Raw genomic sequence first — 57,158 nt, 5'->3', positions numbered from 1 at the left:
CGAGCCGCGCCGTACTCGGCGGCGACCTCCTTGAGGCGCACGGAGTTCGACGAGTTCGGCGAGCCGACCACGATCACCAGATCCGTCTGCGGCGCGATCTCCTTGATCGCGCCCTGGCGGTTGGAGGTCGCGTAGCAGATGTCGTCGGAGGGCGGATCCTGCAGGTTCGGGAAGCGCTCGCGCAGGGCGGTGACGATCTCGAGGGTCTCGTCCACGGACAGCGTGGTCTGCGACAGCCACACGAGGTTGTCGGGGTCCTCGACCTCGAGCGTCGCCACATCCTCCGGGCCGTTGACGATGATCGTGCGGTCCGGGGCCTCGCCGTAGGTGCCCTCGACCTCCTCATGGCCCACGTGGCCGATGAGCAGGATCTGACGGCCCTGCTTGGCGAAGCGCACGGCCTCGCGGTGCACCTTGGTCACCAGTGGGCAGGTGGCGTCGATGGTCTGCAGGCCGCGATCGGCGGCCGAGCTCACGACCGCCGGGGAGACGCCGTGGGCGGAGAACACGAGCAGCGAGCCCTCCGGGACCTCGTCGACGTCCTCCACGAACACCGCGCCGTCCGCCTCGAGGGTCTGGACCACGTGCTTGTTGTGCACGATCTCCTTGCGCACGTACACCGGCGCGCCGTAGTGCTCCAGCGCCTTCTCAACCGCGATCACGGCCCGGTCCACGCCGGCGCAGTAGCCGCGCGGGGAGGCGAGCAGGACCTTCTTGTCCCCTTCGACGGGCGCTGCCGCCGCGACCTCCTCAGGAGAGCGGCGCACGCGGGGGACGACGGGCATGGAGAGAGCGACGGGTGCGGACATGCCCCGCATTCTACGGGCTCCACAGGTGCCGGAGACATGTCATGCATGTCACCGGATCACTGCCGGCGGCCACGCGGCATCAGGCCTCGATGACCCGCCGACCGCTTCGGCTCAGCCCGGTCGTCGAGTCACCGCCGGAGGCGTCGTCGCCGCCCAGGCGCCAGGTCAGGCGCAGCCCGCCCAGGACCACCCCTGCTGCGGTCAGCGCCGCCCCGGTCCACAGCCAGGGGCTCAGCCGCTGGTCCAGGCCGGCGCCGAGCACCGCGAACAGCCGATCGACCACAGTGCGACCCACCCCCTCCAGGTCCGGGGAGGCCATGACCGAGTCGGCGAAGCCCTGCAGGACCATCCCGGCTGCGATCACGCCGCCGATGAGACCGGTGCCTGCCCCCAGCAGCGCCCACTCGCGATGCCGGGCGATGAGCAGCGCCAGGACAGCGGCGACCGCAGCAGCGATCCACCAGTACGGCGCCTGATCCGAGACCTCGGAGAGCTGATCCAGCGCGGGGCCGGTGGCCGAGTCGGGGATCTCGGCCACGCCGTCCTGGATGCCCACCAGATCCATCGAGGACAGATCGACCTCCAGGCCGAAGGGCAGCCGGTCGCTGATCGCCTCGGAGAGCCCGTCCATGACCGGCGCGACCTCGACCTGCAGGTCCTCCGGGGCGCCGTCGGGGCTCTCGGCAGCGGCGACGTTGGCGTCGTACGTGCCTTCGAGGACCTCGCGCATGTCCTGCTGGTAGGCGTCGCCGTCGAAGTAGTCGCTCATGGTCGACTGCACCCTGCGGTCCACCCAGCCGGTGATCGTCCCGCCCAGCGGGATGTCCCCGGTGTCGGCGTTCTGGGCGGCCTGGGAGGCGGAGTCCAGCGCCATGTCCTCGATCTCGCCGCGCAGCTGCTGATCGGCCAGCAGGTCCTCCGACAGCGCCGAGAAGCCCTCGCGATCCATCACGGTGTCATCGATCCAGGTGGTCGTCACGGCCATCACCGCCGCCAGCCCGGCGCACAGCGCCAGGACCGAGGCCACGACGGTGCGCAGAACGCCCAGCGCACCGGGACCGCGACGTCGCGCCGCGGGCGCAGGCCGGTCGCAGGGAAGGCCTCCGGCGGGGGTCTCGGAGCGCTGAGCAGTCATGCGCACCACGCTACCGGGACCGGCTGTCCACCCACCGGCGTCGGACCCGTGACCTGTGCGACTCGGGTGGTATGCATGGATCATGACGGAACAGCCCCCCGCCGGCGATCAGCGACCGGCCCCCGCCCCGCGCGCGGGGCTGACCACGCCGGAGAACCCGTGGCCGCTGCGGCTGCTGGCCGAGAACCTCCACGCGTACATCGCCCGCTGCGATCCCACCTGGGTCGAGGGCCAGATCATCGAGATCAACGAGCGCCCGCGCGTCACCTTCCTGACCCTGCGCGACGTCGACCAGGAGATCTCGGTCCCCGTGACCCTGTTCCCGCGCGAGATGCAGGCGCTGGAGACCCCGCTTGAGAAGGGCATGCGGGTCGTCGCGCAGGTCCGCCCGGACTACTGGACCAAGACCGGGCGACTGTCGATGATCGGCCACGGCGTGCGCCCGGTGGGGCTGGGCGACCTGCTGGTGCGCATCGAGCAGCTGCGCCGCGCGCTGGCCGAGGAGGGCCTGTTCGACGCCGAGCGCAAGCGCCCGATCCCCCAGCTGCCCCAGCGCGTCGGGCTGATCACCGGGCGCAACTCGGATGCCGAGAAGGACGTCGTGCGCAACGCGTCCCTGCGGTGGCCGTCGGTGCAGTTCGAGATCCGCAACGTCGCCGTGCAGGGCACGGCCTCCGCCGGCCAGGTCATGGGCGCGCTCGCCGAGCTCGACGCCCACCCGGACGTCGACGTCATCATCATCGCCCGCGGCGGCGGCGCCTTCGAGGACCTGCTGCCGTTCAGCGACGAGCGCCTGCTGCGCGCCGTCGCCGATGCCACCACCCCCGTGATCTCGGCGATCGGGCACGAGAACGACCAGCCGCTGATGGATCACGTGGCCGACGTCCGCGCCTCCACGCCCACCGACGCCGGCAAGCGCGTGGTCCCGGACCTCGTGGAGGAGAAGGCGAACGTCGCCCGCGCCCGAGCGGTGCTGGATCGCGCGGTGACCCAGTTCCTCGACCGGGAGCAGCGAGCCCTGGAGTCGATCCGCTCCCGCCCCGTCCTGGACCAGCCGGAAGGCATGATCCTGGTGCGCGAGGAGGACATCGACCGCCTGCGCGAGCGCTCCCAGCGCACCACCGCCCACCGGATCGAACGGGACCGCACCGCGATCGAGCAGATGAAGCTCCGGGTGCGCGCGCTGTCGCCGCAGGAGACCCTCAACCGCGGCTACGCCGTAGTCCAGGATGACAGCGGCGCCGTGGTGCGCGGCACCGATCAGGTGGCCGTGGACGACGAGCTCACGGTGCGCCTGGCCGCAGGCGAGCTGTCGGTGCGGACCCTCGAGCTCTCCGAGCGCCGCCCCGGACAGCTCCGCGACGACTGACCCACGATCACCGCTTTCCCCGAAAGGACCGCACTCATGACCGAGACCACCCCGTCCTCCCCCGGTGCCGCCCCGGACCTCTCCGACATCGAGTCCATGGGCTACGAGCAGGCCCGCGAGGAGCTCGTGGCCACCGTGTCCAAGCTCGAGGCCGGCGGCACCGCGCTGGAGGAGTCGCTGGCGCTGTGGGAGCGCGGCGAGGCCCTGGCCAATCGCTGCGAGCAGTGGCTCGACGGCGCCCGGGACCGCCTGGACGCCGCCCGCGCGCGCCGCGAGAGCGTCGACGACCAGGATTGAGACGGCAGCTCAGCCGCTCGGGCGCAGCCGCTCGAGCGCCTCGAGCAGCTGCTCCATGACCGCCTCTCGGTCCTGCGCCCGATCCGCCAGGATCCCGAGCGCGGCGTTCTGGTACAACCCGTCGCCCATGTGCAGCACGGCCTGGGCGGCCACGGGATCACCCAGCTCGGCCTCGAGCATCCGGTACCAGCGGGCCTCGAGGCTCAGCATGGCCTCCCGCGCACCCTGATCGCCGCTCTGCACCAGTCGCGAGGTCGTGAGGATCGAGCGGTCCAGCGGCGTATCGGCCCACAGGGAGGAGCGCAGGTATGCACGCGCCGGCCCCTCGGCGGAGGCCTCCATGGCCTGCGTCCCATCCTCCGAGAGGCGCTGCATCCGCTCGACGGAGGCGTCTGCCAGGTCCTGGCGCGTGGAGAAGTGGTAGAGCAGCCCGCCCTTGGAGACCCCGGCGCGCGCCGCGACGGCCTCGAGGGTCGCCGAGCGCTCCCCCTCATCCACGACGATCCGGTCGAAGGCGTCGAGGAGCCGCTCCCGGGCCTGGGGCTTGCGTGCCACGCCGCCTCCTTCCCTCGTCGACCCGACGGGTCGATCCGATCGTCCTGCGCCGCTGCGGTGAGCCTCACGACACTCGCGTGAAACCATACCGTCCAGACGGTACAGTTACGCGGGCGCCGCTGTCACGGCGCACCGAGAAGCCACCGCTCGCCCGAGCCGCCGGTGAGGCACAGCCCCGGCCGCGCTCGAGATCGCGAGCCGAGAGCATGTGAGGAGGTCAGCGTGTCCACTGCCCAGACCGGCGCCCAGGAGCAGGGCACCCAGCGCAGCGCGTGGATCGGGCTAGCCGCCCTGATGCTCCCGGTGCTCACCGTCGCCGTCACCACCACCACCCTGAGCTTCGCCCTGCCGGACATCGGCGCGGATCTGCGCCCCACCGGGACCCAGCTGCTGTGGATCGTGGACATCTACCCGCTGATCCTGGCCGGGCTGCTGATCCCGATGGGCACCGTGGGCGATCACATCGGCCGTCGACGCCTCCTGATGATCGGCGCCGTCGGCTTCGCCCTGTCGTCGGTGGCCGGCGGGCTCTCGACGAGCCCCGAGATGCTCATCGCCTCCCGTGTGGCCGTGGCCATCTTCGGCTCCATGCTGCTGCCGGCCACGCTGTCCCTGATCCGCGTGCTCTTCCCGTCCGACGCCTCCCGCCGCATCGCGATCGCTGTGTGGACCGCGGGCTTCAGCGCCGGAGCGGCGCTGGGGCCGATCATCGGCGGAGGGCTGCTCACCTGGTTCAGCTGGCACGCCGCGATCCTGGCGCCCGTTCCCTTCTGCCTGCTCTTCGCCGTCCTGGCCCCGCTGGTCCTGCCCGAGTCGCGGGATCCCAACCCCGGCAAGCTGGATTTGATCTCCGCCGCTCTGGCGATCCTGACCATGACCCCGATCGTCTACGGCATCAAGACCGCGGCCACCGCCGGGTCTCTCCTCACCGCCGTGGTGACCATGCTCATGGGCCTGGCCTTCGGAACCCTGTTCGTGCTGCGCCAGCGCCGGCTGAGCCACCCCATGCTCGAGCTCGGGCTGTTCCGCTCGGGCCGCTTCTCCGGCGGCGTGCTGGTGAACATCGCCTCCAACATGGCGCAGTTCGGCTTCCTGTTCTTCCTGACCCAGCACATGCAGCTCGTCGTGGGCATGGACTCCTTCACCGCAGGGCTCATGATCATCCCGGGCATGACCCTGGCCATCGTCTCCGGCCTGGTGGGCGCCCGCTGGGCAGGCACCGCAGGCCCCCGCACGGTCGTGGTCACCGGCGTGCTGCTCATCGCGGCCGGCTACGGCGTGATCGCGGTGTTCGCGAACGAGTCCTGGTGGCCGCTGACCCTCGGCTACGCCGTGCTGTCGCTGGGGCTGGGCTTCTCGACCACGCTGTCCACCGAGCTCGTGGTCGGCTCGGTCCCTCCGGAGAAGTCGGGCTCGGCCTCAGCGATCTCCGAGACCGGCTACGAGCTCGGCTCCGTGCTGGGCACCTCGCTGGTGGGCGGGATCGTCACCGGGCTCTACCAGCGCTTCCTGCTGGTGCCGGACGGCTTCGACGCCGAGAGCACCCAGGCGGCCCGCGAGACGCTGGGCGGCGCCTACGCGATCGGCGCCCAGTCCGAGGGAGGCCAGCGCCTGATCGACGCCGCGGGGCAGGCCTACACGCAGGCGATCCAGATGACGGGCATCGTCTCGACGGTCGTCCTGGTGGCCTTCGCGCTGCTGATCCTGCGCATGCTGCGCAGCCCGTCGTTCACCGCGACCGTCGATGCGCGCACGGGGCAGATGTCGATCGTGCCCCCGGCCTCGACGGATCCCGAGGACTGATCCGCCGCAGTCCCGGCTGGTGGCAGATCAGCAGGCCCTCAGAGCTGATGGCCTGCTGAGCTGTCACGAGCTCCCAGCGCACCACGGTGCCGCGATCCTCCTCGCCCGGAACGACGCCGGCTCCCCGACTCGAGGAGTCGGGGAGCCGGCGTCGTCAGGGGTTCCGATCAGCGGACCTGGTGGTAGCTGCCCAGGAACTCCTCGATGCGATCCAGCGCCGTGGCGAGCATCTCCACCGAGGGCAGGAACACGAGCCGGAAGTGATCGGGCGTGGGGAGGTTGAAGGCCGAGCCGTGGCTGACCAGGATCTTCTGCTCCTTGAGCAGGTCCAGGGCGAAGCGCTCGTCGTCCTCGATCCCGAACTTCTCGACGTCCAGCTTGGGGAACAGGTACAGCGCGCCGCGAGCCGGCTCGCAGGTCACCCCGTCGATCGCGTTGAGCCGCTCGTAGGCCAGATCGCGCTGAGCCTTGAGGCGACCGCCCGGGAGGACGAGGTCGTTGATCGACTGGTACCCGCCCAGGGCCGTCTGGATGGCGTGCTGGGCCGGGACGTTGGCGCACATGCGCATGTTGGACAGCAGCTTGAGCCCCTCGAGGTAGGACTCGGCCTTCCAGTTGGGGCCCGTGATCGCCAGCCAGCCGGAGCGGTAGCCCGCCACGCGGTACGCCTTCGACAGCCCCGAGAAGGTCAGGCACAGGACGTCCTCGCCGCACAGCGAGGCCAGGTTGATCATCTCGGCGCCGTCGTAGGTGATCTTCTCGTAGATCTCGTCGGCGAACAGGATGAGGTCGTGCTCTTTGGCCAGGTCGACGATTCCCTGCAGGGTCTCGCGCGAATAGACCGCGCCGGTGGGGTTGTTCGGGTTGATCACCACGATGCCCCGGGTGGAAGGCGTGATCTTGGCCCGGATGTCCTCGAGGTCCGGGTTCCAGCCGTCGGCCTCGTCGCAGGCGTAGTGCACCGGCGTGCCGCCGGACAGGGCCGTGGCCCCGGTCCACAGCGGGTAGTCCGGGGAGGGGACCAGGATCTCGTCGCCGTCGTCGCACAGCGCCTGCAGCGACATGGTGATCAGCTCGGAGACGCCGTTGCCCAGGAAGACCTCGGAGACGTCGAGGTTCATGATCCCGCGGGTCTGGTAGTACTGCACGACCGCGGTGCGCGCCGAGAAGATGCCGCGGGAGTCCGAGTAGCCCTGCGCGTTCGGCAGGTTCTTGATCATGTCGACCAGCACGGCGTCCGGGGCCTCGAAGCCGAACGGCGCGGGATTGCCGATGTTCAGGCGCAGGATGCGGTGTCCCGCGTCCTCCATGCGCTCCGCCTGCTCGAGGACCGGACCGCGGACGTCGTAGCGGACATCGGCGAGCTTCTTGGACTGGGTGATCTTGCGCATGCGCCCACGATACGCGGACCTAGTTCTGAGTGCCCCACCAGTAATCGGCCGCCTCGTACGGCGTGTACAGGTCCCGGGAGGTCGTCATCCGCGTTAGCAGGGTCATGGCATCGGCATCCAGGCGGTCGCCGACGTCATCGATCACATCCCGGACGTTCTGCGGCAGCTCCTCATCGGCCACGGGCACCACGCGCTCGGGGATCATGGCGCCGGAGCCGTCCTCGAGGACCACGAGCGCGTTGTCCTGGATCTCCGGACGCGTCGTGACCACCACTGCGGCCTGCACGTCGTCGCGCAGCAGGGCCTCCACCGTCTCCTCCGGCGATCCGTAGCCCACGACCTTCTGCGGCTCGCAGCCGTAGAGCTCCTCCAGCGCCGGCACGGTGACCGGCTGCTCGGTCTCCTCGTTGGGGACGCCGATGGTCATCTCCGAGCAGTCCCCGCTCAGCGAATCCAGCGTGCTGCCGGACAGCTGCGCACCCGTGGCCGCGGTGACGGCCATGGCCCGGGTGCGATCCGCCGAGCCCGTGGCCAGCAGGGTCAGGCCGTCGGGCAGCTGCTCCTGCACGGCTGCCTCAACATCGGCATCCGAGAACCCTGCGGTTCCTGGGTCCTGTCCCACCAGGGAGGTCAGCGAATCGATCAGTCCCCCGCTGTCGGCTGCCGCCTCCCCCCCGGGGCTTGGGGTCGGCTCTGCTGGGGACTGCTCGGCCGAGGCGGCGTCGAGCTCCAGGTAGAGGTCGCCGGTGAAGTCCGGGTAGACGTCGAGCGTGCCGTCCTCGACCGCCTGGAGGTAGCCGGCACGGCCTCCCTCGACCTCGCGGACCTCGGCTGCGATGCCGCTGTCCTCCAGCGCCAGCACCCACGCATCCGCGACGGCCTGCGTCTGGACGGTGGGACCGGCGCCGACCAGCACGGGCCCCTCCTCCGAGACCGCCGGCTGGGGGTCGTCACCGCGGTCGCCGCAGCCGGTGAGCACGAGCAGCCCGGTCGCCGAGACCGCAAGCAGGCCGCGCCGGAGGCTCCTGCCGGTGGATCGCGCCGTGGTCTCCTGCTGCCCGCTGATTCCCATGCGCGCCAGTCTAGGGAAGCCCGGCCTCCGGCGCCGACGCCCCTAGGATCGACACCATGCCCCTTCAGCACTGCGCCGTCTATCGTGACGGGCGCCTCCTGGCGTCCCCGAGCTCGATCCGCGAAGGAGCCCGGCTGCTCGATGACTCCCCCGAGCACGACGGCAGCTTCATCTGGATCGCCCTGGAATCGCCCACCCGGGAGGAGTTCGACCAGCTGCAGGGGCGCTTCGAGCTGCACGATCTGGCCGTCGAGGACTCGTTGCAGGCCCATCAGCGGCCCAAGGTCGAGCGCTACGGGCCGGACATGTTCACGGTCCTTCGCCCGGCCGTCTACGACGATGCCCAGGAGCAGATCCGGATCGGGGAGATCCACGTCTTCCTGGGCACCGACTACGCGGTGACCGTGCGCTACGAGCCGTCGGAGGTGCTGCGCCGAGCCGCTCGGCGCCTGGAGGACGATCCCAAGCTGCTGGCCCGGGGGCCGGCTGCCGTGCACTACGCCGTCGTCGATCAGATGGTGGACGACTACTTCCCGGTCCTGCAGGGGGTCTCAGCCGATCTGGATCAGATCGAGGACGATCTGCTGGCCGGCGAGGACCGGGTCTCGCCGCGCATCTACAGCCTCGCCCGGCAGGTCACCGGCTTCCACCGCGCCTGCGAGCCCCTCGAGGGCATGCTCGGGCAGGTTGCCCGGGCCGAGCGGGTCCGGGACGACGAGACCCTGCGCCACCTGCTGCGCGATGTGTCCGATCACGCCGTGTCGGTGACCCGCCGCGTGGAGTCGCTGCGCGCGGCGCTCAACGACGCCATGCAGCTCGACGCCACGCTGACCGCCGCCCGGCAGAACGACGCCGCCATGCAGCTCAACGACCAGACCAAGAGGATCTCGTCCTGGGCCGCCATCCTGGTGGTGCCGACCCTGATCGCGGGCATCTACGGCATGAACTTCGACGACATGCCCGAGCTGCACTGGGCGCTGGGCTACCCGTACTCGCTGGGGCTGATGGCGCTGTGCTCGCTCGTGCTCTACCTCGTGTTCAAGCGCAAGGACTGGCTGTGAGCGCTCGTGCCTGAGTACGACGACGGCCGGTCGCCTCCCCGGAGGAGGCGACCGGCCGTCGTCGTGCGGTGTGCGGGACTCAGGCGCGCTTGGCGCGACGAGCCGCCTTCTTCTCCTCGCGCTGATGCCGCATCTGCTCGTCCTTGCGGGCGCGGCGCTCGAGGATCTCCTCGACCGACTCCTCCCGGGAGCCGTCGGTGCGGCCCTTGCGGATCTTGAGGATGCGCTTCACGACCCACCAGAGCAGGAAGACGATGACCACGACGTAGACGATGTTGGAGAACACCCCGGCCCACTGCTCCATGAGGTGCCAGTTCGCCCCCAGGATCCAGCCGGCCACCACGAAGATCGTGTTCCAGATCAGCGAGCCGATCGTGGTCAGGCCCGTGAAGAACCAGAACGGCATGCGCTCCACGCCCGCCGGGATCGAGATCAGCGACCGGAACAGCGGCACCATGCGCCCGAAGAAGATGGTGTACGGGCCGTACTTGTCGAACCAGTCCTCCGTGCGCTCGACGTCGTGGACGTCCACCAGCGGCAGGCGGTCCACGATCAGGTAGAGGCGACGACGGCCCAGCCAGGCGCCCAGTCCGTAGAGCGCCATGGCTCCCACGACGGAGCCCAGCGTGGTCCAGAAGATGGCCTCCCACAGGGTGAAGCCGCCCTGGGTGGCCGTGAATCCGGCCAGCGGGAGGATGATCTCCGACGGCAGCGGCGGGAAGAGGTTCTCCGCGGCCACCAGGAGGCCGGCGCCCGGGGCGCCGATCGCATCCATCAGGTCCACGGACCATCCGGCGATGCCGGTCAGCCCGGCCTCCTCGGAAGCGGACTGCGCAGCGATCTGCGGTGCGGACTGGGCTGCGATGGTCAGCGCAGAAGAGCTGATCAGGGGCATGGGTCTCCTCGGGGAAGTCGGTCGCGCGGACAGCGCGCATGCGGGGCGCACGTCGGCGGGCGGCTGTGTCGCAGCATTGTTCCAGACCGGACCGGGTATCCGCTGGGAGCCATCAGCTGTCGTCAAGCCGCGGACACTATTCTGCCCGGCATGCAGCTGCTGGCCTCCTCAGAGACTTCCCCCGCGGACCTGGCGACCTGGTCCTTCTGGCTCGGAGCCCCCTCCCGGATCCTGCTGATCATCCTGATCGCCCTGGTCGCCTCCGCCCTGGTCCGGCTGATCATCCGCCGTGTCACGCGCGGCATCGCCAAGGGCACCCACGCGCGCGTGATCGCGAAGGTCGAGGAGTCCGGGGCACGCAGCTGGGTCGAGGACTCCGGCATCGCCACCAAGCGCCAGGCCCAGCGCGCCCGCACCGTCGGGGCGGTGCTCTCCTCCGTGGTGGTGCTCGTCATCTGGGCCGTCGCCCTGCTGATGGTGATCGCCGAGATGGGGTTCAACATCGCCCCGGTGCTGGCCTCAGCGGGCATCGCGGGTGTGGCCCTGTCCTTCGGCGCCCAGTCGCTGGTCAAGGACTACCTGTCCGGCATCTTCATCGTCGCGGAGGATCAGCTCGGCATCGGCGACATCGTGGATCTGGGCGAGGCTTCGGGCACCGTCGAGGATGTGGGCCTGCGCATCACGCGCGTGCGCGATGTGGAGGGGACCCTGTGGCACGTGCGCAACGGGGAGATCCTGCGCGTGGGCAACCAGTCCCAGGGCTGGGCGCAGTGCGTGCTCGACGTCCCCCTCCCCTACGACGCCGACCTGGACGACATGATCCGCCGTCTCGAGGCCGAGCTCGCCTCGCTGCCCCGGGATCCCGACGTCGGCCAGCACGTGATGGGCGTGCCGGAGGTCTGGGGCGTGGAGGCACTGTCCGGAGAGTCCCTGACCGTCCGGCTGGCCGTGAAGACCGCCCCCGCCCAGCAGTGGGCGGTGGCTCGGGTGCTGCGCGTGCGGATCAAGAAGATGCTCGACCGACAGGGCCTGCGCGTCCCCCTGCTCAACCAGGCCGTGATCCGCGGCGGGGAGCTGGCGATCGACTCCCCGCACGACTCGACCCCGCCCACCGGGGCGCAGCCGATCGTGGGCGGCGGGCAGCCGAAGCAGGGCTGAGGCCGGGGCACCCTGCTCGGCAGCGCCTGCTCAGTGCCCCCGGCCGGGCCTTCCGCCGCGGCCCTTGGGCTTGCCGCCGGGTCGACCTCCGCCGGAGCGGCGCGGGCGGCCTCCGGCCAGCCGCTTTCCGGCCAGCTGATCGCCGCGGCTCGTGCCCTTGCCGGTGCGGGAGCCACCCGAGGCGGAGCCGGACTTCGCCTTGCTGCGCTTGCGCGCCGCACTGGCCGCCCGCTGCACCTCGGGATCGCGGCTGTTGGACAGGTCCTCGTCTCCCCGGGAAGCGATCGAATCGGACTCGCTGCCGCGGGAGCTGCCCTCACGGCGCCCGCGGACGATGCCCTGGAAGTCCTGGACCATCGCCTCGGTCTGCTCCGGGAGGTCCTTCGGCCACACCAGCACGACCGGCACGAGCGGCAGGTCCTGAATCGGGCGGTAGGTCAGATCCTTGCGGTGGTGCCACCGAGCCACGGACATGGGCGCGATATACAGGCCCACCCCGGCCGCGACAAGCTCTACGGCGGCCCCGGAGTCGGCGATCTCGGGCAGCTGGCGCGGCGCACCGGCGTCGTCGGTGCCGCGCCCCTCGGCGGAGGGACGGTGCTCGGGCAGCTGGTCGAGCTCCTGGAGCAGCCACTCATCGGCCAGCTCTCCCACGGGGACGTCGTCGAGCAGCGTCAGCTCGTCGTCCACCGGAAGGATCACGACCTGCTGCTCGTCATAGAGCTCCACGACGTGGAACGACTCCCGCAGCTGCGTCAGGTCCGCGAGCGCCGCCCCGGCCTCGATGTGCGGGTGCGGCGCCAGACGGATCAGGGCGACGTCGACCGTCTCCCCCAGCGCCTGCGGCCACTGCCCGGGTGCCAGCTGCTGCTCCTCGAGCCCGTCACCGCGCTCGCGCCAGCGCCGCAGCCACTTGCCCGGCATCATCCCGGTCTCGTAGCCCACCCGCAGGACGGGGCCCTGTGCGGTGTCGGAAGCGCCCGACGACGGCCCCGGCACGTCCTGCTGGTCAGTGGGGGCCGGCTGATCGGGCTCCGGGTGCGCGTGGGATGCCATGCCGCACAGACTAGAGGCTGCGCCCGGAGTTGGACGCCCAGCCCCCTGGGGCGTACGCTGATCTGGTTCGTTCCGGGGCTATAGCTCAGTTGGTAGAGCGCTTCGTTCGCAATGAAGAGGTCAGGAGTTCGATTCTCCTTAGCTCCACCCCGTGAAAGGCCCTCCGACCAGGCATGACGTCAGGTAGGAGGGCCTTCTTCATGCCCTGTTGCAGCAATCGCCCCGCGCCCAGCCCCCGAGCAGGTCGAGTGGCCTCTCAGTGTGAGTCAGCGCCTCCCCCGTCATCCAGTGGCCTCGTGGTGTGCGTCCGAGGCTGCAGACCCACACTACGACGCCACTCGAATCGAGCGAGGACTCTGCGGGGCCACTCGATGCGGTGCGCCTCCCCGCAAGGCTGCCTGGCGCGCCACGTCCTAAGCTGGTGGCATGTCTTCTCTCGCACTGATCACCGGGGCCTCCGCGGGCATCGGCCTCCAGCTCGCCCACGGCCTTGCCGAGCGCGGCTTCGACATCGTGGGCGTCGGGTCCGGAGACCGGATCCTCGACCTGCCCGAGCAGCTGCCGGGCGTCGAGGTGCACCCGGTCCAGGCCGACCTGTCGACTCGTGAGGGCGCGGAGGCGGTCTGGCAGGCTGTCCAGCAGCTGGATCCACCGCTCGAGGTCGCTGCGCTGAACGCCGGACGCAGCCTCGGCGGGTCCTTCCTGGACACGGACCTGGACGACGAGCTGGCCATGCTCGGGCTCAACGTGACCTCCCAGGTGGTTCTGGCCAAGCACGTGGCCCGGCACATGGCCCAGCGCCGAGCGGGGCGGATCCTGATCACGTCGTCGTTGTCCGCCACTACCCCGACCCCCTACGAGTCGATCTACGGGCCCACCCGCGCCTTCATGAGCAGCTTCGCCCAGGGACTGCGCCAGGAGCTGCGCGAGTTCGGCGTGAGCGTCACGGTCCTGATGCCCGGGGCCACGGCCACCGACTTCCACCACACGGCCGGCATGGACGACACGAAGTTCGGCTCGAACGACTGGAAGAACGATCCGTCCGTCGTCGCGCGGCAGGGCCTCGACGCGCTGTTCGCGGGCAAGGATCATGTGGTGGGCGGAGACGCCGCCACCAAGCGCGCCGCGGCTGTGAACCGCGTCCTTCCCGAGCGCATCAAGGCGGAGCGCTTCGCCCGCGATTCCAAGCCGAGCAGCTGAATCAGCTTCTCGGCGGCAGCGTCTCCCCCAGGGCGTCGGCCAGCTTCGGGTGGCGGAACGCATGCCCGCGGGCCTCGAGCGCGGCCGGGCGCACGAGCTGGTCGGCCATCACGAACTCCTCGTTCGCCTGCCTCCCCAGCAGGAGCCTGGGCCCCAGCGCCGGGGTCGGAACGATCCGGGGCCGGTGCAGTGCGCGGCCGAGCTCGCGGGCGAACTCCCGCTGGCGCACCGGCTCCGGGGCCACGGCGTTCACCGGCCCCTCCAGCCCGCCGTCGACGACTGCCCGGGCGTAGATCCGGGTGAGGTCATCCAGCGAGATCCAGGACAGGTGATTGCGCCCGCCGCCCAGCGGGCCGCCGAGCCCGGCCAGGTACAGCGGCAGCTGTAGCCGCAGCATCCCGCCCAGGCTCGTCATGACCACGCCCGTGCGGATGCTGACCCGGCGCATGCCCAGGGCCTCCACACGGGCGGCCTCCGCCTCCCAGTCGCGGCAGACCTCGGCCAGGAAACCGCCTCCCGAGGCCGAGCCCTCGACCAGCTGCTCGCTGCCGCGCTGGCCGCCGTAGTACCCGATCGCTGAGGCGCACACGAAGGCCTCCGGGCGCACGGAGGCGGGCAGCCGCTCGCACACGTCGGCGATCAGCCCGGTGGAGGACAGCCGCGACTCGCGGATGGCGCGCTTGCCGGATTCGGTGAGGCGTCGGGCGATGCTCGCTCCTCCCAGGTGCACGACGACGTCCGCCCAGGCAACGTCCGAGGGATTCAGGTGCCCTGTGCCCGGGTCCCACGAGACCTCGTCCTCGCGCTGGGCCGCCCGCCGGACCAGTCTGCGCACGCTGTGCCCACCGGTCGAGAGCATGGCCGCGACCTGGGAGCCCACGAGCCCCGAGGCACCGCCGATCAGCACGTTGAGCCTGCGCCCTCCGCTGATCCCGTCGAGCTGGCCCTGGAAGTCCAGGTCCGCGCGCAGCTTGGTGGAGCGCGCGCGGAACGTGGCCTCCAGCGTGGGGCGCATGGCGGAGGCGACGAACCTCGCCCTCTCACCCAGGCGGCCCGGCAGCGGCTCGTAGGCGATCCGATCGGCGATCAGCGTCGCGCCGTCCTCATGCGCGGCGAAAGTGTGCGTGTGCTCCCAGCTGCTCAGCGGGCCGCGCACCATCCGATCGACGAACGAGTGCTCCGTGGGGCCGGGCTCGTGCTCGCTGACGAACGGCACGCGCACCGACCCGGCGGTGCCCGGAGCGCTGGTGCGCAGGTGGGCCCGGGAACCCGTCGACAGCGGCGGCCAGGACTCCTGCAGCACCGTCTGGGCCCACTCGGGACTCAGCCGGGTCAGGGCTCCGCTGCGGCAGTGCCAGTCCCAGACGGTCTCCAGCGGATGCTCGAGGACCTCCTGATGGTGGAAGACCGCCATGATGCTCTCCTTCGGCCTCGGGTCATCGGCCTCGTGGCCGATCCCCTCACTGTCCTCGATACGGGCCGACGATGCCAGCCGCCCTGCCGCGGACGATGCCGGAGGGGCTCACCGAGCCTGCGCGGCCCGGGCCCCGAGCAGGCTCAGCGCCATGCCCGCAGCCAGCGCGATCGCGGCCACGATGAAGCTGCCCATGATCGTGCCACTGAGCACCGCCGCCACCAGAGCCGGTCCGGTGATCTGCCCCAGGCTGTACCAGGTCGTGAGCTCGGCCGCCGCGACCGGGGACCCCAGCTGCGTCCCGACTCCGATGGTCATCATGGTCACGCCCATGAACGTCGCGCCGAACAGGGCCGCCGCCGCCAGCAGGAGGACGGGCGCGGAGGCGAAGATCGCCAGCACCGCGCCGAGGACCTGCAGCCCGTAGCAGACGGCCAATGCCCTGCGGAGGCCGATCCGGGCGGCGACGAGCGACCACAGCAGCGGCGAGGGTGCTGTGGCCGCTCCGGCCACGAGCCAGGTCGCCGCGGCGGCCGTCGCTCCGAACACGGGCTCGGCCAGCACCACGAGATAGGTGCCGATGATGATGGAGCCCGCGCCCTGGCAGAAGTAGCCCACGGACAGCTGGAGCATGCCGTCGGGCCGGGAGCCCGGGGTCTCGTCATCCGGGACCGGGGCGCCCGAGGCCTCGCCAGCCGACGGCGCCGCCCACCGCCAGCACCAGCGCCCCGAGGCCAGGATGCCCGTGCCCACTCCCGCGTACACCAGCCCGGCATCATGCGGGCGTCGCGCCGCCTGCGGGATGCGCTGGGTGATGCACACGAAGACCAGCCCGGAGGCGACTCCGGCCGCCAGGCGCACCGACGCCTGCCACAGCGGCTCGCCGCTCAGCGCCACCAGTGCGAGCAGGACGGCGGTGGACAGGAGCCCGACGCGCAGCAGCGCGGAGCTTGGCCGCAGCCAGCCCCGGGCCACGGCCAGGCAGCCCAGGAAGTAGCCCGCGTAGTTCGCGGTCGCGATCCAGGCGCTCGGCCCGGTGCCCCAGTTCAGGGCCGCGACCATCAGCGGGAGCACCGGGGTGTAGAAGAAGCGGCCCAGCCCCATGGCCACCGCCAGCCCCAGGGTCCCGCGCAGGACGACGGCGGGGGATCCTGCCGGGGCCTCCCTCGGGCCGGTGCTCGGCCCCGCGTGCGACGTGCTCATGTCGAGCAGGCTATCCCCGTGGCAGCCGTCGGAAGGCGCCGTCGAAGCGGAGCCGCCGATGCGACAGCCCCCGTCCCGACGCGTGGCGGCGGGACGGAGGCCTGTGTCCGGTCAGGAGCCTCAGCGGCGCTGATCCGGATCCGGGGCATCGGGCGACGGCATGGCCACCCGCGAGGAATCCGGCTGCGGGCCGGGCAGATCTCCGGGCACCGGCGTGAGGTCGTCTGCGGGATCCGTCTCCTGCGGAGGGGTCAGCACGGAGGCCGTCGAGTGCAGCGTCGAGTAGTCCAGGAACCCGAGGTGGGACTCGAAGCGGTCCAGGACGTCGTCGATGATCTGCTGGCGGGTCACACCCATCAGGTCATAGCCCTCGGAGCCCGTCTGGGTGAAGACCTCCAGGCGGAAGTAGCGCTCCGGATTCTGGCCCATGCGCGCGCCGACCATGGGGACGTTGGTCTCCACGGCGGCGACCTCGTAGCGGAACGGACGATGATCGCCCATGTCCACCTCGATGCTCGAGGACGGGATCCCGTGCTCGGCCAGCTCATTGACGGCCATCGTGGATGCATAGCCCTGCTTCTCGAACTCACGGGAGACATCGCTCAGCGCGGGCTGCACGGTGCTGGTCACGAACTCAGCGACCTGGCGCTTGGACGGGTACGAGCGCAGGTTGGCCAGGCGCTGGCGCCAGCTGCGCTCGGGGGCGTGGCCGCCACTGGCGGCGGTGTTGGACCGACGCAGCTCACGGCCCTCGCGGTCGGCCTTCTCCATGCGCAGCGCCTTCGTGAACGAGGCCATGACCAGGTAGGCCACGATCGTCACCGGCAGGGCGAAGATCAGCGTGGCGTACTCCATGGTGGTCACGCCGCCTGCCACGAGCATCGCGATCGTGAGGATCGCGGTGAGCACGGCCCAGAAGATGCGCAGCCACTTGGGCCCGTCATCGGCGGGATCGGGGATGGTCGAGGAGTAGTTCGACATGACCATGGCCCCGGAGTTCGCGGAGGTCAGGTAGAAGAGCAGGCCGGACAGCGTGGCCAGGCCGATGAGGAAGGTCGCTCCCGGGAACATCTGCAGCAGCGCGTACCAGCCCTGCTCCGGGCTGTCCATGGCCAGCCGGGCGAACTCCTCGTTGCCGTTGACCATGACCTCGTGCAGCGCGGAGTTGCCGAAGATCGTCACGATGAAGAAGTCGCACAGCACCGGCGCCGTGATCGCGGCGAGCACGAACTCGCGCAGCGTGCGACCGCGCGAGATGCGCGCCAGGAACAGGCCCACGAACGGGCCCCAGGCCAGCCAGAAGGCCCAGAAGAACAGGGTCCAGGAGCCCATCCACTCCGCGCCGTCCGGGTTGTAGCCCATGGTCTGCAGCGTGCGCTCGGGCAGGGTGAAGATGAACCGGCCGATGTTCTGCACGATGCCGTTCATCAGGAACGCGGTCTGCCCGAAGATCAGGATGTAGACGAGCATGGCCGCAGCGGACCAGATGTTCAGCTCCGAGATGATGCGGATGCCCTTGTCCACGCCCGACGTGCAGGCCGCGATCGTGAGCACCACGGCCACGATGATCAGAGCGATCTGCAGTCCCAGCCCGTCGGGGATGCCGAACAGCGTCGAGAACCCGACGGAGAGCAGCACCACGCCGATGCCCATGGAGGTGGCCACGCCGAACACGGTGCCGACCAGGGCGAAGATGTCGATCACATCGCCGGTGGCCCCGCGCACGCGCTTGCCGAGCAGCGGGTACAGCGCCGCGCGGATCGACAGCGGCATGCCCCAGCGGTAGGCGAAGTAGCCCAGGGCCATGCCGATCAAGGAGTACATGGACCACCCGGCCACGCCGTAGTGGAACATGGTCCACACGACCGACTCCTCCGCGGCCTCGAGGCTGCGCGGGTCCCCGTCGATCGGGTGGATGAACTGCGTGATGGGCCCGGTCACCGAGTAGAACAGCATGTCGATGCCCACGCCGGCGGCGAAGAGCATGGCCAGCCAGGTGAAGAACTTGTACTCGGGGCGCGAATGATCCGGACCGAGGCGGACGGAGCCCTCCTTGGAGCACGCCACCCACAGCACGAAGCCGATCACGAGGGTCACGGTCAGGACGTAGTACCAGCCCAGGTTCTCGGCGATCCACAGCACGATGCCGTGCATGGTCTCGCGGGTCCCGTCCGGGGCGGCCATGGCGAAGACCGAGAACGCCAGGATCGCAGCCGCCGCAATGAGGAACACCACCCAGTTGACCCGCGGTCCGCGGTCCTGTGTCAGAGCGGTGTATCCGGCCGAGAGCTCCGCGGAGGAGACGGGGGCCCGCTTCTGCTCGCGCTTGGTCTCGCGCTGCTGATCCCTGTCCGTGCCGCCGAGGCGCTGGCGGTCCAGCGGTGTCCGCTGCCCTCCTTCTCCTGCTGTCTTCTCGTGCTCGGATTCGCTCACGCAGTGCTCCCTTCGCTGGCTTCGAGTGCTCGGGTCGAACCGCAGGAGCGCACGTGCGAGCACCTCGCCCAGAGGGCATGACGACTGCTATGGGGAGATTCCCAGGCGACTCCTACGATTCGAGCAACCCTGGGATGATAGGAGGATTCTCTCGAAACAGCGAGGTATCCGATCGAAGTGGGAGCGGTCTGACGTCCCGCCGATCAGTGCGCGGACCGATGCCCATCAGCGCCCTCGGCGCCGTCGTCGTCCGCCTCTGAGCCCTCCGCTGAGGCGGCCCAAGCGGTGCGCAGCGCCTCCAGCAGCACCTCCGGCGGCTGCGCTCCCGAGACCGCATAGCGCGAGTCGAGCACGAAGAACGGCACGCCCTGCACCCCCAGGCTGCGGGCCACCGTCAGGTCGTCCTGGACCGCCCGCTGCCAGGTGCGCTCCTGCAGAGCGGTACGGGCCTGCTCGGGATCCAGCCCGACCTCGTCGGCCAGGCGGACGAGGACGTCGACGTCATCGAGATTCAGGCCCTCGGACCAGTGGGCGCGGAACAGGCGCCGCATCATCTCCGGACCGCGGCCGCGCGCCTGAGCGAAATGGCCCAGCTCGTGGGCCCTGCGCGTGGACGACGAGATCACGTCATCCATCGCATAGTCGATCCCGACCTCGCGGCCTCGAGCGATCAGCGGACGATGCATCTCATGGATCTGCTCCAGGCTCATGCCCTTGTGCTCAGCCAGCATCTGGATCATGGGCATGGTCTCGCCCTCGGGGAGCTCCGGGGCGAGCAGGAACGAGTGGTAGAGCACGCGCACGGCGTCGCGGTGCTCGAACTGCTCCAGCGCCAGCTCCAGGTGGCGATCGCCCAGGCAGCAGAACGGGCACATGACATCCGACCAGATGTCGATGCTCAGGGTGCCGGGCTCGGGCGCGCTCAGGGGAGATTCCATGTCCGGGACACTACCCCGGACCGCGACGGCGGCCGCTCAGCCCCGCTGCTCGGGCTCGGCCTCCGCGGGAGCCTCCTTCACCAGGGAGAGCTCGAACTCGAGGGTGATCTTGTCCGAGACGAGCACGCCGCCGGAGTCCAGCGGGGTGTTCCAGGAGACGCCCCAGTCCTTGCGGTCGATGCGTCGCGAGCCCTCCAGGCCGGCTCGCAGCTGCCCGAAGGGATCGGTGTCCACACCCAGCAGCTCCAGCGGCACGGAGATCGTGCGGGTCACGCCCCGGATTGTGAGCTCGCCGGTGACGATGAACTGATTCTCGTCCACCTCATCTACCGCCGTGGAGTCGAACTCGATGGTGGGGTGCTGCTGCGCATCGAAGAAGTCGGCGCTGCGCAGGTGGGCATCGCGCTGAGGACTGCGGGTGTCCACGCTAGCCACCTGCAGGACGACTCGCACCTGCGAGCGCGACATGTCCTCGGCATCCAGCTGCGCGGTGCCCGAGACGTCGTTGAAGGCCCCTCGGACCTTGGTGACCATCGCGTGGCGCGAGGAGAAGCCCACCCGGCTGTGGGTCGGATCGATGCTCCAGGTCCCTGTCAGCTCGCTCTGAGCGCTCATGTTCGTCTCCCCTGCCTGCGTCGTGGCTGCGCGGGCGACCAGACCCCGCTCCCCCATCGTAGGGCCGGGCCCCACCCCGAGGGCACCTCATCGGTCCCCAGTTCAGGGGCGCTCATCTGCCCTGTGAACTGGAGCGATGCATCACCGGGCAGTCACGGGGACCCGCGGCCGCAGCGCCCCGTCGGCTAGTCTCGGTATATGAGAAGCCTCCTGTCATTCATCCTCAACATCATCTGGTTCCTGACCGCCGGATGGACCCTCTTCCTGGGCTACGCGCTGGCCGGGATCCTGGCCTGCCTGCTGATCGTGACCATCCCGTTCGGGCTGGCGTCGTTCCGCATCGCCGGATTCGTCATCTGGCCCTTCGGCCGCGAGGTCATCACCACCCGCCGGGCCGGTGCCCTCAGCGGCATCGGCAACATCCTGTGGTTCGTCATCGCGGGCTGGTGGCTCGCCCTGGGCCACGTGCTCACCGCCGTGGCCCAGGCTGTGACGATCATCGGCATCCCGCTGGCATGGGCGAACGTGAAGATGATCCCCGTGACCTGCTTCCCGTTCGGCCGCGAGGTGGTCCCCAGCTCGCAGCTGCGGGCCCGGATGTACCCGGTCGCCAGCGCCTGACCAGTCTGCCGCGGAGCCCCGCGCCTCTTCCGCCGACTCCGCGGCGGTCTGCTGGTGCCCCCACTGGGACTCGAACCCAGACTGAGCGGATTTTAAGTCCGCTGCCTCTGCCGATTGGGCTATGGGGGCCTGGACGTCGGACGCCCCTCCCGCCTGGGCGGAAGGGGCGTCCGGTCGATGTCCGCAGGGTCAGAGCCTGGCCTGCTTGCGCACGACCTCCTGGCCGGTGGCCGTCTCGAAGTTCAGGCGAGGATCGCGCACGTGGCGGATCTGGGTGGTGTTGCGCCCGAAGACCATATTGGCAGTCCACTCGCTGAGGATGCGGAACTTACGGTCCAGAGTCGGCATGGCGTAGGCGTGGTAGCCGCGGTGCATGAGCCAGGCCAGGGGGCCGGAGAACTCGATGCCCTTGAGGTTGGCCGCGCCCTTGTACAAGCCCAGGCCCGCCACGGTGCCGAGGCTCTCGTGGTAGTAGTCGTCCAGCGGCTTGCCCTCGCGGGCGGCCAGGATGTTCTTGACCATGACCTTGGCCTGGCGGATGGCGTGCTGCGCGTTCGGGACGCAGAAGCCGCCGGGGCCCTGACCGGACAGATCCGGAACTGCGGCGTTGTCACCGCCGGTCCAGGCGCCCGGGATGGGGCCGTCGTCGCCGGTGACCCGCAGGTCTGCTCCGGCGCGGACGCGGCCGCGGTCGTCGACGGGGAACGGGGTGTTCTTCTTGAACAGCGGGTTCGCCTGAACGCCAGCGGTCCAGATCAGGGTGTCGGCGTCGAACTCGCCGGCCGGGGACTTGTCCTGCATGTTGATCAGCTTGATGTGATCGTCCTCGGCAGATTCCAGCGAGGTGTTCAGCAGCACCTCCACACCGCGCGAGCGCAGCTCGGCCACGACCTTCTCCGCGCGGTCCTGGGAGACCTCGGGCATGATGCGCCCGGCCGCCTCGACCAGCACGAAGCGCAGGTCGGAGACCTTCACGCGCGGGTTGCGCTCTGCGGCCCTGCGTGCCGCGTCCTCGAGCTCGCCGATGGTCTCGATGCCTGCGAAGCCGCCGCCGACCAGCACGAAGGTCAGGGCCTTGCGGCGCTCCGGACCGTCCTCCATCTGGGAGGCGGCGCTGATGCGCTCGAAGACCCAGTTGCGCACCGCCACGGCTTCCTCGATGGACTTCATGCCGATCGCGGACTCGCCCAGCCCCGGGATGGGGAAGGCGCGGGTCACGGAGCCCGCGGCGAGCACGATCTCGTCGTAGGGGACCTCGAAGACGGGGCCGTCGTTGATGGAGGCCACAGTGGCCACGCGCTTGTCGTGGTCGATGCCGATGACACGGCCCGACAGCGACTCGGTGTCCTTGAGGAACTGCTGGAAGGGAGCCACGGCGGAGCGCGCCTCGAGGCTGCCGGCAGCGACCTCCGGGAGGAAGGGCAGATACATCATGTAGGGGTTCGGATCGACGATCGTGACGATGCCGCCGGACTCCTTGATCCGCTTCTGGAGCCCCTGGGCCACGTGGTAGCCCAGGTACCCGCCGCCCACGATGAGGATGCGATTACGGTCCTTTGCCAGGAAAGAGCTAGACATGGTTTCGAGTCTAGTCATAGGACGAGGCCGTCCTCGCCCCCGCTCCCCCGTGCGTCTCGAGAGTTCACGCACATCTCATCCGTCGCCCGGTCGGGAGCCCTCACGAGGGGCTCGCCGAGAGGTGCGGGGCCTCAGCCGCGGCGCAGCAGCCAGCGGATGTGCCGGACCGCCCCGATCGTGATCGCGGCGACCAGCAGCCCGAATCCGGCCAGCACGAAGATCGGCAGCCTCCCGGTCGAGTTCAGCGGCTCGACGGGCTCCGGAGCCTCCGCCTCGACCGTCACATCCTCCGTCAGCGGCGGCCCGGAGGTCGCTGCCGAGGCGCTCGGCTCGCTGTCGTGACGGCGATGCACCTCGATCCACTGCTCCATGGAGCCCAGCGGAGAGTCCTCCATCTCCGGCAGGTCCGCGGTCACCGCCCGGTTCACGTCCAGGATCCCGTAGCCGTAGAGCGGGTCCTTGCCGGGCTCGCCCGCGTCCTCGGCCGAGGCCGTGATCCGGTGAGCCACCTCGTCGGCGCTGAGCTCTGGATGCTCCGAGCGGATCAGGGCTGCCGTGCCCGCCACGATGGGGGCGGAGGCGGAGGTGCCCGTCCAGCTGGCATAGCCGTCTCCCGGAGTGGCTCCCACGAGCTCCTCCGCCGGACCCGCCACCGAGATCGAGATCCCCTGCGACGACGACTCCCAGCCGGCCTGCCCGTCCTGATCCACCCCGCCCACGGTCAGCACGCTGGGGATGGTCGCCGGAGCGCCCACCTGCACCAGGCCGTTTCCGCGGTTGCCTGCCGCCGCCACGATCAGGACGTCCTTCTCCTCCGCGTAGGCGAACGCCGAGTCCCAGGACTCGGGCCAGGACTGCTGCGGGGAGCCCACGGACATGTTGATCACGTCGGCGCCGTTGTCGACGGCCCAGCGCACGGCATCGGGGATCTGCTCGTCGGTCGAGCGCACGCCGGCCTCATCGGTTCCCAGCGCGGTCGACACGGCCAGGATCTCCGCCTCGGGGGCCACGCCGATGATGCCCTCGGCGTGATCGGCGCCGTGGCCGCGCCCGGCCGCGACGGAGGCGACCATGGTCCCGTGATCGGGATCCGCCCCCAGCGGCTCCTGGCCGTTCGCGGCCCCGATGCCGGAGACGTCCGTTCCCCCCGAGACGGCCCCCTCGAGGTCCGGGTGCGAGCCGTCCACGCCGGTGTCGATGATCGCGATCGTGGCGCCCTCCCCGCGCGAGGCCTTCCAGGCGTCGCGGACGCCGTACTCATCGAGCCAGTACTCGTCCGCGCGGGCCTGCGACTCGGAGATCTCGGTGGACTCGGCCGGCTGCGAGGGCTCCGGCCCGGGCACGTCCGACGGGTCCGTGACCGGCACCGACGGCGCGGGGCCATCCGGCACCGGGGTCTCCTCGGTGGCCTGGACGGGGCCGGCGATGACCGCGCTGGTGAGCATCCCGCTCAGCACGACGGAGGCGCTCAGCGCCACGGCGGTGCGGACCGGGCCCCGCCCTCCATTGCCGGAGATGCGCTCGGAGGCTGAGGGGCTCATGGTCAGGTCCTTCGTGGACTCCGCGAAGCGGATCCGGGTCGGCAGGCGCACCGGGGACGTCAGGCCAGCGGAGCCTTCTGGGGGATGGTGGACAGGCGGGACAGTGCGATGCCGTCCAAAATATCGTGCTCGCTCGTGGTGGCGGTGCTCACACGCCCGTCGGTGGCCTCGGCGATCCGCTGCAGCACGCGCCGCCACACCAGGGCGCCGCCGCCGATCACGTCGCCGCGCCCGGGGTGCATGACGCCCAGGGCGTCGCGCTGCTCCCGGGTCATGGCGGTGAGCTCGCGGCAGGTGCGCTCCAGATCGGAGATCGGCAGCTCGGCGCCGTTGATCCGCTGCTCGTCGTAGTCCTCCAGGCCCAGGGCCAGTGCGGTGATGGTGGTGACGGTCCCGGCCACGCCCACGATCTTCCGGGTCTGGCCCAGCGGGACGGTCAGCGCCGCGGAGTCCAGGGCGCGGTCCACATCCGCCAGCACCGCGCGCTGCTGTGCCTCGGTGGGCGGGTTGGAGCCCAGGTGGCGCTCGGTCATGCGCACGCAGCCGATGTTCAGCGAGCGCGAGGCCAGGATCCCCGCCGAGCTGCCGAGCACGAGCTCGGTCGAGCCGCCGCCCAGGTCCACGACCATCGTGCGATCGTCCTCGGACTCCGGAGCGGCCACCATGGTGGCCCCCGCGAAGGACAGGGCCGCCTCCTCCTCGCCCGAGATCACCTCGGGGGCCACGCCCAGGCGCGAGCGGATGCCGTCCACGAAGACGTGCCGGTTGCCGGCGTCGCGGGTGGCCGAGGTGGCCACGAAGCGCACCGAGTCCACGGCGTGCTCATCGAGCAGGCGGGCGAAGCCGTCGACGGCCGCGAACGTGCGCTCCAGCGCCTCCTGGGCCAGCCAGCCGGTCGCATCCACCCCCTGGCCCAGGCGGACCATCTCCTTGGTGCGCACGAGCTCGTTCAGCTCGATCTCGGCCGGGGAGGCGCCCAGGGCGTCGTCGGCCGCCTCGGTGATCAGCAGGCGGATCGAGTTGGTGCCGCAGTCGATGGCTCCGACGCGCATGGGGGCTCCTCGGTGTACTCGGGCTCTTCAGGGGGTGGGGCGGTGCTCAGGACTCGCGCCAGGCGGGATCGCATCGGCAGATCTGCGGGGACCAGGTGTCGGCGATCAGCTCGAGCGTCTCGTCGCCGAGCAGGTTCACGCCGGGTCCCGCGGACAGCGAGTGTCCGACCAGCACGTGCAGGCACTTCACGCGGGTGGGCATGCCGCCTGCGGAGATGCCGTCGATCTCCGGGACCTCCCCGGAACCGGCGATGGCGCCGATGCGCTCGCGCCGGGCCAGGTAGTCCTCGTGCGAGCGCTGGTAGGACGCCGCCAGCTGCTCGTCCTCGCCCAGGCGGTCGGTCATCCCGTACATGGCTCCCTCCGCCTCCAGCCGCGAGACGGCTGCCGTGATCACGGGGTGGGCCAGGTAGTAGACCGTGGGGAACGGCGTGCCGCCGGACAGCCTCGGAGCGGTGGCCGCCACGAGCGGGTTGCCGCAGGCGCACCGGGCCGGGATCTCCACCACATCGCGCACGGGCCGGCCCAGCTGGCGGGCCAGCACCTGCAGGTCCAGCTCCTGCGGGCGGCGGTTGGCGGCCGTGGAGTTCAGGCCGCGGGGCTCGGCCACGTCCACGCCGGCCGGGGCGATCCCGGAGACGGTCTGCTCCAGATCCGGGCGCGGCTGATCGCTGCTGGTGCTCTGCTCGCTCACGGGGGTCCTCACTCGGTGGTCTCGGCGGTGGGCGACGACGAGGCGGACGGGTCCTCCTGTGCCTCGTCGAGCTCGGGGAAGCTGTCGGCGGAGTCCTCGGCGCGCCGCGGCCAGGCGGAGTCCTTGAGCGAGCCCCACAGGGCGTCGGCCCAGGCCGGCCTGCCTGCGGACTCCTCGACGGCAGAGGTGTCCGCGGCCCCGGTGCCGACCTCGTCGGCGCCGACCACCAGGTAGGAGCGCTGCCCGGGCTCGACCATCATCAGCCGCTCCCCTGCCTGCTGCTCGACGTAGTCCGGGTTCTCCCACAGCTCGAGCTCGTCCTGCAGGGTGTCCCGGTCGGCGGACTTCTCCTCGATGCTGGCCTCCAGCTCGGCGATCTCCGCCTGCTGGTCCAGGTAGATCTTGGTCGTGGGGGCCGCCAGGAAGACGATGAACAGCACGATCGCCACAACCCACAGCAGGCGACGGCTGCCCGACGAGGTCGTGAAGCGTCGCAGGCTGCGCGCGGGGGCCTCGTCGCGCTCGGCCGGATCCGGCTCGGAGCCGCGCTCGGACCGCGGCGCGCGGTCCTCGGTGCGGTGATCGGACACGGATGCTGCTCCTGGCTCTGCGACGGTCTGCGTGCTCGGGGCGTCCGCTCCTGTGCGAGGGCTGCGGGACGCGCGTTCGACGAGCGAGCGGGCCCAGTCTAGTGGCACGCTCGGACGCCGCCCGGCACCGACGAGGCAGCGCCTGCCCCGCGACGCCGGACCGCCGCCACCCTCCCGAGTCAGGAGGACGACGGCGGTCCGCGTGCGGACGGCTGCGTTCAGCCGTTCAGCCGCGCTCTCAGTCCGAGAAGCGCGGGAAGGCCGAGACGCCGGCGTAGGAGGCAGCGTCTCCCAGGGCCTCCTCGATGCGCAGCAGCTGGTTGTACTTGGCCACGCGCTCCGAGCGCGCCGGGGCGCCGGTCTTGATCTGTCCGGCGTTGGTGGCCACGGCGATGTCCGAGATCGTGGTGTCCTCGGTCTCGCCGGAGCGGTGGGAGACCATGCACCGGAACATGTTGGTCTGCGCCAGGGTGATGGCCTCCAGGGTCTCCGTGAGGGAGCCGATCTGGTTGACCTTGACCAGCAGGGCGTTGCCGACGCCCTCGCGGATGCCGCGGGTCAGGAACTCGGGGTTGGTGACGAAGAGGTCATCGCCCACGAGCTGGACCTTCTGCCCGACCGAGGCGGTGAGCTTGGCCCAGCCGTCCCAGTCGTTCTCGTCCAGCGGGTCCTCGATCGAGACCAGCGGGTAGTCGGCCACGAGCTGCTCGTAGTAGGCCGCCATCTCATCGGCCGACTTCTTGCCGCCCTCGAAGGTGTAGGAGCCCTTGTCGAAGAACTCGGAGGAGGCGACGTCCAGCGCCAGCGCGATCTGCTCGCCCGGCTTGTAGCCGGCCTTCTCGATGGCGTCCAGGATCAGGTCCAGGGCAGCGCGGTTGGACTCGAGGTCGGGCGCGAAGCCGCCCTCGTCGCCCAGGCCGGTGGACAGGCCGCGGTCCTTCAGCACGGACTTCAGCGCGTGGTAGACCTCGGTGCCGGCGCGCAGGGCCTCCGAGAAGGTGGCGAAGCCGATCGGGGCGATCATGAACTCCTGGATGTCCACGTTGGAGTCCGCGTGGGAGCCGCCGTTGAGGATGTTCATCATGGGCACCGGCAGCACGTGCGCGTTGGGGCCGCCCAGGTACTTGTACAGCGGGAGGTCGGCCTCCTCCGCCGAGGCGCGGGCCACGGCCAGCGAGACGCCCAGGATGGCGTTGGCGCCGAGCTTGGACTTGGTCGGGGTGCCGTCGAGCTCGAGCATGGCCTGGTCGACCAGGCGCTGGTCGGTGGACTCCATGCCGATGACGGCCTCGGCGATCTCCTCGTTCACGGCCTCGACCGCACCCAGGACGCCCTTGCCCAGGTAGACGTTCTTGTCGCCGTCGCGGCGCTCGACGGCCTCGTGCTCACCGGTGGAGGCGCCCGAGGGCACCGCCGCGCGACCGAAGCTGCCGTCCTCGAGGCGGACCTCGACCTCGACCGTGGGGTTGCCGCGGGAATCGAGGATCTGACGTGCGTGGACGTCGATGATCATGGCCATGGAAGGTCTCCTTCGATCGGTGCTGCGGAAACGGGCCGAGGCGTCCCGCCAGGACCCGGTGCTTCTGCTGACGAGCCTATCGAGAAGGCCCTGTCACGAACATCATTATTGCCTGTGCTTCCGCTCAGTCCTGCGGGAGCCGTGCCGGATCGCGCTGACGGACCCACCGGGCGCTGTGCTCGCGCAGGGCGCGCTCGGCATCCAGTCCGTCCGACGAGGCCTGGCGCACCAGTTCGAACAGGGCCTGCCCCAGCTGCTCCTGAGTGCGCGGGCGGTCCTCGTCCGGCTCCGAGGGGCTCTGCGGCTCCAGCCCGTGGCGCCTGGCCTTCGCGAGGATCTTCTCGGTGCGCTGCAGGGCGGGAAGCCCCGGCGGCACGCCGTCGAACGGGCCGGTGCGCTGGGGCTTCTCAGCCCGCTTGAGCTCCTCCCACCGGGCGTGCAGGGCGGCATCGTCCGAGGCCTCGGCCCTCTGGGCGTCGGCGAAGACCTCGGGGTGACGGCGCACGAGCTTTTCGCTGATCCCCGCCACGACATCGTCGATGTCGAAGCCGCCCTGCTGCGCGCTGCGCTCCTGGGCGATCCTCGCGTGGAAGACCACCTGGAGCAGGACGTCGCCGAGCTCCTCCACGAGCTCGTCGCGGTGGGCCTCCGGCCCGCCGGGGGCTTCGACGGCCTCGACGACCTCGTAGGACTCCTCGATCAGATGCTTCACGAGCGAGGAGTGGCTCTGGCGCCCGTCCCACGCGCAGCCGCCGGGCGAGCGCAGACGGTCCATGATCGCCAGCAGCCGCTCGAAGGCCGCCCCCGATCCGTCCTCGCTCACCAGGTGCCCTCGGAGGCCTCGGCCTCGTGAGCGGCCATCATGTCCCCCAGGCCCAGCGGGATGCCCGATCCGCGCACGGCGTCGAACTCCGCTCCGATCCGCGCCTCGAGGGCCACGCGCTGATCCAGCGGTAGGAAGGCCGACTGGGCCGCGCTGCGCTGCAGGGTCTCGAGGTCATCCAGCGAGAACCCGTGCAGGGCCACGAGCTCGCCGAGCTCGGTCGTGAGATCCGTGCCCGAGACCAGCCGGTTGTCCGCCCCGACCACCACGCGGAAGCCCGCACGGTGCAGAAAGCCGATCGGATGGCGCTGCGTGCCGGGGCCCAGGACGCGCACGAGGTTGTGCGGAGGGTTCCAGCCTGCGACCGCACCGGTCTGGCTGTTCGAGCGCGGGCAGACCTCCAGGGCGATGCCGCGGTCGCGCACCCACCGGGCCAGCTCGCCGAGCTCGATCGAGACGTCGTCGTCCGGGGCGTCCGACAGCGCCACGTCCTCGACCAGGCGCACGCCGTGGCCCAGGCGCAGCGCGCGGCCGTCGACCACCGCCGAGCGAAGGGAGTCCAGGCCGGCGCCCTCGCCCGCGTGCAGGGTGACGGGCACCAGGCTGCGCGCCAGCAGGTCCAGGGCCTCCTGGTGCCGGCTGGGCGCGAAGCCCTCCTCCGGTCCGGCCAGGTCGAAGCCCAGCACGCCGCCGGGCTCGTCCGGGGAGAAGCGCTCGACGGTCAGCTGCGCGATCTCGAGGCTGCGGTCGGCCTGGCGCATGGCGCACAGCAGCTGCCCGGCGGAGATCTCCAGGCCCTGCTGGGCGGCCGCGACCACGCCCTCCTGCAGGCCCTCGCTGACGGCGTCGACGGCCTGGCCGAGGCTCAGACCGCCGGCCACGTGCTGCTCGGGGGCCCAACGCAGCTCGGCGTGGATCACGCCGTCGGCGGCGAGGTCCTCGACGGCCTCGCGAGCCGCCCGACGCAGGGCCTCGGCGCTCTGCAGGACCTCGAGGATCACCGAGAAGGTCTGCAGGTAGCGCTCGAGCGAGCCCGAGTCCGCGGACTCGCGCATCCACTGCTCGAGCTCGGCGGCCGAGTCAGCGGGCGGCTCGGTGCCCGCGGCCCCGGCGAGCTCGAGCAGGGTCTGCGGGCGCAGGCCGCCGTCGAGATGATCGTGGAGGCTGATCTTGGGAAGGGAGCGCAGGACCCCGCCGGCCGAGCCGGCGGGGTCCTGGCTCCCGGGCTGACCGGCGGGGCCGGTGCTCGGGATCTGGGTCATGGGATCAGTAGTTCCAATCCTGGAGTGCGTCGTTGACGTGCTGCGGGATGTTCGCCCCGGTGCGCGGGTACATGCGCAGCTCCTCGACGTAGTTCTGCGAGGGCAGGCGGTTCTCGTAGCGCACGAACGCCTCCTCGTCGTCGTAGTCGAAGGAGACCTCCGGGGGGATGCCCGGACGGAAGCGGAACATGATCGCCAGCGGGGCGCCCTCGCCCTCGACGTACGAGTCCTGCTTGAGGGCCTGGACCTGCAGGTCCTCCTCGGGGATCAGGTCGAAGGTCGAGCGCTGGTCCCAGAAGCCGCCCTGGCGCACGTGGGTCAGGGCGTCGTAGTAGGTGCCCAGCGTGCGCACGCGGATCAGCACGGTCGAGACGTCGCGGGCGGAGCCGTCGGCCCCGAAGAGACGCTTCTGCGCGCCGGCCACGCGGCGGGCGATGTCCTTCTGCGACAGGACCTTGTTGCCCTGGGCCAGGTCCTCGCCGCCCGCTGCCTGCTCCGCGGCGCGGTACGACGGGGCCACATCGGCGCCGCTGGCGACCGTGGGGGCGCCGGAGCCGTCCCGGCTGGACACCGAGTGCGCGGCTGCCGCACCCGTGGGCGCGGCTGCCGGGGAGCGCCGGGCGCCGCTGTCATCGCGCCACTCGTCGTGATCGACGTGCGCCGGGATCTGCTCGCCCTGGGCCTGCGAGGCTGCGGAGGTGCCCGCGTGCTGCTCGCTCGTGCCGGAGCCCGCGGCGGACTGGTGGCCCGCCGTGCGCGCGACCGACTCCTGGACCTCGTGGTCCACCTCGATCGGCTCCTGGCCCTGCTGGCGGGGTGCGAGGTTGTCGACCGTGCCGTTGTCGGTCAGCTGGCCCTCGGGCACGCGCCGCTGCTCCGAGCCGGCGACGACTCCTGCCGCGCCGGCACCGGCCGCGGCGCCGGCGACGCCGGCACCCGCGGAGCGCTGCTCGGCCTCGACGGGGCGCGCCTCGGCGCCCGAGGTCTCGGATGCTGCTGCCTCGGTGCCCCGAGCATCAGCGGTCCGTGCCTCAGCAGGACGAGCCTCCTGGGTCCGTGCCTCGGGGGTGCGGGCCTCGGTGTCCTGGACGGCCTGCGGCTCGCGGCTCAGGGCCTCGGAGTCGCGGCGACGGTCCTCGCGGGACTCGGCGCCCAGGTCGCGCTGCTCAGCGGCGGGCTCGGCCGTGCCGGCCTGATCCTGCCCGAGCGGACCCGACTGGTCGCGGCCGCCGGCGGCCGCAGCAGCTCCGGCACCGGCGCTGGCCCCCGTGCGGGCGCCGCCCTGCGAGGAATCGCCCAGCGGGCCCTGCGCGGCGGGATCGGCCTGAGCGGAGTCGGCCGAACGCGGCGACGTCGCCGCATCGGAGGCGGGCTGTGCCTCACCGCCCTGCGCAGCACGGCTCTGTGCGGCACCGGCCTGCGCGGAGCCGCTGGCGACCCGGTACTGCTCCGTGCGGTGCTCGGCGGCCGGGAAGTCGTAGTCCACGGTGACGGAGCGGCCATAGGCCTCCGGTGCGGCCGCGGTGATGACGACGGTCTGCCAGGCGCCCGTGGACGAGTTCATGGACTCGGTGTAGAGGGCGGCGACGTCGTCGAACAGGGGCGAGGCCTGGTCGACCACGCCGGAATCGGTCTCCGGGGAGCCGTCGGCCGCGGCGCGCTCGGACTGGTAGCTCATGGTCGAGCCGCGCTGGACCAGGGTCAGCTTGGCGCGCTCGGCGCCGTCGACGAGCAGGCCGTCGACCAGGCTGCGCAGCGGGCCGGACTCCGGCAGCTGCTGGCCCGCGGCAGCGGTCTCAGCGCCGCGAGGCTGCGTCTGCTGGACATCCGCGTCCGCTGTGCGCGGCTCGCTCTCGGGGGTCTGCTTCCTGCTGAAAAGTCCCATCATGTCCTCCAGGTCGTCAGTCTCGTTCCGCCGGATCGGCGCGCCGCCGGCACTGTCTGCCACCAGACTACAAGTCGCCTCTCACAAGTCCTCGAATTCCACCACTCCGAGGACCACATCGGTCCGACTCGAGGCCTGCGGCCGGTCGGGGCCCACCGAGATCGCACCGAGCACGAGCTGCTCGGCGCCCTCGAAGGCCTCCGGGGTGTCCGTCATGAGCGTGGCCAGGCGCTGCCCCGCCCGGACCTGCTGGCCTCGCTCCACGTGCAGGAGCACTCCGGCTCCGGCCTGGACCGGGTCCTGGCTGCGCTCGCGCCCGGCGCCCAGGCTCCAGCTGGCCGTGCCGATGCCGAGCGCCTCGATGCCCTGCACCGTTCCGCCTTCTGCCGCGACGATTTCCTGCTCGTGCCGCGCCCGCGGCAGCTCGGCATCGGGGTCGCCGCCCTGCGCTGCGATCATGCGGCGCCAGGAGTCCATGGCGCGGCCGTCGGCGAGCGCGTCGGCGGGATCGTCGTCCACTCCGGCCAGGGCGAGCATCCGGCGGGCCAGCTCGAGCACGAGCTCGACCAGGTCGGCCGGACCGCCGCCGGCCAGGACCTCGAGGGACTCCTGCACCTCGCAGGCGTTGCCCACGGCGCGGCCCAGAGGGGCGGACATGTCGGTGAGCACCGCGGAGGTCGGCAGGCCGGCGTCGTGGCCGAGACCGACCATGGTCCGGGCCAGCTGCTCCGCGGATCCGCGGTCCTTCATGAACGCGCCGGAGCCGACCTTGACGTCCAGCACGAGGCCGCCGGCGCCCCCGGCGATCTTCTTGGACATGATCGACGAGGCGATCAGCGGGATGGAGTCGACCGTGGCGGTGACGTCGCGCAGCGCGTAGAGACGGCGATCGGCCGGAGCGAGATCCCCGCCTGCCGCGCACACCACCGCGCCCACGTCCTGCAGCTGCGCCAGCAGCTGGTCGTGGGTGAGCTCTGCCGTCCACCCGGGGATGGCCTCGAGCTTGTCCAGGGTGCCGCCGGTGTGCCCCAGGCCGCGGCCCGACAGCTGCGGGACGGCGACCCCGTGGGCGGCCACGAGCGGAGCCAGCGGCAGGGTGGTCTTGTCTCCCACACCGCCGGTCGAGTGCTTGTCGACGGTCGGCAGCGTCCGACCTCCGCGGCGCAGCCCGGTGAAGTCCAGGCGGGTGCCGGAGTCGATCATGGCCTCGGTCCAGGCCGAGGTCTCCTCCCGATCCATGCCCCGGAACCAGATCGCCATGGCCAGGGCGGCCATCTGCTCCTCGCTCAGCACCCCGCGGACGTAGGCGTCCACGGCCCAGCGGATCCGAGCCTCGTCCAACGGCTGTCCGTCCCGCTTGGCCCGGATGACGTCCACGGCAGCGAAAGGCTTTCGGACCGGGGACTGCTGCTGCGCGCTCACAGGACGAAGGCGTCGGGGAGGACCTGGTCCATGCTGCGCAGACCGCTGACGGTCAGCAGCTGGAGCTGATCCCCGCCGTGCTCGTGCAGCAGCTGGCGGCAGCGGCCGCACGGCATGAGCACCGAGCCCTGGCCGTCGACGCACACGAAGTGCGTCAGCCGTCCGCCGCCGCTGGCGTGCAGGGCGCTGACCAGGCCGCATTCGGCGCACAGCGTGAGCCCGTAGCTGCCGTTCTCGACATTGCACCCGGAGACCACGCGTCCGTCGTCCACGAGCGCGGCCGCCCCCACCTTGAAGCGGGAGTATGGGACGTAGGCGTGCTGCATGGCCCGGCGGGCCTCCTCGATCAGCCCCGCCCAGGGCTGCTCGGCGATCAGCTCCTCCAGCCGTGCGCCTTCGATGCTCTCGGTCATCTCCTGCTCCTCCTCGTCTCGACGGCCGCGCCCCGTGCTGTGCGGGCCCGGCCGTGACGCCTCAGCCGGCGTCCTCCTGGGATTCGATCTCCAGCTCGCCGTCGATGATCTGCTGGCGCAGCCCGGCGACCTCGGCGGCCAGCTCCGGGCCCACGCGCTCCTGCTGGTCGTGGTGATCGGCGATGCCCACTCCCCCGTTCTCGAGGCTCCCCACGTAGGGGTCCAGATCGAGTTCACCGTCTTCCAGGTCGCGCACCAGCGACTCCACGGGCCCTGTGAGGTCCTTGAGCACCGAGGTCAGCTGGTGCGATCGCTGGGCCTCCGGCAGGACGTCGTAGCCGTCGGTGTCGACCCAGATGAACAGCGCCTGGTCCGAGCCCTCACCCGTGGCGGCCACGGCCTGCGCGGTGCCCTCGGAGGCGCCTCCGGCGGCCGGCAGGACGATGTCCGCGCCGTTGTCCAGGAAGCCCTCGGTGACCTCCCGGGCGCCCTCGTCGTCCTTGAACGAGCCGAGCATGGTGCCCTCCTGCTCCTGCCGGTCCCAGCCGAGCAGCTCGACGTCGTCGTCCTTCTGCTCATTCCAGTGCTCGACGCCCTCGGCGAAGCCGTCGAGCACGAGCCTCACCCGGGGGATGTCCTCGCCCCCGAAGGCTGCGACCGTGCCGGTCTCGGTGGTGCCTGCGGCCAGGTAGCCGGCCAGGAACGCGGCGGTGCCGGAGTCGAAGCTCAGCGGCTTGACATTGCCGAGGCCCTCGCCTGCGGAGTCGTCCACGGTCGCGAAGGCGGCCTGCGGGTTCTCGGCGGCGACCTCCAGGGCGACCTGCGACAGCGGCTGCCCGTTGGCGATCGTGAGGTCGCAGCCGCTCTGGACCATGGAGCGCAGGGCAGGGTCGGACTCGGCATCCGAGCCCACCACGGACTCACGGGTCGAGACCCCCGTGTCACGGGCCGCATGCTCGAGCCCCTCGTGCGCGCTCTGATGGAAGCTGAGGTCCTCGAAGCCCTCTCCCTCGGCCACCATGCAGACGGTGGCCTCCTCCGCTGCGCCGAGCCCGGAGTCCTCCGACAGCTCGCCGCAGGCGCTGAGCGCGAGCGCGCTCAGACCGACCGCGCAGGCGGCTGGCACGGGACGGCGGAGGGACATGGCTGCTTCCGGGTGCTGTGGGGGCGATCGCCTGCAGTCTACGTTCCCGCGCCGGGTCGGGTCGGCTGCCGACCCTCGATGATCTGCTGGCGCAGCTGCCTCAGCTCCTGGGCGGTCTGCTCGTCCACGCGCTGCGCCTGATCATGGAAGTCCCCCAGAGCGACGCCCCGGTTGGCCAGGGTCCCCGTGTAGTCGTCGGCCTCAGCCCCGGGACTCGCGTACTGGGTCATCACATCGGCGACGGCGGAGCCCACCTCCTTGCGCACCGAGGTCAGCTGCCGAGTGCGCTGCTCATCGGGCAGCACCTCCCAGCCGTCCACGTCGACCCACACGAACAGCGCGTCGTCGTCCTGGGCGATCGTCTCGGTGGCGCCCAGCCCCGCGCGCCCCACCACGGGCATGATGACGTCGGCGTCGGCGTCGAGCTGCCGACGCGTCAGCTCGGCGGCGACCTCCGTGCGAGCGAAGTCCCCGACGAAATCGCCGATGCGCTCGCGCGGATCCCAGCCGAGCAGCTGCACGTCGTCGTCGTGGACCTCGTTCCAGTGCTCGATCCCGGCCGCGTAGCCGTCGAGGAAGTCGTGGACCTCGGGGATGTCCTCCCCTCCGAAGGCGCCCACGCGCCCGGTCTCGGTGGCCGAGGCGGCAGCGTATCCGGCGAGGAACCCGGGCTGCGAGGCGTCGAAGACCAGCGTGCGGACATTGGGCAGATGGATCGAGTCATCGTCGATGATCGCGAAGTCCTGATCGGGATGGCGCTCGGCGGCCGCCTCGACCTGCTCCACGAGCGTGGAGCCCATGGCGACCACCAGGTCGCAGCCGCCGGCCGGATCGGCCATCTCCTTCAGCAGCTGCTCGGACTCCCGCGGCGAGCCCGACTCCTCGGTGCGCACCTCGATGCCCAGGGAGTCTTCGAGCATCCGGCTGGAGTCGTGGATGTCCTGAATGAAGCTGCGGTCGCGGAAGCCGCCGCTGGAGCCGAGCACGCAGCCGGTGAAATCGACTGCGTCCTCTCCGGATCCCGCCGCGGTGCGCGGGGCGGCGCACGAGCTGAGCAGGGCAGCAGCGCAGACAGCAGCAGCCAGCGCCGCTGCTGCGCGCCGGGGGACGTCTCTGGCGGCGGCGACCGGGCGCCGCCGCACGGGCACGGTGCGAACGGAGGGGGGAAGTCATAGCTGTGGGGGGTTCCTGCGATGCTGTGCGACGAGACCTTCAGGGGGACATCTCATCGGCAGCGGCCGGGTTCTGCGGTGCTGAGGGGACGAGCGATCAGCGGAGGGCGGATTCTCTCACGTGGTGCGCCACGGCGCGCAGGGCCGTGCTGGCCATGACCTGGATGCCGCAGGCGATGGCGTCCTCGTCGGCGATGTAGTCGGCCTGGTGCAGATCGTGGGTCTGGCCCCCTCGGGTGCGGGTGCCCAGGCGCATCATGGCGCCGGGGACCTCCTGGAGGTACCAGGCGAAGTCCTCGCCGCCCATGGACTGCTCCACGAGCACCACGGCGTCCTCGCCGAGCTCCGCGCGGGCGGCGTTCTCGATCATGGTGGTCTCCAGCTCGCCGTTGACCACCGGCGGGACGCCCCGCACGTGCTCCAGGTCCACCTCCACGCCGTACGGCGCGGCGACGTCCCCGACGACCTGGTCGAGCAGCTCTCCGGCCTGGTGCCAGGCTTCGGCGTCGAGGCAGCGCATGGTCCCCGCCAGGGTGCCCTCCGAGGGGATGGCGTTGGGGGCCACGCCCGCTCCGATCTCGCCCCAGACCACCTGCACGCCCGAGCGGACGTCGATGCGGCGCGAGAGGATCGCCGGGACGTTGATCGCGATCTGGGCCATGGCGAAGACCAGGTCCTGCGTCAGGTGCGGGCGCGAGGTGTGACCGCCCGCTCCGGACAGCCGCAGCCGCACCGTGTCCGAGGCCGAGGTGATCGCCCCGATGCGGGTGCCGACCTGGCCGACGTCGACCTTGGGCTCGCAGTGCAGCGCGAAGATCCGCGGGACCCCCTCCAGGACGTCCTGCTCGATCACGGTCAGGGCGCCGCCGGGCAGCTGCTCCTCGGCCGGCTGGAACACGACGCGGACCCGCCCGGACAGCGGCGAGGTGCGGTTCAGATCGGCCAGCACGGTGGCCACGCCGAGCATCACGGTGGTGTGGATGTCGTGACCGCACATGTGCGCGACCCCGGGGTTCTGCGAGGAGAACTCGAGACCGGTGGCCTCCTGAATCGGGAGGGCGTCGATATCCGCTCGCAGCGCGACCGACAGCTCGCCGGTCCCGATGTCCACGTAGCAGCCCGTGCTGCGCAGCCGCACCGGCTCCAGGCCGACGGCCTCGAGCTCGGCCATCAGCCGGTCGGTCGTGCGGTGCTCCCGGTAGGACAGCTCCGGGTGCGAGTGCAGGTCGCGGCGGAACTCGATCAGGTGCGGCAGGAAGCGGCGGACGAGCGGCGCGATCGACAGGGCCTGGCCGCCGTCGTCGAACCGGTGCCGGGGGGCTTCGCTGCTGGACGTGCTCGCGGCGGGGGAATCGGACATTGCCTCAGGATACGGCGCAGCCGCGAGCCGACGGACCACGGCGCGCGGCCTCCCGGAGGAGGCCGCGCGCCGGAGAAGGGGTCCTGGTCAGAGGACGTCGGTGTCGCCGGCGGCCTTCAGGGAGTTGACGGTCTCCTTGACGCGCTGGGCGTGCTCGCGCGTGGTGACCAGCAGGGCGTCGGGCGTGTCCACCACGACGATGTCCTCGACGCCGATCAGCGCGACGACCCGGCCGGTGTCCGAGACGACGATCCCGGAGGAGCTGTCCACGAGCACGCGCGGGTTCTCGCCCAGCACCGCCACGTCGTCCGATTCCCGCGGGTGGTTCAGCCGGGACATGGCCGCGAAGTCCCCGACGTCGTCCCAGGAGAAGGAGCCCGGAACCACGGCGACATCCCCGACCGCCGCCGCCGGCTCGGCCACGGCGTAGTCGATCGCGATCTTGGGCAGCTGCTCCCAGACCCGGGCCATCACCTCGTCCTGATCCTCGGTGCCCCAGGCATCGGCGATCTCGGACAACCCGGCGAAGAGCTCCGGCTCGTTGGTCTGCAGGTGCTGCATCATCAGGGCCGCCGGGGCCACGAACATGCCGGCGTTCCAGAGGTAGTCGCCGCTGGCCACGTAGGAGCGGGCGGTGTCCTCATCCGGCTTCTCCACGAACTGCTCGACGTCGCGGGCCGACGGCGCGCCGTCGACGTCCAGGGGCTTCCCGGCCTTGATGTAGCCGAAGCCGGTCGACGGAGCGGTCGGGCGGATGCCGATGGTCACGACCTTGCCGGTGCGGGCGGTCAGCACGGCCTCGCGCACGGCCTCCTGGAAGACATCCGCGGGCTCGATCACGTGATCTGCGGCGAACGAGCCGATCACGGCTCCTGGATCGCGGCGCTCCAGCAGGATGCTGGCCAGCCCGATCGCAGCCCCGGAATCGCGCGGCGACGGCTCCAGGACCAGGTCCTCGGCCGACAGCTCCGGCAGCTGCTGGCTCACGGCCCCGGCGTGGCTGCGTCCGGTCACGACCATGATTGAGCCGCGGCTCAAGGGCGCCAGGCGCTCGTAGGTGGCGCGCAGCAGGGACGAGCCCGAGCCGGTGAGATCCAGCAGGAACTTGGGCGCGTCCGCCCTCGAGAGGGGCCACAGCCGGGACCCCACGCCGCCGGCGGGGATGAAGGGGTGGAAATGCTCAAGAGGTTCCGTCACGGATCGCATGATATCGCCCGGGGCGCGCCGCCCGGCCCAGCGCCGCCCTGCCGGGCCGTCCACCGTTCGGCGAGGCTCCGGGTCCGGCCGGGCCCTGCAGGAGCCCTCAGCAGCTGTGAGAACCGCGCGAAACCGCCGCGTGAGGACGCTGACACCTCGTCGCCAAGTGGCCGCTTCCCAGACATCCGACTGGTAGTGTGGCCCGTGAATCCGCTGACAATTCCATGCAACACGCCTCAGGCGCTCGGCCGTCGGCGCGCACGCGCGCCCGCCGAGATCCCCGAACGGGCAATCGGCCTGAGGAGATACAGGGAGGTATCACATCGTGGCGACCACAGCACCCGCGGTCCGGACCCGGCCGGAATCCGCCGGGAAGATCGGATCGGGCACCCTCTATCGCGGAGGATTCGGAATGTGGTCGTGGGTGGCCCACCGGATCAGCGGCGTGGGCATCTTCTTCTTCCTCCTGGTCCACGTCCTCGACACCGCCATGGTCCGCGTGGATCCCGAGGCCTACAACGCCGTGATGGCGACCTACAAGAACCCGATCATGGGCATCGGCGAGATGGGCCTGGTGGCGGGCATCGTCTACCACGCCTTCAACGGCGTGCGCATCATCCTGGTCGACTTCTGGTCGAACGGCGCCAACCACCAGAAGAAGCTCTTCTGGGCGGTGGCCATCGCCTGGCTGGTCGTGATGGTGCCGTTCGCCATCGTCCACGTGTACCACATGTTCATCCACTGATCGCGAGGGGATCCACGCACATGAGCACTCCGCTGAAGTCCAAGATCGCCGTCCCTCGCAGCAACGACCGCGAGGTCGCCGGCGTCAAGTACAACCGGTCCACCTCCGGGCGCAGCAAGTTCGAGATGCTGGCATGGCTCTACATGCGCATCTCGGGCGTCGTGCTGCTGGTCCTGGTGTTCGGCCACCTCTTCGTCAACCTGATCGCCCCCGAGGGCGGCGTCCACGCCATCGACTTCGGATTCGTCGGCGGCAAGTGGGCCAACCCGTTCTGGCAGGTCTGGGACCTGCTGCTGCTGTGGCTCGCCCTGCTGCACGGCGGCAACGGCATGCGCACGATCATCGACGACTACGCCGAGCGCACCGGCGTCCGCTTCTGGCTCAAGATCGCGCTCTTCGTCGCCGTCGCCTTCACGATCCTGCTCGGCACCATGGTGATCTTCACCTTCGAGCCCTGCCCCGCCGGCGCGGATCCCGAGCTGCTGGCCAGCTTCTGCACCGCGAGCTGACCGTCCGCCGCCGCAGCTCCCGCCCGCCGATGACGCCGGGCCCGCGCACTGCGGCGGCGCCGCCCAGCACCTCCCACGAACTCCCAACAGAAAGAACACTGGAATGCAGGTTCACAAGTACGACGTCGTGATCGTCGGCGCCGGCGGCGCTGGAATGCGCGCGGCCCTCGAGTCCGGCCAGCGCGCCCGCACCGCGGTTCTCACCAAGCTCTACCCCACCCGCTCCCACACTGGCGCGGCGCAGGGCGGCATGTGCGCCGCCCTGGCCAACGTCGAGGAGGACAACTGGGAGTGGCACACCTTCGACACCGTCAAGGGCGGCGACTATCTGGTGGACCAGGATGCCGCTGAGGTGATGGCCAAGGAGGCCATCGAGGCCGTCCTGGACCTCGAGAAGATGGGTCTGCCGTTCAACCGCACGCCCGAGGGCAAGATCGATCAGCGCCGCTTCGGCGGGCACACCCGCGACCACGGCAAGAACCCCGTGCGCCGCGCCTGCTACGCCGCTGACCGCACCGGTCACATGATCCTGCAGACCCTCTACCAGGCCTGCATCAAGCACAACATCGAGTTCTACAACGAGTTCTACGTGCTCGACCTGATCATGGTGGACACCCCCGAGGGGCGCCGTCCTTCGGGCGTGGTGGCCTACGAGCTGGCCACCGGCGAGCTGCACGTCTTCCAGTCCAAGTCGGTCGTGTTCGCCTCCGGCGGCGCCGGCAAGGTCTTCAAGACCACCTCCAACGCGCACACCCTGACCGGCGACGGCATGGCCATCGCCTTCCGCAGCGGCCTGCCGCTGGAGGACATGGAGTTCGTGCAGTTCCACCCCACGGGCCTGGCCGGCCTGGGCATCCTCGTCTCCGAGGCCGCCCGCGGCGAGGGCGGCATCCTGCGCAACTCGGACGGCGAGCGCTTCATGGAGCGCTACGCCCCCACCATCAAGGACCTCGCGCCCCGCGACATCGTGGCCCGCTCGATGGCCAACGAGGTCCGCGAGGGCCGCGGCTGCGGCCCGAACAAGGACTACGTGCTGCTCGACCTGACGCACCTGGAGCCCTCGCACATCGACGAGAAGCTGCCGGACATCACCGAGTTCGCACGCACCTACCTGGGCGTGGAGCCGTACTACGAGCCCATCCCGGTGTTCCCCACCGCCCACTACTGCATGGGCGGGATCCCCACGGACATCAAGGGCGAGGTCTTCGAGAACTCCGAGAAGACCGTCCCCGGCCTGTACGCCGCCGGCGAGGTCGCCTGCGTGTCCGTGCACGGCTCCAACCGCCTGGGGACCAACTCGCTGCTCGACATCAATGTGTTCGGCAAGCGCGCCGGCGTCTTCGCCGCCCAGTACGCCGAGCGCGCCGAGTTCCTGCCGATCCCCGACGACGCCACGGCGCGCACCGAGGCGCTGCTGGACAACGCCCGCTCGGATCACGGCGAGGAGAAGGTCGGCGCCATCCGCAAGGACCTGCAGGACACCATGGACATGAACATGCAGGTGTTCCGCACCCATGACTCCATCTGGCAGGCCCTGCAGGACATCGAGAAGCTGCAGGAGCGCTACTCCCGCATCTCGATCCAGGACCGCGGCAAGCGCTACAACCTGGATCTGCTCGAGGCCGTGGAGCTGGGCTTCCTGCTCGAGCTCGCCAAGGTCATGTCCGTGGCCGCTCTGCACCGCAAGGAGTCCCGCGGCGGTCACGCCCGCGAGGACTTCCCCGATCGTGATGACGAGAACTTCATGGTCCACTCGATGGTCTACGACGACCCGTCCTCGGAGACCGCTGGCATCCGCCAGGAGACCAAGCCCGTCATCTTCACCCGTTACGAGCCGATGGAGCGCAAGTACTGATGTCCACTGCCGCTGCTGAGAAGACCGACGAGAGCACCCAGTCGGAGTCGATTCCGTCCTTCGACGTCACGGTGCGCATCCGTCGCTACAACCCCGAGTTCTCCTCCGAGGTCACCTGGGAAGAGTTCAACGTCACCATGTACGGCACCGACCGCGTGCTGGACTGCCTCCACAAGATCAAGTGGGAGATCGACGGCTCGCTGTCCTTCCGCCGCTCCTGCGCGCACGGCGTGTGCGGCTCGGATGCCATGCGCATCAACGGCCGCAACCGCCTGGCCTGCAAGGTGCTGCTCAAGGACCTGGACCTGTCCAAGCCCCTGACTATCGAGCCGATCAAGGGCCTGCCCTGCGAGAAGGACCTGATCGTCGACATGGAGCCGTTCTTCCAGTCGTACCGCGAGGTCATGCCGTTCCTCATCAACGAGGACAACGAGCCCGAGTACGAGCGCTACCAGTCCCCCGAGGACCGGGCCCGCTTCGACGACACCACCAAGTGCATCCTGTGCGCCGCGTGCACGTCGTCCTGCCCGGTGTTCTGGACCGACGGCCAGTACTTCGGCCCCGCGGCGATCGTGAACGCGCATCGCTTCATCTTCGACTCGCGCGATCAGGCCGGAGACATGCGTCTGGAGATCCTCAACGACAAGGAGGGCGTGTGGCGCTGCCGCACGACCTTCAACTGCACCGAGGCGTGCCCCCGCGGCATCCAGATCACGAAGGCCATCGCCGAGGTGAAGCAGGCCGCGCTGGCCACTTCCATGTGATCTCCCGCTGAGCAGCGCCCCAGCGGCCGCTCAGACGCACGACGAGCCCCGTCGGTCCACGGACCGACGGGGCTCGTCGCTTCCCCGGCGATCTCGGCGCCGCCGTCAGCTGGCCCGGCGAGCTGACGCCGCACCACCGCAGCCCCTCAGCGGTGATCGACGGCGCTTCTGCGGCCTCAGCGGGTCCGACCGGATGAGGCCGCAGGACGGCAGCCCGTCAGCGCTGAGGGGCTGCGCAGGTGCGGCATCGGCGACGGCCCCATCGACGGGGCGCGCAGCAGCGGGGCAGCGATGGGGGCGCAGAGGCCGCACCGAGCGCGAGGAGGCTCCCCGCAGGAGCTGCGGCGGGCAGCAGTGCGTCAGAGCAGGCCGCGCTCGTGAGCGCGGACGTCGTCGAGGGTGGCCACCGCGACCGCGGCCACGGCCCGGGTCTCCCCCACCGGCTGCGGATGCCCGCCATGGGTGTCGGCCTGGACCAGGGCGCCGAAGGCCGCCGAGACCAGGATGATCTGGCTGAAGAAGTAGAACCACAGCAGCACGCCCACGGTGATGGCGATCGAGAGCAGGTACGGGCTCGAGGTCATGGCCTGGATGACCAGCCCGCCGACCTCGCGCAGCACGTAGTTCCCGCCGGCGCCGAGGATCAGCATGCAGGTCATGACCCACCACGACGGCTTGAGCTGGGCGACCACTCGGTACATCAGGAACAGCGTGAGCGCATCGGCTCCGACCCCGACCGCGGTGGCTGCCCCGTAGGCGACCTCGCCGTCCATGAAGCGGACCAGGGGGCTGAGCACCGGCACCTGCCCCACCTGGTCCTCGAGCAGGCGCAGGGCGCCGGCCGCTTCGGCGTTGAGCACCAGCGAGACGGACAGCACCATCACCAGCACGAGCAGCCCCACGATGTCCCGCGGCACCGCCGCGGCCGGAGCTCCTCGCGAAGGAGGGACCTCGAACATCCGCCGGGTCGACAGCCGGATCCCCGCAGCCCATCGCCAGGCGGTGAAGCCCAGGATGGCGGCGCCCACGATCCAGGTGACGGTGAACTGCTGAGTGGTCTCCAGCATGGACACCGGGATCAGGCCCCCGTGCCCGGAGTTCAGCAGCCCCGGCACCGACTGCTCCACCGCGTCGATCGCCAGGTCCCGGAACTCGGAGTCCGAGCCGAGCCAGCGGCCCATGATCGCGAAGCCGATCACGAGCACGGCCACGGAGGCGAAGAGCATGTTGTAGGACAGCCCCGCGGCCATCAGGGGCCCGCCGTGGAAGAGGTAGTGCATCACGAGCCGACCGGGCAGCAGGGTCCACACCGAGGCCAGAGCCCAGCCGAAGACGCTGCCGAGCTGAGAGAGCAGACCGGCCCCCTGCCGGCGCTTCAGGCGCAGGATCGACAGCTGCCTCTTGGCCTCACGGCGCAGCCCGTCGCGGTCCACTGCCGCCGGAGGGACGGCCGGCGGCTCCAGGACGTAGGACTGCGCGCCTGCCTGAGGGCGGCGCGCCCCCTCCTCCTCCGGGTCGATCGGCGGCCCCTGGCCGCGAGCCGAGCTGGGCAAGGGCCCTCAGCGCGCCGGCGGCAGGAAGCCGACGGCGTCCATCACCTCGGACAGCGTCCGCGAGGTGATCTCGTGTCCCTTCTGCGCCCCTCGGGCCAGGATGCGATCGAGCTCTGCGGGATCGTCGAGCAGCTCCTGGGCGCGGGACTGGATGGGATCCAGGGTCTCGGCCACGACCTCGGCCAGGTCCACCTTGAGGTGGCCGTACATCTTGCCCTCGTAGTCGGCCACGATGTCGTCGATCGGGCGGTCCGTCAGGGACGAGTAGATGGTCAGCAAGTTGGACACCCCCGGCTTGGCGGTGCGGTCGAAGCGGATCTCGGCGCCGTCGTCGGTCACGGCCGACTTGATCTTCTTGGCGTTCTTCTTGGCCGGGTCCAGCAGGCGGATCAGGCCGTTCTCCGACTCGGCCGACTTGGACATCTTGGCCGTGGGGTTCTGGAGGTCGTAGATCTTGGCGGTCTCCGTCATGATCCGCGGCTCCGGCACGCGCAGGGTCTCGCCGAAGCGCTGGTTGAAGCGCTGGGCCAGGTTGCGGGTCAGCTCGAGGTGCTGGCGCTGGTCCTCTCCCACGGGGACCTGGTCGGCCTGGTAGATCAGGATGTCGGCGGCCATCAGCACCGGGTAGGTGAACAGACCCACGCTCGTGGAGTCCGCGCCCTGCTTGGCGGACTTGTCCTTGAACTGCGTCATGCGCGCAGCCTCGCCGTAACCCGTGATGCAGTTGAGCACCCAGGCGAGCTGGCTGTGCTCCGGCATATGCGACTGCACCAGCAGCGTGGAGCGCTCCGGGTCGATGCCTGCTGCGATGTACTGCGCGGCCGTCACGCGGGTGCGCTGGGCCAGCTCCGCCGGATCCTGCGGCACGGTGATCGAGTGCAGATCCGCCACGAAGAACACGCAGTCGCTGCCGTCCTGCATGGACACCCAGTTGCGGATGGCGCCCACGTAGTTGCCCAGGTGCAGCGAATCGGCCGAGGGCTGCACCCCCGACAGGACGCGGGGCCTGGTGCTGGCGGTCGGGGTGTCTGCGGTGGTCACGAGCGGTGCTTCTCTCTGCTGCGAGGACGACGGGGCCCGTCGTCGCGGATGATTCGGTGCTGGGGGCTCGGGTCTGCTCCGGACCCGCGCGGTCAGAGCCTGTAGTCGACCACGAGCGCGGCATGGTCCGAGACCCGGGTGTCGTAGCTCTCGGCGCGGTCCACGACGGCCCGCACGGCACGCTCTGCGAGTGCCGGGGTGGCCATGTGGTAGTCGATGCGCCAGCCGGCGTCGGTGTCGAAGGCCTTGCCGCGGTAGGACCACCATGTGTAGGGGCCCGGGACCTCGCCGGCCAGGCGGCGGGCGACGTCGACGTAGCCGAGGTCGCCGAAGAACCGGTCGAAGTAGGCTCGCTCCTCCGGCAGGAAGCCCGAGTTCTTGACGTTGCCCTTCCAGTTCTTGATGTCCAGCTCGGTGTGGCCCACGTTCAGATCGCCCACGACCAGCACGTGGTCCGCGTTCTGGGCCAGCTCCGGCAGGCGGGTGAGCATGGCCTCCAGGAAGGCGTACTTGTCGACCTGCTTGGGAGTCTCGACCTCGCCCGAATGGACGTAGGCGGAGACCAGGGTGAGCAGCGAGCCGTCCGGCAGCCGCAGGTCGTCCTCGACCCAGCGCCCGGAGTCGTTCAGGCCGTCGCCCAGGCCCTCGCGGCGCGCCTCCGGGCTCAGGGTCCCGCCATGGGCGCCGCGGCGCACCGCGGTCAGCACTCCGGCGCGGCCCTTGGCCTCGGCCTCCTGGTGGTGGATCTCCCACTCCTGCTCGCCGAGCAGGTCGCGGGCGATCGCGTCGGGGGCGCGGACCTCCTGCAGGCACAGGACGTCGACGTCGCGCGGGGCCAGCCACTCGGCCATCCCCCGCTTGTACGCGGCCCGGATGCCGTTCACGTTCATGCTGGCGATGCGCAGCAGCTGCTCGCGGGGCACGGAGGCGCCCTCCTGCTCTGCGGGCTGTGCGGTGGTCTCTGCGCTCACCGGCGCTCCTCTCGTGGTCTGCGTCCGTTCATGGGGTCTGCTCGAGCGCCCGGCGCACTGGTCGGCGCCCGGCGGCGTCCTCCGAGTCCTCGGTCCCGGCCGGGGCCTGTCGGCTCTGCGGCCTGGAGCGTCCTGCTGCCTCCGAGCTACGCTGCACCGCTCAGTCGACGATGTCGCCGTCCACCGGAGCGGCGGAGTCCTGCACCATGCCCATGCCGTTCGAGGCGGTCACCGCGATCGTATCCAGAGCGCGGTCGACCTGGGCGCGATCTCCCGGGTTCGAGCCGTCTGCAGCGGGCAGATTCGCGGAGATCACGCGCGTCTGGACCATGATGATCTGGAACGAGTGCTCGATCTTCTGGTCGGTGATCGAGCGGCTCGGAGCCGGCGCGCTCTGCGTGGCGGCCGGGGCCCGTCCGAAGGCTCGCTGCGCGGTGCGCTGGGCCTCCTCCATCTGCCGGGCGCCGAAGCGGGCCGCCTTGCGCACCGACCACAGCACGAACGCGGCGATCAGCAGCCAGCCGGCGGCGATGCCGGCCAGGATCCAGCCGAGCAGCGAGCTCTCGTTGGCCGCCTGCAGAAGGGCCACCACGAAGATCACGACGAGCGCCGCGATCCCGATCAGCGAGATCCACAGCCCCGTGCGCCCAGAGGCTGCGGGAGTGCTCTGACGGGACGGGTTCTCGGTGCCGATCTGCTGCATGCCCCACATTGTTCCGCATCGGCACGGGACCCGCGAATCAGCGCGCCCGACTCTCACCCCCGGCGGATCCTCGTCCCGCGGTCCCCCGGCAGTCGGACAGGCCCCTCGGTGCGCTCGGCGCACCGAGGGGCCTGTCTCGTGAGGGCTCGCGGGACGAGCACGGCCGCGCCCCGCCGACGATCAGCCCTGCTGCGCCAGCCGCTCGGCGGCCGTGACCACGTTGACGAGCAGCATGGCCCGGGTCATGGGCCCGACACCGCCGGGGTTGGGCGACATCCAGGAGGCCCGCTCGGCAGCGGCCGGGTCGATGTCTCCGGTGAGGACCTTCTTGCCCTTCTGCGGGTCCTCCACTCGGGAGACTCCGACGTCGAGCAGGACCGCGCCCTCCTTGATCTGCTCGGCGCCGATCATGTGCGGCTGACCAGCGGCTGCCACGATGACGTCCGCGCGGGCCAGCAGCGAGTCCAGGTCCTGCGTGCCCGTGTGGGCCAGCGTGACGGTGGCGTTGATCTCCCGGCGCGTCAGCAGCAGCCCGATCGGCCGTCCGACCGTCACGCCGCGGCCCACCACCAGGACCTCCTTGCCGCGCAGCTCGACGCCGTGGCGCTGCAGCAGCTCCACGATCCCGGCCGGGGTGCAGGGCAGCGGCGAGTTCATGGGATCCGACACGTTGAGCACCAGGCGCCCCAGATTCGTGGGGTGGAGGCCGTCGGCGTCCTTGTCCGGATCCACGAGCTCGAGGATCCGGTTCGTGTCCAGATGCTTCGGCAGCGGCAGCTGCACGATGTAGCCCGTGCAGGCCGGGTCCTCGTTCAGCGCCCTGATCTCGGCCTCGAGATCCTCCTGGGAGATGTCCTCCGGCAGGTCGCGGCGGATCGAGGTGATGCCGACCTCAGCGCAGTCGCGGTGCTTGCCCGCCACATAGGAGTGCGAGGCGGGGTCGTCGCCGACCAGGACCGTGCCGAGCCCGGGGACCACGCCCCGCTCGCCGAGCGCGGCGACGCGCTCGGCGAGCTCGTTCTTGATCTGCCGTGCGGTCTCGCGGCCGTCCAGGATCTGTGCGCTCACCAGTTCTCGAGTCCTTCGTACAGCGGGAAGTCGGCGGCCAGCTTGTCGACGCGGGCGCGCAGGGCGGCGACGTCGGGACCGGGCTTCAGGGCGGTCGCGATGATGTCGGCGACCTCCTCGAACTCGGCCGCGCCGAAGCCGCGCGTGGCCAGCGCCGGGGTGCCGATGCGCAGGCCGGAGGTGACCATGGGCGGGCGGGGGTCGAACGGCACCGCATTGCGGTTGACCGTGATGCCGACCTCGTGCAGCAGATCCTCCGCCTGCTTGCCGTCCAGCTCGGACTCGCGCAGATCCACGAGCACCAGGTGGACGTCGGTGCCGCCGGTGAGCACGGAGACGCCTGCCTCGGTGACATCGGAGGCGGTCAGGCGCTCGGCCAGGATCCGCGAGCCCTCGAGGGTGCGCTCCTGCCGCTCGCGGAACTCCTGGGAGGCTGCGATCTTGAAGGCCACGGCCTTGGCCGCGATCGCGTGCATGAGCGGTCCGCCCTGCTGGCCCGGGAACACGTTGGAGTCGACCTTCTTCTTCCACTCCTCCGTGGTCAGGATGACGCCCGAGCGGGGTCCGGCCAGGGTCTTGTGGACCGTGGAAGTGGTGATGTCCGCGTGGGGCACGGGGTTCGGGTGCAGACCCGCGGCGACCAGACCGGCGAAGTGGGCCATGTCGACCCACAGGGTGGCCCCGACCTCATCGGCGATCGAGCGGAAGGCCTCGAAGTCGAGCTGGCGGGGGTAGGCGGACCAGCCGGCCACGATCACCTTGGGCTGGGCGGCGACGGCCTGCTCGCGGACCTTGTCCATGTCCAGGACCAGGGTCTCGGGGTCCACCTCGTAGGGGGCGATGTCGTAGAGCTTGCCCGACACGTTGAGCTTCATGCCGTGGGTCAGGTGCCCGCCGTGGGCCAGCGAGAGGCCCATGAGGGTGTCGCCGGGCTGCATCATGGCCGCCATGACCGCCGCGTTGGCCTGGGCGCCCGAGTGCGGCTGCACGTTGGCGTGGAAGGCCCCGAACAGCTGCGTAGCGCGGTCGCGGGCGAGGTTCTCCACCACGTCGACGTGCTCGCAGCCGCCGTAGTAGCGGCGTCCGGGGTAGCCCTCGGCGTACTTGTTGGTCAGCACCGAGCCCTGGGCCTCGAGGACCGCGCGGGGGGCGAAGTTCTCGGAGGCGATCATCTCGAGGGTGTCGCGCTGACGACCGACCTCGGCGGTGATCGCAGCGGCGACCTCCGGGTCCACCTCGGACAGCGGCGCATCGGTGATGCTGGGACGACTGGGGCTCATCGTGGCTCCTCATCTGGCACGGACGGTCCTGAACGTTCTCATCCACTCTAGTGCTCCGGCTCATCGTGTTCCGAGCCCGGCGGCACGACCTGCTCGAGGCACCCGAAGTGCGCACATCCCGACACCTCCGCAGGGACTGCGCCGAGGCCCTCTCGCCGGTAGGGTTGCCCCGGACCTGCTTCCGTCGGCAAGCGAATGCGCACAGCGCTGCTCGCCGACGACCGGCAGGAAGTCCTCCAGCCAGACGCACAGCCGCGCCCTGATCCTGAGCATCGCCGGCCTGTCTGCCGGTCGACTCGGGCCCAGCGCAGGACCCTCAGGAGTGCCCGTGAACGCCCGTCCGCAATCGCCCTTCACCGCATCGCTCGAGCAGATCCATCCCGGCGGCCCCGCCGCCGAGAGCTCCGCCGACCGCCTGCGGACCACCTTTGCCGCTGTGATCTTCGACATGGACGGCGTGGTGACGGATACGGCGGCCGTCCACGCCAGCGCCTGGAAGTCGCTGTTCGACGCGCTCCTGGCGGATGAGCGCCTCCAGGCCCTGGAGTCCGACGGCACCATCGATCGCCGGGAGTTCGACATCTCCCGGGACTACCGCGACTTCGTCGACGGCCGCCGCCGCGAGGACGGCATCCGCACGCTGCTGGCCTCCCGCGGGGCCTTCCTGCCCGAGGGCTCGGACGACGAGGCCCCCGGCACGTGGACCGTCCAGGGCCAGGCCGCGCTGAAGAACGACTACTTCAACGCCGCGCTCGAGCAGAAGGGCGTCCGCGTCTTCGACGCCACGATCGAGCTGATCCGCCGCCTTCGCGAAGGCGAGGTCCCCGTGGGCCTGGTGACCGCCTCCCGCAACTCGACCACGGTGCTCGAGCGCGCCGAGGTCGCCGATCTCTTCGACTTCATCGTCGACGGCGCCATGGCCCAGGCCGAGGGCCTGCCCGGCAAGCCCTCCCCGGACACCTTCCTGCGCTGCGCCCAGGAGCTCGGCGTCGACCCGGCCGATGCGGTCGTCGTCGAGGACGCCGTGGCCGGCGTGCAGGCGGGCGCGGCAGGCGGCTTCGGACTGGTGGTGGGCATCGCCCGCCACGGCGACCGCCAGGCGCTCTACCGCGGCGGCGCGGACGTCGTGCTGAACGACGTCGGCGAGCTGGACCTCGGCGCGCGCCGCGACGACCCCTGGAAGCTCGTCTTCGAGGGCTTCGACCCGGCCGTGCAGGCCCGCCGCGAGACCCTGATGACGCTGTCCAACGGCTACATGGGCGTGCGCGGCTCCCACAGCGAGCGCTCCCAGGACGGCGTGCACAGCCCGGGCAACTACCTGGCCGGCGTGTTCAACCGCGTGGTCAGCCACATCAACGGCCGGGACGTCGAGCACGAGTCCATGGTCAACGTCCCCAACTGGACCACCATGGACGTGCGCATCGCCGGCGGCACGTGGCTGTCCGAGGGCGGGCTGGACTACTCCGACGAGCGCACCGAGCTCGACCTGCGCCGCGGCCTGCTGACCCGCACCATGACGCTGACGGATCGCGAGGGCGACCCGGCCGAGTCCGGTGAGCGTGCCGTGCTGAAGGTTATCCAGCGTCGCCTGGTCTCCCTGCGCCACCGCCACATCGGCGCGCAGGAGACCGTCTTCGAGTCGCAGAACTTCACCGGGCGCATCCACGTGCGCACGGGCATCGACCCCAGCGTCGTCAACGACGGCGTCAAGGAGTACCGCGAGCTGAACTCGCACCACCTGGTGCTCGAGGAGTCCACCACGCTGGCGGACGAGCAGGAGACGCTGCTGTCGCTCGTGCGCACCAACCAGTCGCAGATCCAGATCGCCACGGCCCAGCGCACCCACGTGGACGGGGCCGCCTCCGTGCGCGCCCGCCGCGAGATCCGCCCCGGCGGCACGGAGTTCCGCCGCCTCCAGATCGCGCTGCGCAAGGGCGAGCCGGTCACCGTGGCCCAGACCACCGCGGTGGTCACCAGCCGCGACGCCGCGATCGGCTCCCCGAGCGAGGGCGCCCTGTCCCAGCTGAACCGCAACCCGCAGGACTTCGGCCAGCTGCTCGAGGCCCATGTGGTCGAGTGGGAGCAGCTGTGGCGCCGCTACGACGTCGCCCTGGACGAGGAGATCGACAAGCGCCCTGAGGACCTGCTGACCCAGCTGGCCCTGCGCACGCACACGTTCCACACGGCGCAGACGCTGGCCCCGCACATGTCCCTGCGCGATGCCGGCGTCCCGGCCCGCGGACTGCACGGCGAGGGCTACCGCGGCCACATCTTCTGGGACGAGCTCTACATCCTGCCGGTGATCTCGCTGCACCAGCCGCACGTGACCTGCTCGCTGCTGTCCTACCGCTGGCGCCGTCTGGCGGAGGCGCAGCACCGCGCGACCCAGTTCGGCCTGCGCGGAGCGGCCTTCCCGTGGCAGTCGGGCTCGGACGGCCGCGAGGAGACCCCGCCCGAGCTGTTCAACCACCACTCGCAGCGCTGGCTGCCGGACAACTCATGGCGGCAGTTCCACGTGGGCCTGGCCATCGCCTACAACGCGTGGCTGTACTACGAGGCCACCGGTGACCTGGACTGGCTCTCGGGCCACGGCTCGGACCTGATCATCGCCATCACGCGCCTGTTCGACTCCCTGGCCGAGTACGACGAGGCCGACGGCCGCTACCACATCAGCGGCGTCATGGGCCCCGACGAGTACCACGACGGCCCCCGCGGCCAGCACGGGGGCGGTCTCAAGGACAACGCGTACACGAACGTCCTGGCCGCGTGGCTGTTCCGCCACTCGGCGCACATCTTCCAGGACATGGTCGAGCACCAGCGCGAGGAGCTCTCGGCGCGCTTCGGCGTGACCGCGGAGGAGGCCGAGCACTGGCACGAGGTCTCGCAGAAGCTCGCGGTGCCGTTCAACTCCGACGGCACGATCTCCCAGTACGACGGCTACGACTCCCTCGATGAGCTGGACTGGGACTTCTACCGCGGCAAGTACCGCAACATCGGCCGCCTGGACCTCCTGCTGGAGAACGAGGGCGACATGACGAACAACTACAAGCTCTCCAAGCAGGCCGACACCATCATGCTGGTCTACCTGCTGGGCCCGGAGGGCGTGATCGAGGAGCTCGGGCGCATGGGCTACGAGGTCGACAACGACGTCATCCAGCGCACCGTGGACTACTACATCCAGCGCTCGTCGAACGGGTCGTCTCTGTCCAAGGTGGTCAACGCCTCCGTGCAGGCCTGGGTCAATCCGGACCGCTCCTGGGCCTCCTTCCAGGACGCGCTGGTCATCGATCTGGACGACACCCAGGGCGGGACGACCGGCGAGGGCATCCACCTGGGTGCCATGGCGGGCTCGGTCGAGGTCGTGACCCGGGCCTACGCCGGCCTGCGCGTGCGCGGCGACTGGATCGAGTTCAGCCCGCACCTGCCGCCGCAGCTGCACGACGTCAGCTTCAGGGTCCTGTACCGCGGGCAGGTCCTCAGCGTCAGGATCGACCACGAGATCCTGGAGGTGGAGGGCTCCTCCAAGGGCGCCGATCCGGTGACCATCCACGTCGACGGCTCCGAGTACACGCTCCAGGCGGGCCAGAGGATCTCCGTGGCGATCGGACAGCGCACCGGCAGCGCCTGAGCCGCACCGTGCGTCCGTCCCTTCGCGACGGGCGCACGGCGAGCACTGCGACGAGAGGGTGCCGACGCTCCAGGAGCGTCGGCACCCTCTCGTCGTCCAGCCGGTCGGCTCAGGCCTCGTGCTGGAGGCTGCGGTGGCGCCGCGAGAGCTCGAGGTACTCGGCGGCGTTGCTCCGCACCGCCTGGCGCTCCTCGTCCGTGAGCTCGCGACGCACCTTGGCAGGCACGCCGGCCACCAGGCTGCCGGTCGGGACCACGGTGCCCTCGAGCACGACGGCGCCGGCGGCCACCAGCGATCCCGTGCCGATCACCGCCCCGTTGAGCACGGTGGCGCTCATGCCGATCAGGACGTCGTCCTCCACGGTGCAGCCGTGCAGCACCGCCGCGTGGCCCACCGAGACCCGGTCCCCGATGGTGCAGGGGTGCTCCGGATCGGAGTGCACGGTGCAGTTGTCCTGCAGGTTCGACCCCTCCCCCAGACACAGGGCGGAGCGGTCCCCGCGCACGACCGTGCCGTAGAAGACCCCGCTGCCGGGCCCGACCGCCACGTCGCCGATCAGGACGGCGGTGGGGGCGATGAAGGCGTCGTCGGCGACGTTGGGGAGACGGCCCTTCCACGGAAGCAGGGTGGGCACGGGCAGGGGCTGCTGCTGCGGATCCATGGCCTCACAGTACGCGCAGGACGGCGCTGCGGGGCCGGGTCTGCTCAGCCCTCGTCGGAGGCCACGAGCGTGCGGGCGTAGTCCAGGTAGGCCTCGTGGTCGAAGCCCGGCAGCAGCGCCGACTGCACGACCCAGCCCTGCAGCACGGAGAGCACCGCCTGGGAGAACATCTCGACCCACTGTCGGGCGCTGGCCTCTGCCAGCCCCAGCTCGGCGACGGCCCAGTCGGCGAAGACGCGGTCGATCGCCGAGCGCAGCGTCTCCTGGTGGGTGCCCATCAGCTCGGCGACCGCGGGATCCACGGCCGCTTCGGCCCAGGTGATCAGCAGCAGCCGGGCCAGCCGCGGCGAGGCAGCCAGCTGCTCGAGCGCGCCCACGAGCCAGGCATCGGGCTGGAAGCCCTCCTGCGGCTGCTCGGTGCGCGGATCCGCCGGGGAGATGGCCTCCAGGACGCCGTTCAGGCCCGTGCGCACGCACTCGGAGACCAGCTCGGCCTTGCCCCCGGGGAAGTGGTGGTAGAGCGCACCGGCGGAGAGCCCGGTGGCCGCGATGATCTGATGCATCGAGGCGCCGCGGTAGCCGTGGGCCAGGAAGCACTCGGAGGCGGCGTCCAGGACGGCCTGACGCCGTGCGGCGCGGAACTGATCGCTGACCCTGGGCATGTCCCGATCCTATCCGGAACGGGCGTTCGGGGCGGGCGGTCTCAGCGCCGTCTGAGCGTGGGCGTCTCCAGGACCCGGCTCGACTGGCGCACCACGAGCTTGCTCGGCAGGACCAGGGGCCGGCTGGAGGTCGGCTGGGCTCCGCGGATCATGGCCACGAGGTTCTTCGTGGCCGTGGCGCCGATCGCGTGCACGGGGGCGGCGATCGTGGACATGCTCGGGGAGACGTACGGCAGCAGCATGATGTTGTCGTATCCGATCACCGCGGCGTCGCGCGGGACCGAGAGCCCGTGCTCCTGCAGGGTGCGCACGAACCCCACCGCCATGAGGTCGTTGTAGCAGATCACTCCCGAAGTGCGGTGCTCCATCCAGCTCAGCGCTGCGGCCCGGCCGCCCGCGATCGTGGGAGCGACCGGCCCCAGCCGGTGGATGCGCGCGTGCAGCGCCGCTCCGGTCTCCCGCACGGCCCGCCATCGCATGCCGTCGGTCCAGGAGGCCTCCGGCCCGGCGACGTAGGAGATGTCCCGGATGTTCTGCGAGACCAGGTGCTCGACGGCCCGACGGGTGCCCATGGCGTTGTCCGTGACCACGGAGACCACCCCGGAGACGGCCCGGTTGAGCATGATCGTGGGCTTCTGCTTGGCCGTCATCCGCACGGCGGAGTCCGACATGCGGGACGAGACCATCAGAACGCCGTCCACGAGCGGCAGGACCCGCCCCAGCGCCTCCTGCTCCTTCTTGACGGTCTCCTGCGAGTTGGCCAGCACGATCGTGTAGTCGGCGTCGGCGGCGGCCTCCTCGGCCCCCCGCAGCAGATCGACGTACACGGGGTTGGAGAGGTCGCTGAGCACGAGGGCGATCATGCGGGTGCCCTCGCGGGCATCGGTGCGCCGAGTGATCGTGCGGGCGCGGTAGCCGAGCTCGTCGGCCGCGGCGCGGATGCGCTCGGCGGTCTCGAAGGACACGCGTCCCGGGCGGGCGAACGCGCGGGAGACGGTCGAGGGAGCGACCCCCGCCCTCCGCGCGACGTCGTAGATGGTGGGCGCCCGGCCCTTGGACGCGGACGGCCCCTGAGCGGCCTCCGACGGCACAGGATCGTCTGCTGGGGCGCTGCTCTGCTCTTCCATCACCCCCTCAGTCTGGCTCACCCGGAGCGCATCACAAAGCACGCCCGATGCGACCGGGCGCTCAGCCTCGCTGCTGGGCCGCCCTGCCTCGCCTGCTCCGTCACATTCGCTCGACGAGGAGTCGGAGGCAGCGCATCGTATAGGACATTATTCATTGACCGCAGAGCAGGACCCTTTTCGGGACAGAGCTCCCCCGGAGTGGGGACGGCCACAGCCTGCTCCTCTGCTCCGGCCCGTGCCAGACTGCAACAGCCTGCGCTGCGACCCCGGCTGTCCCGGGCCCCCTTCGCCAGCGTGCCCGCCCCTCTCATGTGGCAGTGAGAGCGGCGCCCCCGGGAGGAGAGACCCATGACCAACGGCGATGCACGCCGCGCCGCGCGCGAAGCGGAGAAGACGAAGTCCGGCGGCCGCTGGGCGATCGTCGGCGCCGCCGGACTTCTCGTGGTCGGCGGTGCAGGGCTGTGGGCCGTGACCGCCGGCGGGACCGGCGGAACCCCCTCCTCCTGCGAATCCACCGTGCGCATCGCCGTGGCGGCCACGCCCGAGATGGCCCGGGCGCTCGAGCACAAGCCGATCGAAGCCGACTCCTGCGTCCGCCTGGACGTCGTGGAGCAGTCCAGCGCGCAGACCGCCGAGCGCGCGAGCAGCGGCCAGCTCTCCGAGCCCCTCTGGATCCCGGACTCCTCCGGGCGCGTCGATGAGTCGGGCTTCGACGACGCGGTGCAGAGGCACACCCCGTCCCTGGCCTCCTCCCCCGTCGTCGTGGCCTCCGCAGACGGCTCCGAGGACCTGCCCGGCACCTGGACCGAGCTGCTCGAGGAGAACAGCGCCCGCATGGGCGATCCCCTCGACGACGGCGGCGCCCAGGCGGCCATGCAGGCGGTGACCGCCGAGGCGCAGAGCGAGAAGGTCGACCCCGCGGCGGCCCAGGAAGCGCTGACGCTGCGCGCCCAGACCCAGGACGTCTCCTCCCCGCTGCTGGACGCGACCGGGCTGCTCGAAGCCGTCGAACAGGACGGCGGCCAGTCGATCGTGGCCGAGCACGACCTGCTCGATGACGACGCCGCCTCCGATCTGCGCGCCGGCGTGCCGGACAGCGGCACGGCCTTCCTGGACTACCCCCTGATGGTCACCAGCGGCTCGCTGTCGAGCTCGAACTCCGTGCAGACCGCCGCCGACGAGATCACCGCCTGGTTCGAGACCGGCGAGGGGCGCGAGGCCCTGGCCGATGCCGGCCTGCGCCCCGCCGACGGTGCACCGCTCGAGGACGACCGCTCGATCGAGATCCCCGAACGGCTGGAGATCGAGGATCGCGCCGCCTACGACCAGGTGGCCGAGACCTACGACCGTCAGTCGGCCCCCCTCAATGCGCTGGTGGTCGTGGATGCCTCCGGCTCCATGGGCGAGGAGGAGGACAGCGGCCAGACCCGCTGGGACTCCACCATGGGCACCCTGTCCATGGGCGCACAGCTGTTCCCGGCCCGCGACAGCCTGGGACTGTGGCTGTTCTCCAGGGACATGGGCCCCGAAGGAGAGCCCTACATCGAGCTGCAGCCGGTGCGCGGCATCGAGGAGGAGGTCCACGGGGAGGACGGGCGCACCCAGCGCGAGGCCCTCCAGGCGGAGATGGCCCAGGCCGAGTACAAGGAGGGCGGCGAGACCGAGCTCTACGAGACCACGCTCGCGGCCTTCCGTGAGCAGCAGCGCAACTGGCAGCCCGGTCAGCTCAACGCGGTGATCCTGGTCTCCGACGGCGGCCAGCAGGTCTACGGCCAAGACGACCCCATGCGCATGGAGGAGCTCATCAGCACGCTCGAGCGGGAGCAGGACCCGGCCAAGCCCGTGCGCATCGTGACTCTGGGCATCTCCGATGACGCCGATCAGGTCGCCCTGGGCGCGATCGCGGGCGTCACC

49 protein-coding genes and 2 tRNA genes (2 of these 51 only partly in view) are annotated in these 57,158 nt (G+C 70.9%); 14 read left to right on the top strand and 37 right to left on the bottom strand.

The features are described 5' to 3' along the window. Window positions 1-809, bottom strand: the 5' portion of a protein-coding gene (locus tag JOE55_RS10125) for a 4-hydroxy-3-methylbut-2-enyl diphosphate reductase (protein ID WP_204782809.1). It extends 274 nt beyond the left edge of the window; 809 of the gene's 1,083 nt are visible here — the first part of the coding sequence; the start codon lies at window positions 807-809; the stop codon falls past the left edge of the window. 79 nt (window positions 810-888) lie between these two features. Then, complete coding sequence (locus JOE55_RS10120; RefSeq protein ID WP_204782808.1) at window positions 889-1,944, bottom strand: hypothetical protein; 1,056 nt, start codon at window positions 1,942-1,944, stop codon at window positions 889-891. An 82-nt stretch (window positions 1,945-2,026) separates the two neighbouring features. On the opposite strand from JOE55_RS10120, the gene xseA reads away from it, so the two are divergent. Together xseA and JOE55_RS10110 are read left to right on the top strand one after the other, a co-directional pair. Next, window positions 2,027-3,313, top strand: coding sequence for an exodeoxyribonuclease VII large subunit (gene xseA / locus JOE55_RS10115; RefSeq protein WP_204782807.1), 1,287 nt, complete (start codon window positions 2,027-2,029; stop codon window positions 3,311-3,313). A gap of 36 nt (window positions 3,314-3,349) precedes the next feature. Next, window positions 3,350-3,610 carry an exodeoxyribonuclease VII small subunit gene (locus tag JOE55_RS10110; protein ID WP_204782806.1) on the top strand — a complete coding sequence of 87 codons (261 nt, stop codon included), beginning with the start codon at window positions 3,350-3,352 and terminating at the stop codon, window positions 3,608-3,610. Window positions 3,611-3,619: 9 nt separating this feature from the next. On the opposite strand, the gene JOE55_RS10105 is transcribed toward JOE55_RS10110, so the two are convergent. Next, window positions 3,620-4,165 (bottom strand): TetR/AcrR family transcriptional regulator, encoded by a 546-nt coding sequence (locus JOE55_RS10105; RefSeq protein ID WP_204782805.1) that lies wholly within the window; start codon window positions 4,163-4,165, stop codon window positions 3,620-3,622. Between the two features lie 222 nt (window positions 4,166-4,387). On the opposite strand from JOE55_RS10105, the gene JOE55_RS10100 reads away from it, so the two are divergent. Next, window positions 4,388-5,968, top strand: coding sequence for an MFS transporter (locus JOE55_RS10100; RefSeq protein WP_204782804.1), 1,581 nt, complete (start codon window positions 4,388-4,390; stop codon window positions 5,966-5,968). A 167-nt stretch (window positions 5,969-6,135) separates the two neighbouring features. Here JOE55_RS10100 and JOE55_RS10095 read toward each other — a convergent pair whose 3' ends face one another. Both JOE55_RS10095 and JOE55_RS10090 read right to left on the bottom strand, forming a co-directional pair. Further along, window positions 6,136-7,359: a pyridoxal phosphate-dependent aminotransferase gene (locus tag JOE55_RS10095; protein ID WP_024289016.1), complete on the bottom strand. Its 1,224-nt coding sequence runs from the start codon at window positions 7,357-7,359 to the stop codon at window positions 6,136-6,138. A gap of 19 nt (window positions 7,360-7,378) precedes the next feature. Next, entirely contained in the window at window positions 7,379-8,431 is a 1,053-nt protein-coding gene (locus JOE55_RS10090; protein WP_204782803.1) for a glycine betaine ABC transporter substrate-binding protein, read from the bottom strand. A gap of 56 nt (window positions 8,432-8,487) precedes the next feature. Here JOE55_RS10090 and JOE55_RS10085 point away from each other — a divergent pair, with 56 nt between their 5' ends. Further along, window positions 8,488-9,492: a magnesium and cobalt transport protein CorA gene (locus JOE55_RS10085; protein WP_204782802.1), complete on the top strand. Its 1,005-nt coding sequence runs from the start codon at window positions 8,488-8,490 to the stop codon at window positions 9,490-9,492. Window positions 9,493-9,571: 79 nt separating this feature from the next. Here the strand turns inward: JOE55_RS10085 and JOE55_RS10080 are convergent, their stop codons facing one another. Then, on the bottom strand, window positions 9,572-10,387 hold the full coding sequence (locus tag JOE55_RS10080) for a DedA family protein (RefSeq protein WP_053446974.1): 816 nt from the start codon (window positions 10,385-10,387) through the stop codon (window positions 9,572-9,574). Between the two features lie 150 nt (window positions 10,388-10,537). Here JOE55_RS10080 and JOE55_RS10075 point away from each other — a divergent pair, with 150 nt between their 5' ends. Continuing rightward, window positions 10,538-11,545, top strand: coding sequence for a mechanosensitive ion channel family protein (locus tag JOE55_RS10075; protein WP_204782801.1), 1,008 nt, complete (start codon window positions 10,538-10,540; stop codon window positions 11,543-11,545). A 30-nt stretch (window positions 11,546-11,575) separates the two neighbouring features. On the opposite strand, the gene JOE55_RS10070 is transcribed toward JOE55_RS10075, so the two are convergent. After that, window positions 11,576-12,601, bottom strand: coding sequence for a LysR family transcriptional regulator substrate-binding protein (locus tag JOE55_RS10070; RefSeq protein ID WP_204782800.1), 1,026 nt, complete (start codon window positions 12,599-12,601; stop codon window positions 11,576-11,578). 74 nt (window positions 12,602-12,675) lie between these two features. Between JOE55_RS10070 and JOE55_RS10065 the strand changes: the two genes are divergently transcribed. Both JOE55_RS10065 and JOE55_RS10060 read left to right on the top strand, forming a co-directional pair. Continuing rightward, window positions 12,676-12,748, top strand: a tRNA-Ala gene (locus JOE55_RS10065). A gap of 279 nt (window positions 12,749-13,027) precedes the next feature. Continuing rightward, window positions 13,028-13,801 carry an SDR family NAD(P)-dependent oxidoreductase gene (locus JOE55_RS10060; RefSeq protein WP_006215486.1) on the top strand — a complete coding sequence of 258 codons (774 nt, stop codon included), beginning with the start codon at window positions 13,028-13,030 and terminating at the stop codon, window positions 13,799-13,801. Window position 13,802: 1 nt separating this feature from the next. On the opposite strand, the gene JOE55_RS10055 is transcribed toward JOE55_RS10060, so the two are convergent. From JOE55_RS10055 to JOE55_RS10035, 5 genes are all read right to left on the bottom strand, one after another. Then, window positions 13,803-15,215: a TIGR01777 family oxidoreductase gene (locus tag JOE55_RS10055; RefSeq protein WP_204782799.1), complete on the bottom strand. Its 1,413-nt coding sequence runs from the start codon at window positions 15,213-15,215 to the stop codon at window positions 13,803-13,805. A 108-nt stretch (window positions 15,216-15,323) separates the two neighbouring features. Beyond that, the gene (locus tag JOE55_RS10050; RefSeq protein WP_204782798.1) at window positions 15,324-16,418 is read right to left on the bottom strand and encodes a YbfB/YjiJ family MFS transporter; all 1,095 of its coding nucleotides are present in this window, start codon (window positions 16,416-16,418) and stop codon (window positions 15,324-15,326) included. 120 nt (window positions 16,419-16,538) lie between these two features. Continuing rightward, a complete protein-coding gene (betT, locus tag JOE55_RS10045; protein ID WP_204782797.1) occupies window positions 16,539-18,851 on the bottom strand; it encodes a choline BCCT transporter BetT in 2,313 nt (770 codons plus the stop codon). A gap of 203 nt (window positions 18,852-19,054) precedes the next feature. After that, window positions 19,055-19,789 (bottom strand): DsbA family oxidoreductase, encoded by a 735-nt coding sequence (locus JOE55_RS10040; protein ID WP_204782796.1) that lies wholly within the window; start codon window positions 19,787-19,789, stop codon window positions 19,055-19,057. A gap of 36 nt (window positions 19,790-19,825) precedes the next feature. Then, window positions 19,826-20,404: a YceI family protein gene (locus tag JOE55_RS10035; protein ID WP_204782795.1), complete on the bottom strand. Its 579-nt coding sequence runs from the start codon at window positions 20,402-20,404 to the stop codon at window positions 19,826-19,828. A gap of 198 nt (window positions 20,405-20,602) precedes the next feature. Here JOE55_RS10035 and JOE55_RS10030 point away from each other — a divergent pair, with 198 nt between their 5' ends. Further along, window positions 20,603-21,025 (top strand): YccF domain-containing protein, encoded by a 423-nt coding sequence (locus tag JOE55_RS10030; RefSeq protein WP_024289043.1) that lies wholly within the window; start codon window positions 20,603-20,605, stop codon window positions 21,023-21,025. 52 nt (window positions 21,026-21,077) lie between these two features. Here JOE55_RS10030 and JOE55_RS10025 read toward each other — a convergent pair. The 16 genes from JOE55_RS10025 to JOE55_RS09950 form a co-directional block, all read right to left on the bottom strand. Next, window positions 21,078-21,154: transfer RNA gene (locus JOE55_RS10025), tRNA-Leu, on the bottom strand. Between the two features lie 60 nt (window positions 21,155-21,214). Further along, a complete protein-coding gene (locus tag JOE55_RS10020) occupies window positions 21,215-22,603 on the bottom strand; it encodes an NAD(P)/FAD-dependent oxidoreductase (RefSeq protein ID WP_024289044.1) in 1,389 nt (462 codons plus the stop codon). A 131-nt stretch (window positions 22,604-22,734) separates the two neighbouring features. Then, window positions 22,735-24,144, bottom strand: a complete 1,410-nt coding sequence (locus JOE55_RS10015) for a S8 family peptidase (protein ID WP_204782794.1) — start codon at window positions 24,142-24,144, stop codon at window positions 22,735-22,737. Between the two features lie 59 nt (window positions 24,145-24,203). Beyond that, complete coding sequence (locus JOE55_RS10010) at window positions 24,204-25,196, bottom strand: Ppx/GppA phosphatase family protein (RefSeq protein WP_204782793.1); 993 nt, start codon at window positions 25,194-25,196, stop codon at window positions 24,204-24,206. Window positions 25,197-25,242: 46 nt separating this feature from the next. After that, entirely contained in the window at window positions 25,243-25,806 is a 564-nt protein-coding gene (locus JOE55_RS10005; protein WP_375543934.1) for a DUF501 domain-containing protein, read from the bottom strand. A 92-nt stretch (window positions 25,807-25,898) separates the two neighbouring features. Further along, complete coding sequence (locus tag JOE55_RS10000; RefSeq protein WP_204782792.1) at window positions 25,899-26,480, bottom strand: septum formation initiator family protein; 582 nt, start codon at window positions 26,478-26,480, stop codon at window positions 25,899-25,901. A gap of 238 nt (window positions 26,481-26,718) precedes the next feature. Beyond that, a complete protein-coding gene (eno, locus tag JOE55_RS09995) occupies window positions 26,719-27,999 on the bottom strand; it encodes a phosphopyruvate hydratase (protein ID WP_204782791.1) in 1,281 nt (426 codons plus the stop codon). A 124-nt stretch (window positions 28,000-28,123) separates the two neighbouring features. Then, complete coding sequence (locus JOE55_RS09990; RefSeq protein ID WP_204782790.1) at window positions 28,124-28,822, bottom strand: MazG family protein; 699 nt, start codon at window positions 28,820-28,822, stop codon at window positions 28,124-28,126. Then, the gene (locus tag JOE55_RS09985; protein ID WP_204782789.1) at window positions 28,819-30,084 is read right to left on the bottom strand and encodes an adenosine deaminase; all 1,266 of its coding nucleotides are present in this window, start codon (window positions 30,082-30,084) and stop codon (window positions 28,819-28,821) included. The genes JOE55_RS09990 and JOE55_RS09985 overlap by 4 nt, the downstream gene beginning before the upstream one ends. 4 nt (window positions 30,085-30,088) lie before the next feature. After that, complete coding sequence (locus JOE55_RS09980; protein ID WP_204782788.1) at window positions 30,089-31,972, bottom strand: hypothetical protein; 1,884 nt, start codon at window positions 31,970-31,972, stop codon at window positions 30,089-30,091. A 78-nt stretch (window positions 31,973-32,050) separates the two neighbouring features. Continuing rightward, complete coding sequence (locus JOE55_RS09975) at window positions 32,051-33,391, bottom strand: thymidine phosphorylase (protein ID WP_338125471.1); 1,341 nt, start codon at window positions 33,389-33,391, stop codon at window positions 32,051-32,053. Continuing rightward, a complete protein-coding gene (locus tag JOE55_RS09970) occupies window positions 33,388-33,804 on the bottom strand; it encodes a cytidine deaminase (RefSeq protein ID WP_239546598.1) in 417 nt (138 codons plus the stop codon). Before JOE55_RS09970 ends, JOE55_RS09975 begins: the two co-directional genes overlap by 4 nt. Window positions 33,805-33,865: 61 nt before the next feature. Then, window positions 33,866-34,948, bottom strand: coding sequence for a BMP family ABC transporter substrate-binding protein (locus tag JOE55_RS09965; RefSeq protein ID WP_204782787.1), 1,083 nt, complete (start codon window positions 34,946-34,948; stop codon window positions 33,866-33,868). Between the two features lie 38 nt (window positions 34,949-34,986). Next, window positions 34,987-35,934 carry a BMP family ABC transporter substrate-binding protein gene (locus JOE55_RS09960; RefSeq protein WP_204782786.1) on the bottom strand — a complete coding sequence of 316 codons (948 nt, stop codon included), beginning with the start codon at window positions 35,932-35,934 and terminating at the stop codon, window positions 34,987-34,989. Between the two features lie 283 nt (window positions 35,935-36,217). Beyond that, window positions 36,218-37,480 (bottom strand): amidohydrolase, encoded by a 1,263-nt coding sequence (locus tag JOE55_RS09955; RefSeq protein ID WP_239546596.1) that lies wholly within the window; start codon window positions 37,478-37,480, stop codon window positions 36,218-36,220. Between the two features lie 87 nt (window positions 37,481-37,567). Beyond that, entirely contained in the window at window positions 37,568-38,686 is a 1,119-nt protein-coding gene (locus JOE55_RS09950; RefSeq protein ID WP_029643361.1) for a mannose-1-phosphate guanylyltransferase, read from the bottom strand. Window positions 38,687-39,053: 367 nt separating this feature from the next. Between JOE55_RS09950 and sdhC the strand changes: the two genes are divergently transcribed. The 4 genes from sdhC (at window position 39,054) to JOE55_RS09930 (ending at window position 42,550) form a co-directional block, all read left to right on the top strand. After that, complete coding sequence (gene sdhC / locus JOE55_RS09945) at window positions 39,054-39,422, top strand: succinate dehydrogenase, cytochrome b556 subunit (protein WP_259903483.1); 369 nt, start codon at window positions 39,054-39,056, stop codon at window positions 39,420-39,422. A 20-nt stretch (window positions 39,423-39,442) separates the two neighbouring features. Further along, window positions 39,443-39,931 (top strand): succinate dehydrogenase hydrophobic membrane anchor subunit, encoded by a 489-nt coding sequence (locus tag JOE55_RS09940; RefSeq protein ID WP_006215510.1) that lies wholly within the window; start codon window positions 39,443-39,445, stop codon window positions 39,929-39,931. Window positions 39,932-40,034: 103 nt separating this feature from the next. Then, window positions 40,035-41,786, top strand: coding sequence for a succinate dehydrogenase flavoprotein subunit (gene sdhA, locus JOE55_RS09935; RefSeq protein ID WP_006215511.1), 1,752 nt, complete (start codon window positions 40,035-40,037; stop codon window positions 41,784-41,786). Continuing rightward, window positions 41,786-42,550, top strand: a complete 765-nt coding sequence (locus tag JOE55_RS09930; RefSeq protein ID WP_006215512.1) for a succinate dehydrogenase iron-sulfur subunit — start codon at window positions 41,786-41,788, stop codon at window positions 42,548-42,550. The genes sdhA and JOE55_RS09930 overlap by 1 nt, the downstream gene beginning before the upstream one ends. A gap of 359 nt (window positions 42,551-42,909) precedes the next feature. Here the strand turns inward: JOE55_RS09930 and JOE55_RS09925 are convergent, their stop codons facing one another. From JOE55_RS09925 to glyA, 6 genes are all read right to left on the bottom strand, one after another. Beyond that, on the bottom strand, window positions 42,910-44,103 hold the full coding sequence (locus JOE55_RS09925) for a YhjD/YihY/BrkB family envelope integrity protein (protein ID WP_006215513.1): 1,194 nt from the start codon (window positions 44,101-44,103) through the stop codon (window positions 42,910-42,912). A 6-nt stretch (window positions 44,104-44,109) separates the two neighbouring features. Beyond that, window positions 44,110-45,144 (bottom strand): tryptophan--tRNA ligase, encoded by a 1,035-nt coding sequence (gene trpS / locus JOE55_RS09920; RefSeq protein WP_053446949.1) that lies wholly within the window; start codon window positions 45,142-45,144, stop codon window positions 44,110-44,112. 92 nt (window positions 45,145-45,236) lie between these two features. Beyond that, the gene (locus tag JOE55_RS09915; RefSeq protein WP_390886410.1) at window positions 45,237-46,115 is read right to left on the bottom strand and encodes an exodeoxyribonuclease III; all 879 of its coding nucleotides are present in this window, start codon (window positions 46,113-46,115) and stop codon (window positions 45,237-45,239) included. A gap of 160 nt (window positions 46,116-46,275) precedes the next feature. After that, a complete protein-coding gene (locus JOE55_RS09910) occupies window positions 46,276-46,818 on the bottom strand; it encodes a hypothetical protein (protein WP_006215516.1) in 543 nt (180 codons plus the stop codon). Window positions 46,819-46,998: 180 nt separating this feature from the next. Next, window positions 46,999-47,886, bottom strand: a complete 888-nt coding sequence (locus JOE55_RS09905; RefSeq protein WP_204782785.1) for a bifunctional methylenetetrahydrofolate dehydrogenase/methenyltetrahydrofolate cyclohydrolase — start codon at window positions 47,884-47,886, stop codon at window positions 46,999-47,001. Further along, entirely contained in the window at window positions 47,883-49,166 is a 1,284-nt protein-coding gene (gene glyA, locus JOE55_RS09900) for a serine hydroxymethyltransferase (RefSeq protein ID WP_204782784.1), read from the bottom strand. Before glyA ends, JOE55_RS09905 begins: the two co-directional genes overlap by 4 nt. A 328-nt stretch (window positions 49,167-49,494) precedes the next feature. On the opposite strand from glyA, the gene JOE55_RS09895 reads away from it, so the two are divergent. After that, entirely contained in the window at window positions 49,495-52,794 is a 3,300-nt protein-coding gene (locus JOE55_RS09895) for a beta-phosphoglucomutase family hydrolase (protein ID WP_204782783.1), read from the top strand. A 109-nt stretch (window positions 52,795-52,903) separates the two neighbouring features. Here the strand turns inward: JOE55_RS09895 and JOE55_RS09890 are convergent, their stop codons facing one another. The 3 genes from JOE55_RS09890 to JOE55_RS09880 are packed head-to-tail and all read right to left on the bottom strand — an operon-like array spanning window position 52,904 to window position 55,244. Then, the gene (locus JOE55_RS09890; protein ID WP_204782782.1) at window positions 52,904-53,455 is read right to left on the bottom strand and encodes a gamma carbonic anhydrase family protein; all 552 of its coding nucleotides are present in this window, start codon (window positions 53,453-53,455) and stop codon (window positions 52,904-52,906) included. A gap of 44 nt (window positions 53,456-53,499) precedes the next feature. Beyond that, window positions 53,500-54,117 carry a TetR/AcrR family transcriptional regulator gene (locus JOE55_RS09885; protein ID WP_053446946.1) on the bottom strand — a complete coding sequence of 206 codons (618 nt, stop codon included), beginning with the start codon at window positions 54,115-54,117 and terminating at the stop codon, window positions 53,500-53,502. Between the two features lie 41 nt (window positions 54,118-54,158). Then, complete coding sequence (locus JOE55_RS09880; protein ID WP_204782781.1) at window positions 54,159-55,244, bottom strand: LacI family DNA-binding transcriptional regulator; 1,086 nt, start codon at window positions 55,242-55,244, stop codon at window positions 54,159-54,161. Between the two features lie 348 nt (window positions 55,245-55,592). On the opposite strand from JOE55_RS09880, the gene JOE55_RS09875 reads away from it, so the two are divergent. Beyond that, window positions 55,593-57,158 carry the 5' portion of a substrate-binding domain-containing protein gene (locus tag JOE55_RS09875; RefSeq protein WP_204782780.1) on the top strand. 81 nt of this gene lie beyond the right edge of the window, so only the first 1,566 of its 1,647 coding nucleotides appear in the window; the start codon lies at window positions 55,593-55,595; its stop codon lies off the right edge, out of view.

The sequence above is a fragment of the Kocuria palustris genome, from assembly GCF_016907795.1.
Taxonomy (GTDB): domain Bacteria; phylum Actinomycetota; class Actinomycetes; order Actinomycetales; family Micrococcaceae; genus Kocuria; species Kocuria palustris.
Note: the sequence above shows the minus strand (reverse complement) of the source record. Positions and strands in the feature narration are given on the sequence as shown.

Excerpts from the sequence above, each read along its gene's own strand:
- JOE55_RS10120 (WP_204782808.1), bottom strand. The coding sequence starts at position 1,944 with ATGACTGCTCAGCGCTCCGAGACCCCCGCCGGAGGCCTTCCCTGCGAC.
- xseA (WP_204782807.1), top strand. The coding sequence starts at position 2,027 with ATGACGGAACAGCCCCCCGCCGGCGATCAGCGACCGGCCCCCGCCCCG.
- JOE55_RS10110 (WP_204782806.1), top strand. The coding sequence starts at position 3,350 with ATGACCGAGACCACCCCGTCCTCCCCCGGTGCCGCCCCGGACCTCTCC.
- JOE55_RS10095 (WP_024289016.1), bottom strand. The coding sequence starts at position 7,359 with ATGCGCAAGATCACCCAGTCCAAGAAGCTCGCCGATGTCCGCTACGAC.
- JOE55_RS10090 (WP_204782803.1), bottom strand. The coding sequence starts at position 8,431 with ATGGGAATCAGCGGGCAGCAGGAGACCACGGCGCGATCCACCGGCAGG.
- JOE55_RS10085 (WP_204782802.1), top strand. The coding sequence starts at position 8,488 with ATGCCCCTTCAGCACTGCGCCGTCTATCGTGACGGGCGCCTCCTGGCG.
- JOE55_RS10080 (WP_053446974.1), bottom strand. The coding sequence starts at position 10,387 with ATGCCCCTGATCAGCTCTTCTGCGCTGACCATCGCAGCCCAGTCCGCA.
- JOE55_RS10075 (WP_204782801.1), top strand. The coding sequence starts at position 10,538 with ATGCAGCTGCTGGCCTCCTCAGAGACTTCCCCCGCGGACCTGGCGACC.
- JOE55_RS10070 (WP_204782800.1), bottom strand. The coding sequence starts at position 12,601 with ATGGCATCCCACGCGCACCCGGAGCCCGATCAGCCGGCCCCCACTGAC.
- JOE55_RS10060 (WP_006215486.1), top strand. The coding sequence starts at position 13,028 with ATGTCTTCTCTCGCACTGATCACCGGGGCCTCCGCGGGCATCGGCCTC.
- JOE55_RS10055 (WP_204782799.1), bottom strand. The coding sequence starts at position 15,215 with ATGGCGGTCTTCCACCATCAGGAGGTCCTCGAGCATCCGCTGGAGACC.
- JOE55_RS10050 (WP_204782798.1), bottom strand. The coding sequence starts at position 16,418 with ATGAGCACGTCGCACGCGGGGCCGAGCACCGGCCCGAGGGAGGCCCCG.
- JOE55_RS10040 (WP_204782796.1), bottom strand. The coding sequence starts at position 19,789 with ATGGAATCTCCCCTGAGCGCGCCCGAGCCCGGCACCCTGAGCATCGAC.
- JOE55_RS10035 (WP_204782795.1), bottom strand. The coding sequence starts at position 20,404 with ATGAGCGCTCAGAGCGAGCTGACAGGGACCTGGAGCATCGATCCGACC.
- JOE55_RS10030 (WP_024289043.1), top strand. The coding sequence starts at position 20,603 with ATGAGAAGCCTCCTGTCATTCATCCTCAACATCATCTGGTTCCTGACC.
- JOE55_RS10020 (WP_024289044.1), bottom strand. The coding sequence starts at position 22,603 with ATGTCTAGCTCTTTCCTGGCAAAGGACCGTAATCGCATCCTCATCGTG.
- JOE55_RS10015 (WP_204782794.1), bottom strand. The coding sequence starts at position 24,144 with ATGAGCCCCTCAGCCTCCGAGCGCATCTCCGGCAATGGAGGGCGGGGC.
- JOE55_RS10010 (WP_204782793.1), bottom strand. The coding sequence starts at position 25,196 with ATGCGCGTCGGAGCCATCGACTGCGGCACCAACTCGATCCGCCTGCTG.
- eno (WP_204782791.1), bottom strand. The coding sequence starts at position 27,999 with ATGGCCATGATCATCGACGTCCACGCACGTCAGATCCTCGATTCCCGC.
- JOE55_RS09985 (WP_204782789.1), bottom strand. The coding sequence starts at position 30,084 with ATGACCCAGATCCCGAGCACCGGCCCCGCCGGTCAGCCCGGGAGCCAG.
- JOE55_RS09980 (WP_204782788.1), bottom strand. The coding sequence starts at position 31,972 with ATGATGGGACTTTTCAGCAGGAAGCAGACCCCCGAGAGCGAGCCGCGC.
- JOE55_RS09970 (WP_239546598.1), bottom strand. The coding sequence starts at position 33,804 with ATGACCGAGAGCATCGAAGGCGCACGGCTGGAGGAGCTGATCGCCGAG.
- JOE55_RS09965 (WP_204782787.1), bottom strand. The coding sequence starts at position 34,948 with ATGTCCCTCCGCCGTCCCGTGCCAGCCGCCTGCGCGGTCGGTCTGAGC.
- JOE55_RS09955 (WP_239546596.1), bottom strand. The coding sequence starts at position 37,480 with ATGTCCGATTCCCCCGCCGCGAGCACGTCCAGCAGCGAAGCCCCCCGG.
- JOE55_RS09950 (WP_029643361.1), bottom strand. The coding sequence starts at position 38,686 with ATGCGATCCGTGACGGAACCTCTTGAGCATTTCCACCCCTTCATCCCC.
- JOE55_RS09940 (WP_006215510.1), top strand. The coding sequence starts at position 39,443 with ATGAGCACTCCGCTGAAGTCCAAGATCGCCGTCCCTCGCAGCAACGAC.
- sdhA (WP_006215511.1), top strand. The coding sequence starts at position 40,035 with ATGCAGGTTCACAAGTACGACGTCGTGATCGTCGGCGCCGGCGGCGCT.
- JOE55_RS09930 (WP_006215512.1), top strand. The coding sequence starts at position 41,786 with ATGTCCACTGCCGCTGCTGAGAAGACCGACGAGAGCACCCAGTCGGAG.
- JOE55_RS09910 (WP_006215516.1), bottom strand. The coding sequence starts at position 46,818 with ATGCAGCAGATCGGCACCGAGAACCCGTCCCGTCAGAGCACTCCCGCA.
- glyA (WP_204782784.1), bottom strand. The coding sequence starts at position 49,166 with ATGAGCCCCAGTCGTCCCAGCATCACCGATGCGCCGCTGTCCGAGGTG.
- JOE55_RS09890 (WP_204782782.1), bottom strand. The coding sequence starts at position 53,455 with ATGGATCCGCAGCAGCAGCCCCTGCCCGTGCCCACCCTGCTTCCGTGG.
- JOE55_RS09885 (WP_053446946.1), bottom strand. The coding sequence starts at position 54,117 with ATGCCCAGGGTCAGCGATCAGTTCCGCGCCGCACGGCGTCAGGCCGTC.
- JOE55_RS09880 (WP_204782781.1), bottom strand. The coding sequence starts at position 55,244 with ATGGAAGAGCAGAGCAGCGCCCCAGCAGACGATCCTGTGCCGTCGGAG.